Origin of the sequence: Oceanihabitans sp. 2_MG-2023 (assembly GCF_030547245.1) — a bacterium.
Lineage (GTDB): Bacteria > Bacteroidota > Bacteroidia > Flavobacteriales > Flavobacteriaceae > Oceanihabitans.
Genome location: NZ_JAUOQT010000001.1, coordinates 461,371 through 519,041 on the forward strand (window position 1 = coordinate 461,371; position 57,671 = coordinate 519,041).

48 protein-coding genes (2 of these 48 only partly in view) are annotated in these 57,671 nt (G+C 32.7%); 24 read left to right on the top strand and 24 right to left on the bottom strand.

Going from position 1 to position 57,671, the window contains the following annotated elements:
- The 3 genes from Q4512_RS01960 to panC all read right to left on the bottom strand — a co-directional run.
- A protein-coding gene (locus tag Q4512_RS01960) for an alpha/beta hydrolase (protein ID WP_303421060.1) crosses the window boundary here: on the bottom strand, positions 1-86 show its beginning. Its footprint begins 1,063 nt before the window's first position; 86 of the gene's 1,149 nt are visible here — the first part of the coding sequence; its start codon is at positions 84-86; the stop codon falls past the left edge of the window.
- A gap of 127 nt (positions 87-213) precedes the next feature.
- On the bottom strand, positions 214-564 hold the full coding sequence (gene panD / locus Q4512_RS01965) for an aspartate 1-decarboxylase (RefSeq protein WP_303421062.1): 351 nt from the start codon (positions 562-564) through the stop codon (positions 214-216).
- Between the two features lie 13 nt (positions 565-577).
- Complete coding sequence (gene panC / locus Q4512_RS01970; RefSeq protein WP_303421064.1) at positions 578-1,426, bottom strand: pantoate--beta-alanine ligase; 849 nt, start codon at positions 1,424-1,426, stop codon at positions 578-580.
- A gap of 194 nt (positions 1,427-1,620) precedes the next feature.
- Between panC and Q4512_RS01975 the strand changes: the two genes are divergently transcribed.
- From Q4512_RS01975 to Q4512_RS02005, 7 genes are all read left to right on the top strand, one after another.
- Positions 1,621-2,430 (top strand): glycogen/starch synthase, encoded by an 810-nt coding sequence (locus Q4512_RS01975; RefSeq protein WP_303421066.1) that lies wholly within the window; start codon positions 1,621-1,623, stop codon positions 2,428-2,430.
- A gap of 14 nt (positions 2,431-2,444) precedes the next feature.
- A complete protein-coding gene (locus Q4512_RS01980; RefSeq protein ID WP_303421068.1) occupies positions 2,445-4,070 on the top strand; it encodes a DUF4270 domain-containing protein in 1,626 nt (541 codons plus the stop codon).
- Positions 4,071-4,076: 6 nt separating this feature from the next.
- On the top strand, positions 4,077-5,924 hold the full coding sequence (gene glmS, locus Q4512_RS01985; protein WP_303421070.1) for a glutamine--fructose-6-phosphate transaminase (isomerizing): 1,848 nt from the start codon (positions 4,077-4,079) through the stop codon (positions 5,922-5,924).
- Between the two features lie 174 nt (positions 5,925-6,098).
- Entirely contained in the window at positions 6,099-8,831 is a 2,733-nt protein-coding gene (locus Q4512_RS01990; RefSeq protein ID WP_303421072.1) for a TonB-dependent receptor domain-containing protein, read from the top strand.
- Positions 8,832-8,842: 11 nt separating this feature from the next.
- Complete coding sequence (locus Q4512_RS01995; RefSeq protein WP_303421074.1) at positions 8,843-10,348, top strand: G-D-S-L family lipolytic protein; 1,506 nt, start codon at positions 8,843-8,845, stop codon at positions 10,346-10,348.
- 190 nt (positions 10,349-10,538) lie between these two features.
- Positions 10,539-12,047, top strand: coding sequence for a F0F1 ATP synthase subunit beta (gene atpD, locus Q4512_RS02000; protein ID WP_303421076.1), 1,509 nt, complete (start codon positions 10,539-10,541; stop codon positions 12,045-12,047).
- Between the two features lie 89 nt (positions 12,048-12,136).
- Positions 12,137-12,415, top strand: a complete 279-nt coding sequence (locus Q4512_RS02005; protein WP_303421078.1) for a F0F1 ATP synthase subunit epsilon — start codon at positions 12,137-12,139, stop codon at positions 12,413-12,415.
- Positions 12,416-12,470: 55 nt separating this feature from the next.
- Here the strand turns inward: Q4512_RS02005 and Q4512_RS02010 are convergent, their stop codons facing one another.
- From Q4512_RS02010 to Q4512_RS02035, 6 genes are all read right to left on the bottom strand, one after another.
- Entirely contained in the window at positions 12,471-14,630 is a 2,160-nt protein-coding gene (locus Q4512_RS02010; RefSeq protein ID WP_303421080.1) for a DUF5916 domain-containing protein, read from the bottom strand.
- Between the two features lies 1 nt (position 14,631).
- Complete coding sequence (locus tag Q4512_RS02015; RefSeq protein WP_303421082.1) at positions 14,632-15,174, bottom strand: hypothetical protein; 543 nt, start codon at positions 15,172-15,174, stop codon at positions 14,632-14,634.
- Between the two features lie 11 nt (positions 15,175-15,185).
- Positions 15,186-15,611 (bottom strand): nuclear transport factor 2 family protein, encoded by a 426-nt coding sequence (locus tag Q4512_RS02020; protein WP_303421084.1) that lies wholly within the window; start codon positions 15,609-15,611, stop codon positions 15,186-15,188.
- A 109-nt stretch (positions 15,612-15,720) separates the two neighbouring features.
- Positions 15,721-16,770 carry an AraC family transcriptional regulator gene (locus Q4512_RS02025; RefSeq protein WP_303421086.1) on the bottom strand — a complete coding sequence of 350 codons (1,050 nt, stop codon included), beginning with the start codon at positions 16,768-16,770 and terminating at the stop codon, positions 15,721-15,723.
- Between the two features lie 4 nt (positions 16,771-16,774).
- Positions 16,775-17,215: a LexA family transcriptional regulator gene (locus Q4512_RS02030; protein ID WP_303421088.1), complete on the bottom strand. Its 441-nt coding sequence runs from the start codon at positions 17,213-17,215 to the stop codon at positions 16,775-16,777.
- 64 nt (positions 17,216-17,279) lie between these two features.
- Entirely contained in the window at positions 17,280-18,539 is a 1,260-nt protein-coding gene (locus tag Q4512_RS02035; RefSeq protein WP_303421090.1) for a Y-family DNA polymerase, read from the bottom strand.
- A gap of 103 nt (positions 18,540-18,642) precedes the next feature.
- On the opposite strand from Q4512_RS02035, the gene Q4512_RS02040 reads away from it, so the two are divergent.
- The 3 genes from Q4512_RS02040 to Q4512_RS02050 all read left to right on the top strand — a co-directional run bounded on the left by Q4512_RS02040 (position 18,643) and on the right by Q4512_RS02050 (position 20,620).
- Positions 18,643-19,155, top strand: coding sequence for a hypothetical protein (locus tag Q4512_RS02040; RefSeq protein ID WP_303421092.1), 513 nt, complete (start codon positions 18,643-18,645; stop codon positions 19,153-19,155).
- A gap of 65 nt (positions 19,156-19,220) precedes the next feature.
- Positions 19,221-19,634, top strand: a complete 414-nt coding sequence (locus Q4512_RS02045) for a putative signal transducing protein (protein WP_303421094.1) — start codon at positions 19,221-19,223, stop codon at positions 19,632-19,634.
- Positions 19,635-19,654: 20 nt separating this feature from the next.
- Positions 19,655-20,620, top strand: a complete 966-nt coding sequence (locus Q4512_RS02050) for an alpha/beta fold hydrolase (RefSeq protein WP_303421096.1) — start codon at positions 19,655-19,657, stop codon at positions 20,618-20,620.
- Positions 20,621-20,626: 6 nt separating this feature from the next.
- Here Q4512_RS02050 and Q4512_RS02055 read toward each other — a convergent pair whose 3' ends face one another.
- Positions 20,627-22,120 carry a PLP-dependent aminotransferase family protein gene (locus tag Q4512_RS02055; protein ID WP_303421098.1) on the bottom strand — a complete coding sequence of 498 codons (1,494 nt, stop codon included), beginning with the start codon at positions 22,118-22,120 and terminating at the stop codon, positions 20,627-20,629.
- Between the two features lie 78 nt (positions 22,121-22,198).
- Here Q4512_RS02055 and Q4512_RS02060 point away from each other — a divergent pair, with 78 nt between their 5' ends.
- The 4 genes from Q4512_RS02060 (at position 22,199) to Q4512_RS02075 (ending at position 27,930) form a co-directional block, all read left to right on the top strand.
- Positions 22,199-24,019 (top strand): TonB-dependent receptor, encoded by a 1,821-nt coding sequence (locus tag Q4512_RS02060; RefSeq protein WP_303421100.1) that lies wholly within the window; start codon positions 22,199-22,201, stop codon positions 24,017-24,019.
- A 137-nt stretch (positions 24,020-24,156) separates the two neighbouring features.
- Entirely contained in the window at positions 24,157-25,020 is an 864-nt protein-coding gene (locus Q4512_RS02065) for a cupin-like domain-containing protein (RefSeq protein WP_303421102.1), read from the top strand.
- Positions 25,021-25,053: 33 nt separating this feature from the next.
- Complete coding sequence (locus tag Q4512_RS02070) at positions 25,054-25,548, top strand: DUF6646 family protein (protein WP_303421104.1); 495 nt, start codon at positions 25,054-25,056, stop codon at positions 25,546-25,548.
- Between the two features lie 198 nt (positions 25,549-25,746).
- Positions 25,747-27,930: a T9SS type A sorting domain-containing protein gene (locus tag Q4512_RS02075; protein WP_303421105.1), complete on the top strand. Its 2,184-nt coding sequence runs from the start codon at positions 25,747-25,749 to the stop codon at positions 27,928-27,930.
- A gap of 51 nt (positions 27,931-27,981) precedes the next feature.
- On the opposite strand, the gene Q4512_RS02080 is transcribed toward Q4512_RS02075, so the two are convergent.
- Positions 27,982-28,455 (bottom strand): regulatory protein RecX, encoded by a 474-nt coding sequence (locus tag Q4512_RS02080; RefSeq protein ID WP_303421107.1) that lies wholly within the window; start codon positions 28,453-28,455, stop codon positions 27,982-27,984.
- 133 nt (positions 28,456-28,588) lie between these two features.
- On the opposite strand from Q4512_RS02080, the gene Q4512_RS02085 reads away from it, so the two are divergent.
- The gene (locus tag Q4512_RS02085) at positions 28,589-34,672 is read left to right on the top strand and encodes a T9SS type A sorting domain-containing protein (protein ID WP_303421109.1); all 6,084 of its coding nucleotides are present in this window, start codon (positions 28,589-28,591) and stop codon (positions 34,670-34,672) included.
- Between the two features lie 246 nt (positions 34,673-34,918).
- On the opposite strand, the gene Q4512_RS02090 is transcribed toward Q4512_RS02085, so the two are convergent.
- From Q4512_RS02090 to gdhA, 4 genes are all read right to left on the bottom strand, one after another.
- Positions 34,919-37,321, bottom strand: a complete 2,403-nt coding sequence (locus Q4512_RS02090) for a TonB-dependent receptor (protein ID WP_303421111.1) — start codon at positions 37,319-37,321, stop codon at positions 34,919-34,921.
- Position 37,322: 1 nt separating this feature from the next.
- Positions 37,323-38,045, bottom strand: a complete 723-nt coding sequence (gene recO / locus Q4512_RS02095; protein WP_303421113.1) for a DNA repair protein RecO — start codon at positions 38,043-38,045, stop codon at positions 37,323-37,325.
- The gene (locus Q4512_RS02100) at positions 38,045-40,393 is read right to left on the bottom strand and encodes an ABC transporter substrate-binding protein (RefSeq protein ID WP_303421115.1); all 2,349 of its coding nucleotides are present in this window, start codon (positions 40,391-40,393) and stop codon (positions 38,045-38,047) included. The genes recO and Q4512_RS02100 overlap by 1 nt, the downstream gene beginning before the upstream one ends.
- Before the next feature lie 117 nt (positions 40,394-40,510).
- Entirely contained in the window at positions 40,511-41,854 is a 1,344-nt protein-coding gene (gene gdhA, locus Q4512_RS02105; protein ID WP_303421117.1) for an NADP-specific glutamate dehydrogenase, read from the bottom strand.
- A gap of 240 nt (positions 41,855-42,094) precedes the next feature.
- Between gdhA and Q4512_RS02110 the strand changes: the two genes are divergently transcribed.
- Entirely contained in the window at positions 42,095-42,892 is a 798-nt protein-coding gene (locus Q4512_RS02110) for a THC0290_0291 family protein (protein ID WP_303421120.1), read from the top strand.
- A gap of 81 nt (positions 42,893-42,973) precedes the next feature.
- Here Q4512_RS02110 and Q4512_RS02115 read toward each other — a convergent pair whose 3' ends face one another.
- Entirely contained in the window at positions 42,974-44,113 is a 1,140-nt protein-coding gene (locus Q4512_RS02115; protein WP_303421122.1) for a cystathionine gamma-synthase, read from the bottom strand.
- A 97-nt stretch (positions 44,114-44,210) separates the two neighbouring features.
- Between Q4512_RS02115 and Q4512_RS02120 the strand changes: the two genes are divergently transcribed.
- Entirely contained in the window at positions 44,211-44,936 is a 726-nt protein-coding gene (locus Q4512_RS02120) for a PdaC/SigV domain-containing protein (RefSeq protein ID WP_303421124.1), read from the top strand.
- On the opposite strand, the gene Q4512_RS02125 is transcribed toward Q4512_RS02120, so the two are convergent.
- Complete coding sequence (locus Q4512_RS02125; RefSeq protein ID WP_303421126.1) at positions 44,937-45,392, bottom strand: DinB family protein; 456 nt, start codon at positions 45,390-45,392, stop codon at positions 44,937-44,939.
- 114 nt (positions 45,393-45,506) lie between these two features.
- Here Q4512_RS02125 and Q4512_RS02130 point away from each other — a divergent pair, with 114 nt between their 5' ends.
- Positions 45,507-45,860, top strand: a complete 354-nt coding sequence (locus Q4512_RS02130; protein WP_303421127.1) for an arsenate reductase family protein — start codon at positions 45,507-45,509, stop codon at positions 45,858-45,860.
- Complete coding sequence (locus tag Q4512_RS02135) at positions 45,853-46,746, top strand: DMT family transporter (protein ID WP_303421128.1); 894 nt, start codon at positions 45,853-45,855, stop codon at positions 46,744-46,746. The genes Q4512_RS02130 and Q4512_RS02135 overlap by 8 nt, the downstream gene beginning before the upstream one ends.
- A gap of 3 nt (positions 46,747-46,749) precedes the next feature.
- Here Q4512_RS02135 and Q4512_RS02140 read toward each other — a convergent pair whose 3' ends face one another.
- Positions 46,750-47,229, bottom strand: a complete 480-nt coding sequence (locus tag Q4512_RS02140; RefSeq protein ID WP_303421129.1) for a thioesterase family protein — start codon at positions 47,227-47,229, stop codon at positions 46,750-46,752.
- Positions 47,230-47,469: 240 nt separating this feature from the next.
- On the opposite strand from Q4512_RS02140, the gene Q4512_RS02145 reads away from it, so the two are divergent.
- From Q4512_RS02145 to Q4512_RS02160, 4 genes are all read left to right on the top strand, one after another.
- Positions 47,470-48,327, top strand: coding sequence for a YicC/YloC family endoribonuclease (locus Q4512_RS02145; RefSeq protein ID WP_303421131.1), 858 nt, complete (start codon positions 47,470-47,472; stop codon positions 48,325-48,327).
- Between the two features lie 59 nt (positions 48,328-48,386).
- Entirely contained in the window at positions 48,387-48,989 is a 603-nt protein-coding gene (gene gmk / locus Q4512_RS02150) for a guanylate kinase (protein WP_303421133.1), read from the top strand.
- Position 48,990: 1 nt separating this feature from the next.
- Positions 48,991-49,569 (top strand): nicotinate (nicotinamide) nucleotide adenylyltransferase, encoded by a 579-nt coding sequence (gene nadD, locus Q4512_RS02155; RefSeq protein ID WP_303421135.1) that lies wholly within the window; start codon positions 48,991-48,993, stop codon positions 49,567-49,569.
- 66 nt (positions 49,570-49,635) lie between these two features.
- On the top strand, positions 49,636-51,513 hold the full coding sequence (locus Q4512_RS02160; protein WP_303421138.1) for a tetratricopeptide repeat protein: 1,878 nt from the start codon (positions 49,636-49,638) through the stop codon (positions 51,511-51,513).
- A 49-nt stretch (positions 51,514-51,562) separates the two neighbouring features.
- Here the strand turns inward: Q4512_RS02160 and lysM are convergent, their stop codons facing one another.
- Together lysM and Q4512_RS02170 are read right to left on the bottom strand one after the other, a co-directional pair.
- Positions 51,563-52,060, bottom strand: coding sequence for a peptidoglycan-binding protein LysM (gene lysM, locus Q4512_RS02165; protein WP_303421140.1), 498 nt, complete (start codon positions 52,058-52,060; stop codon positions 51,563-51,565).
- 164 nt (positions 52,061-52,224) lie between these two features.
- Complete coding sequence (locus Q4512_RS02170; RefSeq protein WP_303421142.1) at positions 52,225-53,178, bottom strand: nicotinic acid mononucleotide adenyltransferase; 954 nt, start codon at positions 53,176-53,178, stop codon at positions 52,225-52,227.
- A 163-nt stretch (positions 53,179-53,341) separates the two neighbouring features.
- On the opposite strand from Q4512_RS02170, the gene Q4512_RS02175 reads away from it, so the two are divergent.
- Entirely contained in the window at positions 53,342-54,343 is a 1,002-nt protein-coding gene (locus Q4512_RS02175) for an NAD(P)H-dependent glycerol-3-phosphate dehydrogenase (RefSeq protein ID WP_303421145.1), read from the top strand.
- A 135-nt stretch (positions 54,344-54,478) separates the two neighbouring features.
- On the opposite strand, the gene Q4512_RS02180 is transcribed toward Q4512_RS02175, so the two are convergent.
- The 4 genes in view from Q4512_RS02180 to Q4512_RS02195 are tightly spaced (at most 29 nt apart) and all read right to left on the bottom strand, a layout consistent with a single transcriptional unit that may run on beyond the window.
- Positions 54,479-54,874: a hypothetical protein gene (locus Q4512_RS02180; protein WP_303421147.1), complete on the bottom strand. Its 396-nt coding sequence runs from the start codon at positions 54,872-54,874 to the stop codon at positions 54,479-54,481.
- Positions 54,875-54,891: 17 nt separating this feature from the next.
- The gene (locus Q4512_RS02185; protein WP_303421149.1) at positions 54,892-55,467 is read right to left on the bottom strand and encodes a TetR/AcrR family transcriptional regulator; all 576 of its coding nucleotides are present in this window, start codon (positions 55,465-55,467) and stop codon (positions 54,892-54,894) included.
- Positions 55,468-55,496: 29 nt separating this feature from the next.
- Positions 55,497-56,915 (bottom strand): efflux transporter outer membrane subunit, encoded by a 1,419-nt coding sequence (locus Q4512_RS02190; protein WP_303421151.1) that lies wholly within the window; start codon positions 56,913-56,915, stop codon positions 55,497-55,499.
- 4 nt (positions 56,916-56,919) lie between these two features.
- Positions 56,920-57,671: the 3' end of an efflux RND transporter permease subunit gene (locus Q4512_RS02195; RefSeq protein WP_303421152.1), read on the bottom strand. It continues 2,386 nt past the right edge of the window; 752 of the gene's 3,138 nt are visible here — the last part of the coding sequence; its start codon lies beyond the right edge, outside the window — the gene reads right to left on this strand; it ends in the stop codon at positions 56,920-56,922.

Here is a 57,671-nt window from a genome sequence, read left to right on the forward strand (position 1 = left end):
TGCGAATCGAAAGTTTCATATTGCACTTGAGCGCTAGCAAATTGAAATGTAAAAAAGAAAACTATGACGTAGGTTAATACCTTCATTTTTTTATGTGTTTGAGAATTGAAAATGCAAGTTACAAATTATTTTCTTCAGTTTAATAGATCGAAAAACAATAAAAAAGCCCCCTATATATAGAGAGCTTACTTTTAATATTATGGTTAGTTTCCTTTATTTTAAAAGGTTCGTTGCTTCATCTGGAAATACTAAGGACGGTTTAAATGTTTTTGCTTTTTTTAACTTCATAAAAGCATAAGTAATTAGTATGAGTACATCTCCAGGAGACACTAATCTAGCGGCAGCACCATTTAATGTGATTTCGCCAGAATTTCTTGGTCCAGGAATAGCATAAGTTTCTAAACGAGCTCCATTATTATTATTTACAATTTGAACTTTTTCGCCTTGAACAATGTTTGCTGCATCCATTAAATCTTCATCAATAGTAATACTACCAATATAATTTAGGTCTGCTCCTGTAACTTTTACTCTGTGAATTTTAGATTTTACTACTTGTATTTGCATGTGGCAAAGATAATTAATTTAGTGCGATATTGTCTATTAATCTTATATCGTCTGCATAGACTGCAATAAACGCTCTATAGTTTTTTTTGTTTGATTTTCTTTTTACTGTTTTCAGGGTTTTCACATCTGCTATTATAAAATACTCTAACTCTAATAACTGCTGTTTAGCAAACTCTTTAGAAACCCATTCTGTAACTTTATTAGCACTTTTTGTGCCAAACTTTATTTTGGCAGATTGTAATGTTTTATAAATAAAAGGTGCCACTTTTTTATATTCTGGCTTTAGTCTTGTGTTTCTAGAACTCATGGCTAAACCACTTGCTTCTCGATGTATCTTACATCCCGTAATTTTAACAGGAATAGAATACTTTTCTACAAGCTTTTTTATAATTGCTAGTTGCTGAAAATCTTTTTCACCAAAATAAGCATTATTTGGAGTTACTATTTCAAAAAATCGCTTTACAATGGTACCAACACCATCGAAATGCCCATCTCTAAACTTACCTTCCATTTCGTGCTCTAAACCATCAAAACTAAAATGTTGTGCTACCACTTTATTTTGATAAATAGCATCTACAGAAGGTGCATAAACGATAATATCTTTAGACAAGGTTTGTAATAATTCTGCATCTGCCTCTAAAGTTCTTGGGTATTTTTTTAAATCTTCTGCATTATCAAACTGCGTAGGATTAACAAAAATACTAACTACCGCTACATTATTTTCACTTAATGCTTGAGCCACTAAAGATAAATGTCCTTGGTGTAATGCTCCCATAGTTGGCACAAAACCAATAGTTTGATTTTTAAGCTTTATTTGGGTAATAAAATTTTGAATTTGTTTTATTTCTGAAAAAATCTTCACTTTTAATAAAAAATTAACGTGTGCAAACTTAATATTTTTACTGGCAAAGTGCATAAAATTTTGTACTTTTGCGTGTTTTTTATTTTGAAATTTTTCAAAAAAACAAGTATATATTACAGCATAAGACTATTTATATAACTATAAAAAGTCTGTTACTAATCACATATTATACAAAAAACATTAAAAATAGCTATATGAAAGATAAGAGGATATTGTATGTATCATCTGAGGTAGTACCTTATTTACCAGAAACCGAAATTTCTTCAATGTCGTTTGAAACACCTCGAATGGTAAACCAACAAGGTGGTCAGATTAGAATATTCATGCCCAGATATGGAAACATTAATGAAAGAAGACATCAGTTACACGAAGTAATTAGACTTTCGGGAATCAACTTAGTTATTAATGATTTAGATATGCCACTAATTATTAAAGTTGCCTCTATACCTAAAGAGCGTATTCAGGTTTACTTTATAGATAATGACGAATATTTTAAACGTAAAGCGACATTAACAGACGAAGATGGAAAATTGTTTCCAGACAATGATGAACGAGCAATTTTCTTTGCAAAAGGGGTAATAGAAACAGTAAAAAAATTAAACTGGTCGCCAGACATTATTCATGTACATGGTTGGCTAGCCTCTTTACTGCCTTTGTATCTTAAAGAATACTATAAAGACGAACCTTTATTTAACGAAAGTAAAATAGTTACATCGATATACAATCAAAGCTTTGAAGGAACGTTAAACAAAGACATGTCTAACAAAGTGAAATTTGATAACGTAGAAGGTAATGCAATTGAAACACTTAAAAAACCAAGTTTTGTAAACTTAATGAAAGTAGCTATTGATTATTCGGATGCATTAATCGTTGGATCTGAAGAACTACCTAAAGATATTGAAACCCATTTAGAAGCATCTAAAAAACCAGTATTAGCATATAAAAACAAAGATGAGTTTAGCGAAGCTTACACCAATTTTTACAACACAGAAGTTTTAAGCTAACAGCATCCATTACTATGAAAAATAAAATTAAAGCCCTTAAATTAATAGGTCTATTCGCACTAATCGCATTGGCTTTTGTAGCTTGTGATAAAGATTTTACATCCTTAGAAAGTGATATTGAAGGATCCCAAAACTTTAATACGGACTCCGCTTATCAATTTGTTCTAACCTATAATAAAAAGATAAACCCTGTACAAACTAACGGTTTATCCGCTAATTTACTAGGTGTTTATAAAGATGACATATATGGTAAAACAACAGCAAGTGTGGTCTCTCAAGTTACATTAAATTCGTATGACCCAGATTTTGGAACCTCACCAGAACTTGTTTCTGTTATTTTATCCATACCTTATTTTTCTACCCTAGAAGAAACCGTTGATGGTGTTTCTACGTATTCTATGACTGAAAAAGATTCTTTATACGGCAGTGAAGATGCTCCAATAAAACTTACAATTAATAGAAACGGATATTTTTTAAGGGATTTTGACCCAGATAATATAGAGGAGTTTCAAAAATATTATTCTAATGCGAATAGTACTATAAACTTTGACAATTATATTGTAGAAACTTTGTATGAAACAGACGGGTCGTTAGAAAAACCTCACTTCTATCCAAGTATCGAAGAAATAATAATAAATGAAGACACAGATGATGAAGAAACATTAACTCCTAGATTTAGACAAGAGCTAGACATGCCAGAAGGTTATTGGGAAAACTTGTTTTTCGAAAAACAAGACATGGCTGAGTTAAGTAATGAAAACAACTTCCAAAACTATTTTAGAGGACTATACATTAAAGCAGAAGCTGTTAATGATAAAGGTAGCTTACTATTACTTGATTTTAGTAACGCGATGATAGAACTTAATTATACAAAACACCAAGTAGTAAATAGTGTCGTTGTTACAGACGATGATGGTAACATTGTTAAAGAAGAGGAAACACTTCAAATAAACTTATCAGGAAATATATTGAATATTTTAGAAAGTGATGATCCAGATAACACAATTACTACAGCTGCCGAAGGAGCAAATCTAGTAGATGGTGACGAGAGTTTATATCTAAAAGGAGGAGAAGGAGCAATGGCTGTTATCGACTTGTTTGGCGGACCAGACTCTGACAATGATGGTTTTTCAGATGCATATGATGATTTTATAGATACCTATAAAGACCAAAGACTTATTAATGAAGCTAATTTAGTATTTTACGTAGACGAAACTGCTACAGCTAGCCTAAGTGACATGCAAAAACCTAGTAGAGTTATTATATACGACTTAAAAAATAATGTTCCTATTGTGGATTATTTTTTAGACATTACAAATACAACTACCCCTGAAGAATCTAAAACATTCCATTCTACTCCTTTAGATAAAGAAAGTGAAGATAATGGAAAATATAAGATCCGTTTAACAGAACACTTAAATAATATCCTTTTAAGAGACTCCACGAATCTACAATTAGGATTAATGGTAACTACAAATATAAATGAGGTTTTTCAATTCACTACTTCCGATAGTGAAGACATTATAACATCTGGAACAGTAATGTCTCCAAAAGGAACAGTTTTACATGGTGGTAATGAAAATGTACCATTAGAAAAAAGAGTACAATTAGAAATATTTTATACAGAACCAAAAAACTAAATATTTATGTGTGGTATCGTAGGTTACATAGGTCATAGAGAAGCATATCCAATCATATTAGAAGGGCTTAAGCGTCTAGAGTATAGAGGATATGATAGTGCTGGAATAGCACTTTTTGATGGCGAAAATCTTAAATCATCTAAAACGAAAGGCAAAGTAGCCGATTTACAAAAAAGGTTAGAAAAAGAAATTTCTACTAATGGTAAAGTAGGTATTGGCCACACTCGTTGGGCTACTCATGGAGTGCCAAACGATGTTAACTCTCACCCGCACTACTCCAACTCTGGAGACTTAGTAATTATACATAATGGTATTATTGAAAACTATGCTGCCCTTAAAACAGAACTTACTAAAAGAGGCTATACCTTCAAATCAGATACAGATACAGAAGTTTTAATAAATCTAATAGAAGACGTAAAACTAAAACAAAAAGTAAAACTAGGTAAAGCAGTACAAATAGCATTAAACCAAGTAGTAGGAGCTTATGCAATTGCTGTTTTTGATAGAAATAAACCCGATGAAATAGTTATAGCTCGTTTAGGAAGTCCCTTAGCTATTGGAGTTGGTGAAGGTGAATTTTTTATAGCTAGTGATGCATCTCCTTTTTTAGAATACACTAAAAATGCCATTTATTTAGAAGATGAAGAAATGGCTATTATTAGAATAAAAAAAGATGTTAAAATTAGAAAAATTAAAGACGATTCTATAGTAGCACCTTACGTTCAAGAGCTTCAAATGAATTTAGAACAAATTGAAAAAGGAGGCTATGAACACTTTATGCTTAAAGAAATTCATGAACAACCAGATGCGATAAGAGATACATACAGAGGTCGTCTTCTAGCTAATGAAGGCATAATCAAAATGGCTGGTATTGATGACAATATTGAAAAATTTATTAATGCCGATAAAATAACTATTGTAGCTTGTGGTACCTCTTGGCATGCAGGATTAGTAGCAGAATACATTTTTGAAGACCTAGCTAGAATTCCAGTAGAAGTAGAATATGCTTCCGAATTTAGATATAGAAATCCTGTAATTACAGACAAAGATATAGTGATTGCTATTTCTCAATCTGGAGAAACAGCAGATACTTTAGCTGCAATTAAACTTGCAAAACAAAACGGGGCTTTTGTTTTTGGTGTTTGTAATGTTGTTGGATCTTCTATAGCTAGAGAAACACATGCAGGAGCTTACACACACGCAGGACCAGAAATAGGTGTAGCATCTACAAAAGCTTTTACTACTCAAATTACAGTATTAACTTTAATCGCTTTAAAATTAGCTAAAGCGAAAGGAAAAATATCTAACTCGAATTACCATTATCATTTACAAGAATTAGAGCTTATTCCAGAAAAAGTTGCTAAAGCCTTAGAATCAGACTTACATATTCAAACAGTAGCAAACACATATAAAGACGCAAAAAACTGTTTATATTTAGGAAGAGGATATAACTTTCCAGTAGCACTTGAAGGCGCCTTAAAATTAAAAGAAATTTCTTACATACATGCCGAAGGATATCCTGCAGCAGAAATGAAACATGGCCCAATTGCACTAATTGATGAACAAATGCCTGTTTTTGTTATAGCAACAAAAAAAGGACATTATGAAAAAGTGGTAAGTAACATTGAAGAAATTAAATCTAGAGCAGGAAAAATAATAGGTATAGTAACTGAAGGAGATACCAATGTAAAAAACATAGCAGATCATATTATTGAAGTGCCTGAAACTTTAGAGTCATTAACTCCTTTGCTTACAACTATTCCACTTCAATTACTTTCTTATCATATTGCTGTAATGTTAGATAAAAACGTAGATCAACCAAGAAATCTAGCCAAATCTGTTACTGTAGAATAACCAACACACATTTTACACATACCATATTTTGACCCCTTATTTTTGTGAATTTATTAAAATTTAGTCACAAGAATTGAGAAAATAATATTATGCGCGCATAATTTTCAAAAAACTTCTTAAAGTTTTCATAATATTTAATTATATTGGCTCAAATAATTTAACTAAAACTAAAAAATGAGAACAATTCTTTCAACTTTATTGTTGTTTTTTTGTGCATCAACATTTGCACAAACAACAATAACAGGTACAGTAGTTGATGACAATAACCTACCTGTCCCAAGTGCAAACATTATTGTTGTAGGTGCCTCTGTTGGTACTGTTACCGATTTTGATGGTAATTTCACATTAACAGTAAATCAAAACCCTCCTTTTACACTACAAGCTAGTAGTATTGGTTTTGAGCCTCAATCGCAAGAAGTAACTGCAAACAACCAAACACTTAATTTTATTTTAGCTGAAGGTACTTCCTTAGACGAAGTAGTAATCTCAGCTTCTAGAACTCCAGAACGTATTTTCGAGTCTCCTGTAACAGTAGAACGTTTCGGTTTAAAAGAAATTAAAAATACAGCTTCGGCAGATTTTTATGGTGGTCTAGAAAACTTAAAAGGTGTCGATGTGAATACTAACAGTTTAACATTTAAATCAGTAAACACAAGAGGGTTTGCCACATTTGCTAACACAAGATTTATGCAATTGGTAGATGGAATGGATAATTCTACTCCTGCGTTAAACTTCCCTATTGGTAACCTTGTAGGTATGATTGAAACAGATGTTCAAAGTGTAGAATTGCTACCAGGAGCTTCTTCTGCTTTATATGGTGCAAATGCATTTAATGGTATTCTTTTTATGCGTAGTAAAAGCCCTTTTGACCACCAAGGTATTAGTGCTTTTGTTAAACAAGGTATCACTTCTCAAGAAGCTTCAGGAGACAACCCTTACACAGATTTAGGTGTTAGAATGGCTTATAAATTCAGTGATAAATTTGCTGCAAAAGTAAACTTTGGTTACCTACATGGTACAGACTGGGCTGCTACTAGTGAAGTAGATAGTGATGTATTTGGTGGGACTAGAACAACCAACAAAAACTATAATGGTATTAATGTTTATGGAGATGAAGTATCTGCAAACATTAATGACTTATCGGGAGGTACAGGTCTGGTGCCAGATGTATTTGTAAGTAGAACTGGATATAATGAGCGTGATTTAACAGAACATAAAGCAGAAAGTATTAAAGCAGATTGGGGTTTATATTATAGACCTATTACAGATAGTAATTTCGAAGTATCTTATGTAGGTAAAGTTGGTACTGGAACTACAATCTATCAAGGTACAAACAGATACAACATCGATAACTTTTTCCAACAACAACATAAATTAGAATTAAAAAACGATAATTACTTTGTAAGAGGTTATGTCGTTGCTGATAAAGCTGGTGATTCTTATGATATGGTGTTTACAGGAATTAACATTAACAGAGCTTGGAAAAGTGATGCTGAGTGGTTTGGTGACTACATCAACACCTATGTAGCTGCAACACTAGGTTCTGGTGCTGATGACGAAACTGCGCATGCTGCCGCAAGAGCTGCTGCTGAAAACGGTAGATACGAACCAGGTTCTACAGAATTTAAAAATGCTTTTAATAGAGTTATAAATGATCCTGATTTAGCTTCTGGATCTAAATTTCAAGATGCATCTAAATATTATCATGCAGATGGTAACTATAACTTTAGCCACTTAATAGATTTCGCAGATATACAAGTTGGTGGTTCTTTTAGACAATATGCCTTAAACTCTTTTGGCTCTATCTATACCGATTATGATGGACAAATAGATTACAGCGAATTTGGTGTTTATACACAAATTCAAAAAGATGTAGAATTAAATGAGGATATGGAATTGAAAATAACTGCATCTGCTCGTTATGATAAATCTGAATTTTTTGACGGGTTTATTTCTCCTAGATTATCTTTAGGTTTAACCTTAAACCAAAATCATAATATTAGAGGTTCTATTCAAACTGGTTTTAGAAACCCTACAACACAAGATTTATTTATTGGTTTAGATGCAGGTCGTGCTATTTTAGTTGGTTCTGCTCCAGACAATTTAGAAAGATACTCAAGAGATTTTACAGCAAGTGACGGAACAGTATATACACAAACCGGAGCTGCTGCTTATAACAATTCTTACTCTTCTTCTTCTGTTACTGCATTTGCTGCAACTGGAGATCCTACAGCTTTAAGAACTGCTAACCCTAACCTTGTAAAACCAGAAAAAGTAACTTCTGCTGAAATAGGATATAGAGGTAAATTCAATAAACTTATTGTAGATTTTAGTACGTATTATAACAGATACAAAGATTTTATTTCTCAAGAAGTTGTTATCGCTCCATATTATGGCTCTGTTGCTGATGGTTCTGCAGCTGCTGCAATTGCTAATAGTGATTTTCAAGCCTATAGCGCATATACAAACTCGGATGTAGATGTAAACTCTTATGGTGCATCTATTGGACTTTCAACTAAAGTATTTGGAAATTATGATTTAAGCGGAAGTTATACCTTTACAAAACAAGACTTTGATAGAGATGCAAACCCAGATTTCGAAACAAATTTCAATACGCCAGAACATAAATTCAAAGCCGCTTTTGGAAACACCGAGTTATTTAAAAACTTTGGATTCAATATAGCATATAGATTTAGTGATGATTATTTTTGGGAAGCAACTTTTGGAGATGGTGTAGTACCTGAATTTCATACTGTCGATGCGCAAATAAACTATAAAATTCCTTACTTAAAATCTTTAATTAAACTTGGAGGAACAAACATTGGTGGTAACGAATACTTTACAGCCTTTGGATCTGGATTTATTGGTTCTATGTACTATGTTTCATGGACTATTAATAACTTATAAAAATTAGCAAAATGAAAAATATAAAATATATACTACTATCTGCTGTCCTTATTGGATTCACAGCATGTAATGATGAAGAAGATTTCGAAGAATTCTTAGACAATCCTACAGAAGAAGTAGTACTTCCAACCTTAACCGCTGGATCTGCAAACTTTTCTAATTATGTGTCTATAGGTAATTCATTAACTGCTGGTTATACAGACAACGCTTTATTTATAGCAGGACAACAAAACTCTATGCCTAATATGTTATCGCAAAAATTTGCGTTAGTTGGTGGTGGTGCTTTTACACAACCATTAATGGAGGATAATATTGGTGGTTTATTATTTGGAGGAATGCAAAATGTAGACGGAAGCTTTGGGCCTAGATTATATTTTAATGGTGCAGGACCTGCTGTTTTACCAGCAACTTCAACTACCGAAGCATTTGCACCTACATTAGGAAGCCATAATAATATGGGAGTTCCTGGCGCTGCAAGTTTTCATTTATTATATGATGGTTATGGAAACCCTGGAAACCTTTTAACTACTCCAGCAACAGCAAACCCTTACTATGTAAGAATAGCATCTGCTCCAAATGCAACAGTACTAGGAGATGCTTTAGCACAACAACCTACATTTGTTTCCTTATGGATTGGTAATAACGATGTATTAGGATATGCTACTTCTGGTGGCGATACTACTTTAGGAGCTATTACACCACAAGCAACTTTTGATGCTTCTATTGGCGCTATAGTTGGTGCTTTACAAACTTCTGGTGCACAAGGTGTAATGGCTAACATTCCATATGTAACAACAATACCACATTTTACAACGGTGCCTCATAATCCAGTTCCTCTAGATGCTGCTACAGCTGGAGCTGTAAATAATGCTTATGCTGCGTATAATGCAGGATTACAAGGTTTAGTAGGTATTCCTCCTGTAATGTTAACTCAAGAAGAAGCAGATAGGAGAATGATTAATTTTGTTGCAGGACAAAACGCTGTAGTAATTATGGATGAAAGCTTGTCTGACATGACTATATATAGTGCTGCATTAGTAAACATGCGTCAGGCTACTGCTGATGATTTATTAGTATTACCGAGTTCTAATTTTATTGGAACTGAAGCAGTACCAGGTAACCCACTTACAGTAAATGGTGTTGCAGTTCCTTTAGCAGACAAATGGGTTTTAACACCTGAAGAACAAGATGAAATTAAAATTGCTACAGATGCATTTAATGCAACTTTACAATCTGCTGCATCTTCTGCAGGATTTGCTTTTGTTGATGCAAATGCTTTAATGCAACAATTAGATAATGGTGGTTATCCTGAAGGTGGTTTTAATTTAACATCAAGCCTAGTTACAGGTGGTGCTTTCTCTTTAGATGGTGTACACCCAACTGCAAGAGGTTATGCTTTATTAGCTAATCAATTCATGAAAGCAATAGATACAACTTATGGTTCTAACTTTGAAGCTTCAGGTAATTTATTAGATATAGGAGAGTACCCAACAAACTATCCTACTACACTTCAATAATTTATCTTAAATTTATATAAAAAACACCTTCAAATTGAAGGTGTTTTTTTATGCTTAAAAATCTACAAATTTTGATATATTTTTTAAATTAAAACCACTATATTTGCAGCGCGAAAAACCTTATACGCATTAAAATTGCGTAAACCGTTTTTCGTATTAATAATATACCAAAACATTAAATATAAAAGTAATGTCAAAAGTTACAGGTAAAGTTGCACAAATAGTAGGTCCAGTTATCGATGTAGAATTCGCTGCTGGTGCCGAACTTCCAAAGATTTATGATTCATTAGAAATCAAAAAAGCAGATGGTTCGCTTTTAGTATTAGAAGTACAATCTCACATTGGTGAAGATACGGTACGTACTATTGCAATGGACTCATCCGATGGTTTAAGTAGAGGAACAGAAGTTAACGCTACTGGTGCTCCTATACAAATGCCTGTTGGAGATGACGTTTATGGTCGTTTATTTAATGTAATTGGAGATGCTATTGACGGTCTTGGAGATTTACCTAAAGCTGGTGAAGCTGGGTTACCAATACACAGACAAGCACCTAAATTTGAAGATTTATCAACTTCTACTGAAGTTTTATTTACAGGTATTAAAGTAATCGATTTAATTGAGCCTTATGCAAAAGGTGGTAAAATTGGTTTATTTGGTGGTGCTGGAGTAGGTAAAACAGTATTAATTCAAGAGTTGATTAACAATATTGCAAAAGGACACGGTGGACTTTCTGTATTCGCAGGAGTAGGTGAAAGAACACGTGAAGGAAACGATTTACTTCGTGAAATGTTAGAGTCTGGAATTATCAAGTATGGTGACGACTTTATGCATTCTATGGAAGAAGGTGGTTGGGATCTTCAAAAAGTGGACAAAAATATAATGAAAGAGTCTAAGGCTACTTTCGTATTCGGACAAATGAACGAACCACCTGGAGCACGTGCACGTGTTGCATTATCTGGTTTAACAATTGCTGAATATTTCCGTGATGGAGCAGGTGAAGGACAAGGGAAAGATGTACTTTTCTTCGTAGATAACATCTTCCGTTTTACACAAGCTGGTTCAGAGGTATCTGCATTATTAGGTCGTATGCCTTCTGCGGTAGGTTACCAACCAACATTAGCAACAGAAATGGGAGCAATGCAAGAACGTATTACTTCAACAAAAAGAGGATCTATTACATCGGTACAAGCGGTTTATGTACCTGCAGATGATTTAACAGATCCAGCACCAGCAACAACTTTTGCGCACTTAGATGCAACAACCGTATTATCTCGTAAAATTGCTGAGTTAGGTATTTATCCTGCTGTAGATCCTTTAGATTCTACTTCAAGAATTCTTACTGCTGATATTTTAGGAGACGAACACTATAACTGTGCACAACGTGTAAAAGAGTTATTACAACGTTATAAAGAATTACAAGATATTATTGCTATTCTTGGTATGGAAGAATTATCGGAAGAAGATAAAATGGCTGTAGGTAGAGCTAGACGTGTACAACGTTTCTTATCGCAACCTTTCCACGTAGCGGAGCAATTTACAGGTCTTAAAGGTGTTTTAGTAGATATTAAAGAAACTATTAAAGGATTCAACATGATTATGGATGGGGAGTTAGATCACTTACCAGAAGCTGCTTTTAACCTTAAAGGTACTATTGAAGAAGCTATCGAATCTGGAGAAAAAATGCTTGCAGAGGCATAAGCCGAAGCAAGTGCTGAATTTATTTCAGCATCTATTTAATATAAATTAGACTTCCGTTTTCACGGAAGCTTTTAAATAAAATTTAAAAGATGTATTTAGAAATTGTATCACCAGAAGCAACGTTATTTAAAGGAGATGTAACTAGTATTACTGTTCCTGGATTAAATGGAGAGTTTGAACTACTAAAAGATCACGCACCTATCGTTTCTCTTTTAAAAGAAGGAAATGTTAAGATTTATGGCGATATTTCTTTAGAAGAGGAAGTTCAAGATAAATTTACTAAAGGTAGTGATAAAGGAACTTGGCTAGCGATTAACTCTGGTACTTTAGAAATCAATAACAATAAAGTGATTGTGTTAGCAGACTAATATCACAAACAATGTATATAAAAAACGCTTCAGATAATCTGAAGCGTTTTTTTGTTTAAAACTCAAATCTATAATTCATCTTAAAGGCAACTCCCCAATTTTGTCGCGATATTTCTTCATTATAATTATCAGAAACTACTAAATACACATACGATAACGGTTTGTACTCCCATTGTAACCTACTATTAATATTAAAGTTATCCCTTTGCGTATTATGCTGCACATAGGTAGTCCAATTTAATCTATTGTTAAAGAAAACTTCTCCTGTAAAACGGGTTAGATGAAAAGTTTCTTTGCCTAATTGGTTTAAATCAATTGTATTCACATCATAAGACAATTCAAAATTTGCAAAAGGAAGCATCTGATAATTTAAAAATACACCTCCCGAAGTTCTTTTACCACTATAGTAATTACCTTTTTGAACATGTACACTATATCTAAGTTTTTGATTATTTGCTGAGTTATAACCTACTTTTACTAATCCAAAATTATAGGTGTCTGGTTGAAGCGCGTTTCCGTTATTTAAAGGATCAAACCCATAAGCAAGATCTATAAAATCATAATAAACATTTGCATAAATAGCAGACAGATCTTTAAAAAACAATGCTGTATTAAAGTAATGTGAAGATTGTGACAGATTTCCTTTTTCATTAAAATAACTATTGTTACTATAATTTAGAATTCTATACGAATTCAGGTTTTTAGAATTTTCATAAAATTTCTCATACTCTACTCCTACTGTACTTTGCGTATACCCTTCTCTTACAACAACATCATTAATAGCATCATAATTAGATAGCCTTGGTGTAAAACCAACATCTGTGATATAATTTTTGCCAATATTTTTTATTGCTGCATTCCAGGCTAACCCTCTTTTATTATACCAAATTCCAGCATGGTAAAAACTATTATTTTTGGAAACCTCATCATTAAAACTCTTTCCAAAATTGGCTAAACCTATCCATTTATTGTTATTCGATTTATAATTAAGGTTTAACCCTGTAACACGATTATAATCGTTTACTAACATAAAACCATCCGTTTCTTGTCTATTTACTATATATCCTGTAGTGGTAAAGTTATTGGTTAATTGTTGCTGAACAACCAATACTCCAAAGTTTTGAGAAGCAATATCATTTTCCTTATCTGTTTGCACATTTAAAACACCTAGCCTTATTTTAGGAGCTATGTTACCAGATAGTTTCAGTCCAAATTGTATATCACTATTGGCACCTATTTTTCTAGAATAAAATGGATTTACACTCTCTACTCCTAGATTAGAAAACAAATCGGAATTTTCTAAAAAGAAATTTCTTTGTTCCGGGAAATTTACTGCAAATCGGGTTAGGTTGGTTACTTGTTGATCTACATCTATTTGAGAAAAATCTGGATGTATTGTAGCATCTAGTTTTAAAGAAGAGGTTACATTGTATTGCGCATCTAAACTTGGCTTAAAGGTTGTTTCATCTTCTTTTGCAATCACATCATTTTGATAATTTGCAGTGATAGATGGTGTAACTGTAAAACGAGATGCGGCCTTATTTGGAAGGTTTTCAACCATAAATTTTTCGGTGAATCGTAAATCTAAATTCGCGAAGTTGCGTTTCACATTCTTAAAAATAGTCCAAGAATTATTTTTTATATCTCTTACATAAAACTGAATACCAAAAGTTGCATTGTCTTTATTAAAATTTAAGGATTTTAACGGAATAGCAATTTCATACTGCTTGTTACTGCCTACTAATTTTACTTTTGCTTGCCAAACGGTATTCCAGCTAAAACTTAAATTATAACCGCTATTACTTCTACCAACTAAACCATCTGTTTGGTTGCCTAAAGCATTCACTGCAAAAAAGTAACCGTTTTGCTCTTGGTTTTGTGTATCTAAAACCATAACAAAAGCATCACTATAAGCTATAGACACGTCCCGCTTTAAAGTGCTTACTTGACTTCTATAAGTACTATCCTTGTAAATAGCACGCACAAATAAATGCTCTCCATTATGAAATAGTTTTACAGAGGTTTGGTTTTCTGCTAAACCAATATCAGTAGGTAAATAGTTATAAAAACCGGTATGTTCTGGTAATTCTTGCCAAACAGATTCATAAAATGTACCATCTATATCTATTTTAGCGTCTTTGTATTGTATCGTAAATTCTTGAGCAGAAACACGAAACCCAACGGTTAGGAATAGTAAAATGAAAATATGTTTCATATTAATCCTTCTTTGAACTATAAAATCGTTCTAAAATTTTTGATTCATAATTCCCATGATTATCCCCTCTTTCCATTGTTCCATATCGTATTGCATTAGGAAACATAAAAACATCATTTATAAAATCAGATATATGAGAAAAGCTAATTCGTTTAACAGCTTCATTAATATCTAACCATAAAACTTCTTCTATAATTTCTGGTAATAATACATCTATAGCATCTGTTTTCATTACAAAAATATTTCTTGTGGAATAATGGTTTTTAGATCGTGTTTTAAGTCCATACATTCCTCGTAACTTAATATCAAACACTTTAATACCATAAGTAGATGCAATACTATCTATGCCTTGATTTATCGTTTGTTTACTATTTTGATAGAGCCCTGGTGTTACCCAAATATCTTTGTTTTTAATTTTTACAACCAACAACTTATTCTCTTTATTAAGAATAAGCATTCTATGAAAAGTGGTTACTTTACTTTCTTGCGCCTTTACAGTTATACATATAAAGGCAAGGGATAAGACTAATAGTGCTTTTTTCATTATCCTGATTTTTAATTACTGTCTACTCTAGTTGCAGTTTTACTTATAATCTTCCATTCCTCATCAAATTTCTTAAGCAAGAATAAATCGATATAAACCCATTTTCTTTCTGGGCCTGCAATTTCAACCTTAGCGGTTGCTATATCTTTTACTACTTCTATTGCCAAAACTTTTGCATCGCGTCCATTAAAAGTGCCATTTTCAGCATCCTTAAAAAAAGCGGCATATTCTTTAGGTGTATACAATTTAAAACCATCTTTTCCAGTTAAATACAAAGTAGCATTTTCTGTAAACGCATCTTCTAATAGTTCTGGCTTGTTATACGAACTGCCTTCCATATAGTTTTGAAGTGTTTTTTCTACATTAGCACATGCCGATTGTGCTATAGCATATTGAAATGTGAATACTGCAGTAAATAATAAAATGTAATTTTTCATGATGAATTTTTTTATGTGTTTGATTGAAATACAAACATCAGAAAACGATTCAAAAATGTCGTGTTAGGTTATAATGGAATTGTCCAGAATTATAAATTTGGATAAAATACTACGAAAATTGTTTTTTAAATTCGGCTGGAGTTTGCCCAATAATTTTCTTGAAAGTAGCGTAAAATGTAGATTTCGAAGAGAATCCAGCTTCAAAGCCAATAGCCTCTAAAGTGAATTGGTTATTTTCTAATAATAAACGTTTTGCTTCTTCTGTTCTAAACGTATTAATATATTGTGCGAAGGATTTACCAAGGTTATCATTTAATAATTGAGATAAATAGTGCTTAGAAATGTTTAATTCGTCGGCTAAATCCTTCAGTTTTACATCTGGATTTTTAAACAATTCTTTCCTTTGCATTAATGAAGTTAATTGCTGAGTTAATTTTTCTGCTTCCGTTTTATCTATCTTTTTTGCAGCATACTTTTCCGGAATATCTTGAAACACACTTTCTCTATTCTTTTTGAATAATAATAAAATTAACAATACATAAAACACTACCGAAAAAGTAATGGTTCCTATTAAATAGAGATAGAAATAACCAATTATATATGCAGCATAAATTAATATGTTTCCTATAAAAACAGCAACTAACCAGATTTCGGATGTGGTGCATTTTGTGTTTTTACTAATAATTTTCTTAAAAATATCTTTTAAAAGGAATGCTGAAAGCAACAAGTATATTCCCCAAACTGCATAAATAAAATGAATAAAATAATGATTCCAAAAATCTACATAAAGTTTATATGGCTTTATAATTCCTACTAACAAAACAATGAAAACGAGAATACTATAGTGTATTTTCCAGGACTTCGGAATTGTTTTTCTATTATCGACTGAAGATTTTAAATAATAAAACAAAGAAATTCCTATTAAAAAACAAGCTGATAAACCAATTTGAGAGAGTAACAAATCACGATGTTCTCTTGCTGTAAATAATATATATACAGACTTACCAATTCTAAGACTAAGCATCAAAAGTAATAGTCCAAAGAATCGATTTTGAACACGTTTTTGTTTGCTAAAAAAAAGAAAATAAGAGCTGGCAATAAAACCATTGAAAACACCTATAGAGCATATAAAAAACAGTAAAGGATTATCAAAAGACATAATTCTACACCTTTTTAATCACATTGGTAACGATTCCCCAAATAACAAAATCGTTCTCATCTGTAATTCTAATCATAGGGTAATTGGGGTTTTCTGGTTGCAACCAAAGCCCTTCTGTATCTACTTTTAAGCGTTTTACGGTAAACTCACCATCTAAAAAACATACTGCAATTTTATTGTGTGCAGGTTCTATACTTCTATCTATTACTAATAAATCTTTATCGTCTAATCCTGCTCCAATCATAGATTGCCCACTTACTTTTGCAAAAAAAGTAGCTTCTTTATTTTTTATAAGCTCACGATCTAAACTTATTCTTTGCTCTTTAAAATCTTCGGCTGGAGAAGGAAATCCTGCAGATATTCCTGTATCAAAAAATCTAGCGCCAGAATTTTCTAAAAGTTCTGGTGTAAAAAACGTGAGGGCTTCCGATTTATGTAGTAGCATTGGATTTTTATTTTATTTCTTAAATATACACATTAAAAAGATTTTTTGTCTTTACAAGAATACATTATTTCACTTTTATAATATCATTAATGTTCGTAGTATATTTTGGGGTTAATCGTTCTTGGCGCATTTTCCAAGTACGTTTTAAATCTTGATTGCCCAATTTTATCTTATAACTACCATATTTACTATTGACACCATCTATAGCTCGCATTAAATATTTATGCTTTGGATTTTCGTGTTCAAATAAATGTAATTGGTAATTATCTATTGGTACTAATCCTGAAACAATAACGCCTGCCCTTTTGTATTTAATGCCTTTTTTAAAAATAGAGGTTACCGCAATTACCGCTTGGGTACTAATAATTAAAGAGGAATTTGTTGGGTAAGGAAGACTTACCATACGACTTACTCGATGTTGTTCTGCATCTTTTTTATGTCTATCACTACTTAATTGTACAATAATAACATGACAGCTAGAACCTTGTTTTCGTAGTTTTTCGGCACAACTGGTTGCAAAAGTAGAAATGCGTTCTTTAATATTATCTAAATCCGAATATGTATATTCAAAACTACGTGTAGTAGCTATCATTTTCTTAGTGGTACTATTTTCTTCTAATTGCAGTGTTGGCATTCCTTCTAAATCGCGTTTTAAACGAGACTCAATTACAGAAAAATTACGTTTCACCCAAGCATCTGGTAGTTGTGTAAAATCGTAAGCAGTATTACATCCTTTGTCTTTTAAACGTTTGCTTAATTTTCTGCCAATGCCCCAAACATCCTTTATTTTAGTCCATTTTAATGCTTTTATTCGTTTTTCTTCGGTATCTATAACATAAGTACCTTTGGTTTCTTTTGGATATTTTCTAGCAATCTTATTCGCAACCTTACTTAAAGCTTTAGTTGGTGCAATACCAACTGAAGTTGGTATACCTGTCCATTTTAAAATGCGTTTTCGTATTTGTAATCCATAACTATGAAAATCATAATTTTCAAAACCTTTAAATTCTAAAAAGGATTCGTCAATACTATACACCTCAACATCTGGAGTAAACTGTTTTAGTATTTCCATAACGCGCGAACTCATATCGCCATACAAAGAATAGTTAGAAGAAAGCACGTGAATATGGTTGGCCTTACAGAAAGCTTCCCATTTAAAAATAGGCGCTCCCATTGGTAAGTCCAACGCTTTAGCTTCGTCACTTCGTGAGATAACACAACCATCGTTATTACTTAGAATAGCGACTGGTTTTCCTTGTAAATTAGGGTTAAAAACACGTTCGCAAGAAGCATAGAAATTATTACAATCTACTAGTGCAAACATAGTTTACAAAGATAGAGGAAAAGGGCTTTTCTTTTATCTGAAGAAAAAAATCTTATTAACTAAAATTAAAAAAACCACTCTTTAAATAATTATATTTGAAACAATGAAAGAAAATATTCTTTGCGTCTCAGAATCTCCTAAACCTTTATGGGAAACCATTATTGCTGCATTCGCTTTTACAGCTGCTTTTGGTATTATTGTAGCCTCTTTATTATATAAGTTTTTCAACTTAAGCAATTTTAAAGCGGTTGGCGCCATGACAGAAGGTGTTATTTATTTAGTAGGAATTGGCGTAGGATTTAGTAGATACAAAAAAATATATGTAGATTTAAAAAACTCTAAGTTTAGAGCAACTACAGAAGTTGGCCCCATTAAAAATTACGAATACGTTTCCATTTTCCTGCAATTATTAGCAGATGGAAGCTATATTTTTGAAGTAAATTTATGGTATAATAAAAACAAACATTTTAAACTCTACGAAAAAAACAACTTCGAAGATGCACTTGCAGTTGCTTATGATTTATCGGAAGAATTAAACATCGATTTACTAGACGCTACTATTGCAAACGATTATAAATGGATTGATAAAGAAGCTTTAAAACAAAAGGCTGTATAAATAGAAAAACGTAACTTTAATAACACATTTACTAACTAAAAAATTCCCAATTTAGTGGGGAAATTATGAGCGACACCTTTAAAACTATAGCAAAGTTTCAATATTCTACCGAAGCGCAAATAATAAAAGGGCGTTTAGAGTCGGAAGGTATTCCTGTGTTTTTAAGTGATAATTTTACCATAGACACAGATCCTTTGGTTAGCAACGCAATTGGAGGAGTAAAATTAAAAGTATATGTCGAAGATGCGCTTAAAGCACAACATATTCTAGACACTATAGAAAAATATTCGGTAGACGATGAAGGCAATGCCATTACATGCGCAAACTGTAATAGCAAACATGTAGCTATGTTTTCTACTATTACCGATTTTAAATCTTTTTTTTCATTTGTAGTAGGTTTTATTTCTGGTACACTTCCGTTTTACGCAAAAGAAAAATACCGATGCGAAACCTGCCATACAGAATTTGATATTAAATAATAAACGAAACATACCTTATTATGCATTACATTATTAAAGTCTTTACCTTATTGATATTATCGAGTAGTTTTTCTGCTACCGCACAACAAGACCCTGAGATTTTCGAAAAATTTACATCTAAATTCTACACCATTGATGGGTATAAAATTAATGTGGAAGTTTTAGGTTCTGGAGATCCTATTTTCTTTCTTCCAGGAGGTCCTGGGAATTCTCATGATTATATGCAAGGTAATTTTGGGCACTATTACAAAACCAATACAGTGGTGTTTTTCGACTGGCTAGGTCGCGGTAAAAGTGATGATGCAAAAAATACTTCCGAATATTCGGTAGAAGCAGATGTAGCACTAATAGAAAAGCTTCGTAAACTATTAAATTTCGATAAAATCTCCCTTGTTGGACATTCTTATGGAACCGTTCCTGCGCAAGCATACGCTATAAAATACAAAGACCATGTAGACAAAATGGTATTGATAAACGGTTTTCATTCTGGCGCCATGTGGCAAGCAAATTGTGATAGCTACAACCATTATGCAAAAACACATTTTCCTGAAAAATGGAAACAAGTAGACTCCCTTCGTGCTTTAGGATATATCTCTAGTCAAGAACCTTTAAAAACGGTGTATGGCAACTTTCCTACCAAATACATTTATTATCACAATACTAGCTTGAAACAAAATGCACCAAAAGAAAAGTATAGAGGCTGGGCAAATGCCGTGTATACCACAATTATTGGTAGAGATGGCGATTTTGATGTTTCGGGTAGCATGATTAATCAAGATTACAGACAACAATTAAAAGATGTAAAAGCAAAAACGCTAATTGTTGCTGGACGTTATGATGGAGTTTCTACACCAGAATTTGCTGTACAATACAAAACTTTTATGCCACAAGCACAATTTGAAATGTTTGAACAAAGTGGTCATAATCCGTATTTAGAAGAACCTGAAAAATTCTATTCTATATTAGATACCTTTTTAAAAGAATAAAGTTATTTACTGTAATACTTCTTCAAAAGATTGTTTTAATAAAGTAACAACATCTTCTATTTCTGTTTCGTTTAAATGCCCAAAACCAAAACGAATTGCACAAGTGTTTTTATCTTGAAACAATATAGTTTTTGGTAAAAATAGATTGTTATTTTTTGCTTTTTCGGCAAGTTGTATAAGAGATATACTAGGCACAAAACACAACCAAACCGCTAATCCACCTGCAGGAACTTGCCAAGTTGCATATGCTTTAAAGTGCTTGTGTAAACAAGCGCATAAATAATCCCGTCTTTGCTTATATACGGTAATATTCTTTTTTATTAGTCGATGTATTTCACCTTCCTCAATAAGCTCAGTGAGTATTTGTTTCTGAATTAAATCTCCTTGCTTATCTAATATTTGCAAATAGTTTTTGGCTTCGTTAATAATATTTTCTGGAGCAACTACAAATCCTATTTGAAAACTAGGAAAAAAAGACTGCCCTAACCTACCTAAGTAAATAACAACACCTTGACCATCTGCACTTGCCATAGGCACCATTGCAGAACCATCCAATTGAAAATCGTAATCAAAATCGTCTTCTATTATCGCAAATTGATATGCTTTTGCTAATTGTAATAATTGCAATCGCCTTTCGGCAGTAAGGGTTACTGCAGTTGGATATTGTCTATGTGCACAAACATACACGCAACGAATACTCTTTTTGGTAAAATTCTTTTCAATAAAATCGACATCTATACCATAAGCATCTACAGGAATGGTTTTCAAATTTGCTCCTGCTTGCTGAAAAATCATATTCGATTTATAATGGCTTAATTCGCCAACTAGAACCACATCATTTTTTTGAATTAAAAGCTGCGATACAATATATAAACTCATTTCGGTACTTCGTGTGCTTACAATATTATTTGGTTTTATATGAAACCCACGTGTGGCATTTAAATAATTACATAATTGTTTACTAAAAGTAGTATCCGATTGGTCTTGAGTTTGATTCCATTTTGAAATTAAAGAAGCTCGTTTCATCGAGGCACTATACCATCGTGAAAATTGATGTATAGGATGTAATCTTAAATCGGGTTTCCCATCATTTATCACATACTTCTGTATAGAAAATTCTTCAGTAGATGCTAAATGAAAAGAGGATTGAAACGGAAATCCTGCAGTTTTGGGGTATGCATTTAAATTTTCTAAACTTTGTAATGTGCCTTTAATTGCTACTGTTTTCTTTTCTGGCATTAACACAAACGTTCCTTTATTTGCTAGAATTGCAACCCAACCTTGCGATGCTAACTCTTCATATACTGCAACAGCTGTATTTCTGTTTATAGAAAATAATGCACTAAATTTCCTAGTTCCTGGTAATACAGTGCCTTCTGGCAAATAGCCACGTTGTATCGCATTAATCATTTGTTGTGCAATTTGAATATATATAGAAGTACTTAGCGACTTATCTATAGATATTAACGATTTTAACATGGCATGAACCGGACTACTCATATTTTTAAAACTGGACTAGTTTAATGATCCGGAAAGTTACTAATTTTGCAGCGTTAAAAATCACGAATATTTTTTATTATGAAATTATACCATATACTGGTTTTACTTGTTCTTTTTTCTACAACATCTCAAGCACAAAATTTAGAAAACGAACAGCAATTAGATTCTGTAATTATTACTTCTACACGAATTGATTTACCTTTTAAAGAAAATTCTAGAACGATAACCGTAATCTCCCAAGAAGACATTAAAAAAAGTGCAACTACTAATGTTGCCGATTTATTACAACAAGTCGCTGGAGTAGATATTAGACGTCGTGGAACAGCTGGTATGCAAGCCGATTTATATATTCGTGGTGGTGGTTTCGATCAAACTTTATTACTTATTGATGGCATAAAAATGGACGATGCACAAACGGGACATCACACCATGAACATGGCTTTACCTATGGAAGTTATAGAGCGTATCGAAATTATTAAAGGTCCTGCCGCCAGAATTTTTGGGCAAAATGCATTTACAGGAGCTATAAATATAGTAACTAAAAAAAATACCGAAAATAGCGTTTCTTTAAATGCACAAGCAGGTTCTTTTGGGCAACTTAATGGTTCGGTGATGGTTGGAAGTACCCTTAAAAATTCTTCCCATATTATTCAGGTTTCCCGAATTACTTCCGATGGTTATAGATATAATACCGATTATGATAATCAGAATTATTTCATTAAAAGTAGCTTCAACACCAGCAAAACACCAATAGACTTGATAGCTTCTTTTCAAGAAAGAAAATTTGGTGCAAATGGTTTTTATGCTAGCCCATCAGCCATTAATCAATACGAAGAAACTCAGGCAAGTTTAATTGGTATTTCTTCCGAAATCAAAAAAGAAAAACTAACACTTAAACCAAAATTATACTGGAAACGAAACCAAGATATGTATGTTTTTGTAAGACAAGACCCTTCCATTTACAGAAATTTACACCAAACCAATAAAATTGGAGCTGCAATAGATGCTTCGTATACATCTAAAATTGGAGTCACTGGTTTTGGGGTAGATGTAGCAAAAGTGTATTTATCTAGTAATAATTTAGGCGCTAGAAATCGTTTTATGACTACTATGTTTTTAGAACATCGTTTTTTATTAGCTAATAATAAATTAGATATTACGCCTGGAGTTGCTATAAATTATTTTTCCGATTTTAAATTCCACGCCTTTCCTGGTTTAGATATTGGATACAAGATTAATAATGATTTAAAAATCTATGGAAACATTGGTTACACTTACAGAATACCAACATATACCGATTTATTTTATAGCGATCCTACCACTTTAGGAAACGAAGATTTAGATCCTGAAGAAGCAATAGCAGAAGAAATAGGAATAAAATACCGCAACGGAAACTTTAATATTTCTTTTGCTGCCTTTAATAGAGATTCTAAAAAACTAATAGACTTTGTAAAAGAAAATGAGAGCGATTTATGGCAAGCAACAAACATTAGAGATTTAAACACTCAAGGTATAGAGCTTAACGCTTCCTATGGTTTCAAGCTTGGAGATTTTAAACAAGCAATCACAACAGGGTATACCTTTTTAGAAGACGATTTAAAAGCTGTGTCCAGTAATTTTTCTAGATACTCCATTAACTCGTTAAAACATCATGCAACTGCAAGTTTACAAACACAATTTATAAAAAATCTATCGCAAAGCATTATTTATAAATACGCCGAAAGAACTTCTGGTGCAAGTTATGCGGTTATCGATGCAAGTGTACAATACACAATAAAAAATGCTTTTGAAATTTCTATACTAGCAAATAATATTTTCAATACCGAATACACGGAAACGAACTTAGTGCCAATGCCAAAAGGAAATGTACTATTTGGTATAAAATATCATTTTAAATAAAAATCTCACGAAATACTAAAAACGGCATCTAGAATAAGAGGATTCTAGATGCCGTTTTTTTATTAGCACAACCAATATTGGTTTAACGCTTTTGTTTGCTTAGGTTTTAGTAACTTTGGGCTTTTAAATCTTTTGTATTGAAACTCCATCTTCAAGATATTCCTAGAGTAAAAAACATTACGAAAAAGGAATTTTTAACCAACTACTACAAACCACAAAAACCTGTGGTAATAGAGCGTTGTATAGAAGATTGGCCTGCATTTAACAAATGGAATTTAGACTACATGAAACAGGTTGCTGGCGACAAAATAGTACCGCTTTACGATGACAGACCTGTGCATTATAAAGACGGTTTTAATCAAGCACATGCCACTATGAAAATGCAGGATTATGTCGATTTACTAAAAAGCGAACCAACAAAATACAGGATTTTTCTTTGGAATATTTTAAAAGAAGTACCACAGCTTCAAAAAGATTTTCGCTTTCCCGATCTAGGTTTAAAATTCATGAAAGGATTACCAATGCTTTTTTTTGGCGGAAAAGATTCGCATACATTTATGCATTACGATATCGATTTGGCTAATATTTTTCACTTTCATTTTGAAGGGACAAAACAAATTATTTTGTTTGACCAAAAACAGAGTAAATATTTATATAAAATTCCGCATTCTTTAATCGTAAGAGAAGATATCGATTTTTCTAATCCAGACTTTAAAAAATGGCCCGCTTTACAACATGCCAAAGGCCATAGTACCAATTTAAAACATGGTGAAGTTTTATATATGCCAGAAGGCTATTGGCATTACATGAAATATAAAACACCAGGTTTTTCCATGAGTTTACGATCTATTTCTAAAAACCCTAGAAACGTAGCAAAAGCAATATATAACATTATAATTATGCGTCATTTTGATAATATGATGCGAAAAATAAAAGGGCAAAACTGGATAGATTACAAAAACAAACAAGCAATACTTAGAACTAATCAAAAAAATAGCTAATTTTGCATTCTTTTTTAATTTAAATTTTTACAAATGAAAAATATAATATTATTTATAACACTACTAAGTGTTAGCTTTTTACAAGCACAATCCTTTTCGGGAAGTGGAGATAAAAAAATACAAGTTGGTGCTAATTTTCAAGACAATGCTACTGGTATTTTTGCTAGTTTCGATTATGGTTTAGGTGAAAATATTTCGGTAGGAATATCTTCTAGCTACGCACTAGGAATTAATACAGATAATGTAGGTAAAGCATTTGCAAAAAGATTTGATATTAAAGCAAGAGTGAACGCTAATATTGGAAACGTTATTAACATAGACGATGCCTTCGACCTATATCCTGGTTTACACCTTGGGTTAAAAAACTTTGGTACACATTTAGGAGCGCGTTATTTCTTTACTGATGGTTTAGGGGTTTTTGCGGAACTTAATGTGCCACTAGCAAAATATGACACAGGAAAATTAGACGCTTCCGAAAAACTACACAATCAATTTACAGTAAATGCCGGAGTAGTTTTTAATATGTAAAAAACATTTTTAGAAAAAAAGAGCATATATGTATATGCTCTTTTTTTTGTCTTATTTTAAAAAAAGGGATAAAAAAAGTGTCCATTTTAAAGAATACCAAAAAAACGAATGCATTTAAACAAAAAAATCGAGCACTTTATAGATTATTTGAAAATTTTTTAGAAATTAGCGTAATATTTAATCCCAAAACGCTATTACATGAAAACAAACCTACTTTGTTTTTTTGTTGCTACTTTATTTTCTTTGTCATCCTATGCAAAGCACAATAAATCGAGTAACAATTTAACTAAAAAAAACGCACTGCTCTATGCAGACCTACCAAACTTTTCTTATGAATTAAACAACGGTCCATCAGACAATGAAAGTTTCACAATTAATGATGGTCTCTTTCTAACAAGACCCTACACAGTTACTGCTCCTGCTGGATATGAAGTTTATGTAACAGGATCTCCTGGATTTGCAGATCAAATTGTAATTTCTGGAGCCTTTATATCTTTAGGCCCTGTTCCTGTTTACGTTCGCTTAAAAGCAGGACTTGACACTGGTACTTATAATGGAAACGTAAGTATTACCGCTCCTGCTAAAACCATATTAAGCGTTACACATCCTGCCATAAGCTACACCATATCGGTTACAGGAGCTGTAACCCGAAAAGAAACCATTTGGAATAGTGGCTCTTGGAGTAATGGCCTACCAGAAACGGAAACCATAGCAATAATTAATGACGATTACACCACGGAAACCAACGGAAATCTTATTTCATATAACATAGAAATTGCATCCGGAAAAACGGTTATCGTATCCAACAACAGTTATATTCAAGTAAAAAATGATGCAACTATTGATGGAACACTAATCGTAGAATCTACTGGATCTTTTGTACAAGTTAACAACCTTGGAACGTTTACAGTAAATCCAGGAGGAATATCTAAAGTAAATAAACTTACTACCAATTTAAACCATTGGTACGACTACACCTATTGGAGCTCACCAGTAAGCAATACCACTGTAAATAGCGCCTTTGCTTCGTCGAACACAAATATGCGCTTTTGGTTTAATGCTGCAAACTTTCTAGATGTACTTGCCGAAGTTGGAAACACTGGAACCTATATCGCTGGACATGATGATATTGACGACAACGGAAACGACTGGGCGCTATTAAATGGAAACACCATACTACAACCAGGTGTTGGCTATGCTGCAACACATTCGGGATCTGGATTTACCGTAGGAAACAAATATCCGTATATTTTTACAGGAACTTTTAACACTGGAACCATCACTACTCCTATTTTTTATAATGGCGATAATGGTGATTTAGATTGGAATTTTATTGGAAATCCATATCCTTCTGCTATCAATGTAGATAGTTTTTTTGCTGCAAACACAGGCGTTATTGCTAGCGCGATTTATTTATGGTCGCATGCTACACCTCCTAGTTCTGGAAGTAGCGGAAATCAAGTCTATAATTTTAATACCAACGACTATGCTATTATAAATGGTGCCGGAGAAGTTGCTGGTGGTTCTGGGTTAATTCCTAGTAGAAATATACCTTCCGGACAAGGGTTCTTTATTCAAGGTTTAACCAATGGTAATGCTACTTTTACAAATGCAATGCGAGTAGCAGAAAACGATGCAAATGCACAATTTTTCAAAAATGTAACAACTACAGATGCTAATAAAATTTGGTTAAACTTGAGCTCTAACAATGGCGTATTTAATCAAGCTTTAATTGCATATATGGATGGTGCTACTAATGGAGACGACGGAAGTTATTACGACGCACTAAGAAACATGTCTGGAGAATGCGCCTCTATGCTATACACTACCATTGCTGGTGTTCCTAATAAAAAATATGCCATTCAAGCAAAAAACGCAACAGCACTAAACAGTAACGAAATAATTCCTTTAGAGTTTTACAATAGTGATGCTTTAACCTCGCAATTCACCATTGCATTAGATAAAGAAGAAGGAGACTTTTTAGAAAACAATCCAATATACTTAAAAGATAACCACCTAAACATGCTTCACGACTTGCGTATTTCTAGTTACAACTTTACTGCATCTACGGGTGAATTTAGCGATCGTTTTGAAGTTGTTTTTACCGACGAAACACTTGCTATAAACACAAACGATTTAGCAAATCAACTTTCTATTATCGAGCTAAATCCTAGCGAAATACAGTTTAAAACAAACCTTGAAAACCCAATAGAATCAATACATCTTTACAATACTGCAGGACAGTTAGTACAACAAGTAAAGGCCAACAAAGCAAGTGCTTTAAAAATAAATAGTAGCACCATTGCTACAGGAACTTACATAGCAAAAGTGTATTTAGAAAACGATATTTTACTTACCAAAAAACTAGTAAAACAACTTTAGTAGATTTTTTTTTAAATAAGCCTTAAAGCACTATCGTTTTAAGGCTTATTTTTATTGTATTAAAGCATTTACTTTATCGTACACTAACGCACTTTCCCAACCGCGATACAGCAGGTAATCTGCCAGCTTCTTTTTTTTCTTATAACTATTGCTTTCTCTAATAGTTTCTAATTTTTTTTCGGCTAAAGCATGAAAAGTTTCTAAATAATCGGCTTCTTCAATTTCTTGAAGCGCAATACCTATAATAGTCTTGCTAATATCTTTTCTTTTTAGCTCTAATTGCAGTCTATTTTTTCCCCATTTTTTAATTCTAAACTTACCAAGAACAAAAGCTTTTGCAAAACGTTCCTCGTTTAAAAAGTTATTTTGAATTAAATGCACCACAATTACATCTATTGCATCGGGAATCATGCGCATCGTTGTTAATTTATTAACAACTTCTTTATGACACCTTTCTTGGTATGCACAGTAAAACTCTAACTTTTTTTGCGCTTCGTCGAGAGAATATGTCTTTTGTGGATTCATGGTTTTTTTTTAACATTTCATCTGGCATATTATTAACACACACATAACTTTAAGTACTTGAAATTTAAGTTCTTTAACGTATATTTACGTGCTTGTTTTTTTAGCAGAAAAACAAAAATAAAATATTATCCCTATGAAAAAGAATTACGCACTAATATTAATTGCATGTTTATACGCTTTTGTGTCTGGTTTTGCGCAGGTAACTATTGGAATACAAGATTTTGAAACTTCTCCTGCAACACCAACAATGACATATACTGGGGGTTCAATTGCTACAGGAACTGGCCCTTTCCCTGCTGGAGATAATAATTTTGTAAGTGGTACACGCGCAATTGAAGAAAGTAATGGTACTTCGACCGTTATTTTTGCAAATGTAGATGCTTCGGCCTATACAAATATTTATTTCACATGTAGATTAGCTTCTTTTTCTGGAAGTTCGGGTAATGGTGCTGATGGTGCCGATGACGTTTTCGTGGATATTAGTAACGATGGAGGAACCACTTGGCTACGCCAATTACAAGTTCGAGGTTATAGTAATGCTAGATGGTCGTTTGACAGTGGAACAGGAACAGCATCTACAACTTACGACAATAATAATACCCCTACTATTTTTGCTCCTACTGCTGGAGGTAATAGAACTACTGATGGTTATAGTACAATTATTGTTGATGGTTTACCAAGTGTAAATAATCTAAAAGTAAGGCTAGTAATGGACAACAATAGTAGTAATGAATATTGGATTGTAGATGACGCCGAAATAATTGGTACCAATTCTACCCCAACAACAAACATCACCGCAACACCAACCACAATTCCAGATTTAGATTACGTTTTTGGTACAGGACCATCTGCTCCACAAAGCTTTGATGTTACTGGAACTTTATTAACAGATCCTTCTGGAACAACAATTACATCAACTTCAACAGATTTTGAAGTTTCTTTAACAGCTGTTGGCGGTTATGGTGCTTCTGTGAATATACCTTTAATTGATGCCAATAGTACAATACCTATATACACCCGTTTAGTAGCTGGTTTAGCGGTTAATACCTATAGCAATACGATTACCATTGCGAATGCCACATCTGGCCTAGGCACTACACCAACCATTAATGTAAGTGGAGAAGTAACACCTGCACCACCTACAAATGATGATTGTTTAAACGCTACAATACTACCTGTTGCTACAGGTACTTCTTGTACTCCTACAACTTATACTACTGTAAATGCTACAAATAGTGGTGCAACTACAACCTGTAATGGATATAGTACTTCCGCTGATATATGGTTTGAAATCACTGTACCTGCTTCAGGGGAATTAAACATAGAAACTACAGCAGGAGTTTTAACCGATGGTGTAATGGCTCTTTATAGTGGAACATGTGGATCTCTAACGCAAATAGATTGTGATGACGATACAAATGGGACAATGCCAGAATTAAATGTAACTGGATTAACACCAGGAGATACGCTGTATCTACTTTTTTGGGAATATGGAGGTAATAATGATGGTGATTTTGGAATTTGCGCTTGGTCACCAGCTCCATTAGCTCCATGTGCTGCTCCATCAACACAACCAACCAGTTTAAGTTTAAGTAATATAACTGGATCTTCCATAGATGGTTCTTTTACAGCAACTACTGCAGACGATTATCTTGTGGTTGTAAGTACTTCTGCTACATTAGGTGCAAACCCTGTAGATAACACAAGCTATACCACTGGAGATACTATTGGTAGTGGTACTGTAGTACAAAGCAGTAACGCAACGACATTTACAGCAACTGGTTTATCGCAAACAACCCAATATTACTTTTTTGTTTTTGCATTAAACGATTCGAGTTGTACTGGTGGACCAATCTACAATACAACAGCACCATTAACCAATGATGCAACTACTATTAGTGGACCATGTATTGGTTTAGACGACTTTGACGCTTCTTTACCTTCTGGATATACTTTAGATGGAACATATAGAAATACCGGAAGTGCTTATTCTGGAACATATAAAATAGGTTTTAACGATCCAGGTGATGATTTAGAATTACCAACTACAAGCAACCCTGCATCTCTTTCTTTCTGGGCTAGACTATCTAGTGGTTCAGGAAGTCAAATAAAAGTACAATATGACAATGGAGGTACTTGGACGGATATTGGAACTACTCAAACAGTTACTGGAACTACTTATACGCAATACACTTTTGATTTATCTTTAATTACAGCTTTAAGTAATGTGGATATACGTATCAATATGGTCACAGAAAATAATTCGGTGTATCTGGATGATTTAGAAGTTTACTGTGGTACTCCATGTACACCACCATCCGATCCAACAGGAGTAATTTCTAGTATAGATGCTCCAGATTTTTGTGAAACTGCAGAATTGGATTTTTCAGGTACTGCGCCTACAGATATTATTTACTACTGGCAAACGGATGCCGCTGGTGTAGATACCACAAATAATACCACTAGCGCTTTAAACGTTACAACAGATGGTGATTATTATGTAAGAGCATTTAATACAACTACTTCATGTTGGTCCTCTGGAGTCGTTGGTCCATATACAGTTACCATAAGTAACCTTCCTGTAATTACAGACCAACCAGATAATATTAATGTAACTAATGGCAGCAATGCTACTTTTACAGCAACTGCTACAGGAGCTACTAGCTACCAATGGGAAGTAAGTACCGATGGAGGTACTAGCTGGACAAATACGGGTACAAACGCGAATACACTTACCGTATTAAGCGCTAGTATTAGTATGCATGGATATGTTTATAGAATAACTGCAACAAATTCTTGTGGAGATTCCTTATCCGACGAGGCTGTTTTATTTGTACATAGTGGTTCGCCTTGTATTGATGAAGACTTTGTTGGTTTTCCAAATACAGGATGGACCAATAGTGGAACAATAAACGAAACTTCTGGTGCACATGCTGGGGTTGCACAACCTTGTAGAGTATTTGGTACAAACGATGCTATTATTACCGAAGCTACTGATTACCCTACCATATTAGAGTTTTATCAAGATTCCTCTGTTACTGCACACGGAAGTATTGCTACAGTAGATTATCGTATTGGTGCTGGAGCTTGGACTATTTTGCATACGTTTAGTGTTACAGAAGATGGTAAAACGGAATTAGTAGACTTAACCGATGTTTCGGGAATAAACTTAGCTTCTAATGCGGATGTAAGTTTTAGATTTAACTCCACTTTTAACACTTGGTATCTGGATGATGTAAAGGTATATTGTACTCCTTGTACACCGCCAACTACAACAACAACCATCAATTTATCTTCTGGGCCTATTGGTGCTTATGTAACTATTTCTGGTAGTCAATTAGGTTCGGCTACCATAAGTTTTAATGGAACAACACTTACTCCAGTTTCTCAAGACAGTAATGAAGTCGTGATACAAATTCCAGCGAATGCTGTAGACGGTAGTATTATTATTGAAACGAATTCTATTATTTGTGATTCTGCTTTCCCTTTTAATGTAATAAATGAAGAGTTTAATTGTGAGACTAATATAGTACCTGCTGCTACCGATTTATTTATTTATGAATTGTTTGATGAAGATCAAGATATAGATGGCTCTGGTGGTGCTTGGGGTAATGGTGGTATGATTACTGTTTATAACGCTACTTTAGAAACGAAAGACTTAAGCGAATACAGACTGTATAGAACAACAGATCACACAGACACTGTTGGAAGCCCGTATGCTGTATGGCATTCTCTTACAGGAACATTAGCACCTGGAGAAATATACCGTATTAGGATAGATGGAAGTAATTGTACTGATTATCCAACTCCTTATGAAACCGCTTTTATTGGTTTTAATGCAAATGATGGTGTAGAACTAAGAAAAAATAACGGCTCAGGTAGTTATACTACTATTGACCAATTACATACTGGAAACCTTTTAGGATATCGTTACCTAAGAGACTTAACTGTTGCAAAACCTGTAGCAACTTATAATGCTGCCGATTGGGCTTTTACAGATGTTTACCCTTCCTCTCCTTATTGTGTTGGCGCAGGACAAGCTCCAGATTTTGAAGGAGGTACTCCAACAATATCTTTAGACACTCCAATTACTTCATGTACTACTTTTGAAATTACAGCAAATGCGACAGAAGGATATACTGGTATTTATGCTGCAGATTCTTATGATTTAACTTTTCAATGGTATTATTACGATGGTGTAAACGACCTATGGAATCCTATAAGTACAGGAGGAGACTATACGATAACAAACACTGCTACTCAAAGCACCCTAATTGTAGATAATATCATTTCTAAAACAGATTATCAATTCTATTGCGAAGTATCTGAAGGTGCTGGCTGTTACACTACTAGCGAAGCAATAAAACCAGAATTAAATACTTTAACCTGGGATGGTACCAGCTGGACAGGTATTTTGCCTCCAAATAATACTCCAGATAGTGATAAACTAATTATAATTGATGGAGATTATAATACAACAACTAATGGTAGCTTTAGTGCTTGTCAATTAGTGGTAAATGCAGGAAACAAATTAATAATTACCAGCGGCCATTATGTAGAAGTTATTACAAATGTAGATATATATGGTAACGGTCTTGGTTTAGACGGTGTTCTTATAGAAGACAAAGGAAGTTTTGTACAACATGGTGATGGCATAAATGCAGGAACTTACACTTTACACCCAGATGCACTAACACAAGTAAATAAACGCACTGCGCCTTTAAATAATTATTATGAATACACCTATTGGAGTTCTCCTGTTGTAGGTGAAACTATTGGAAACGGATTACAAGAAGCACATAATTCTAGACGTTTTTGGTATGATGCTACTAATTATTTGGATGCAACCGCAGAAACGAATAATAATAACGGAACTGTAAATGGCCAAGATGATATAGATGATAACGGAGACGACTGGCAGTTCACTTCGAATAGCGATATCATGCAACCAGGAGTTGGTTATGCAGCAATGCACAATCAAATAGGATTTGGTATACCAGGAGCAAACTACGAATACACGTTTGAAGGAGCACTAAATACTGGGGATTATACGGTACCGCTTTATAGAAATGATTCGGAAACGAATGATAATAACTGGAACTTTATTGGTAATCCGTATGCCTCTGCTATCGATGCCGATATTTTTCTTACTGCAAATACAGCAATAGACACTAATGTATCGGAAACGACAACAGGTGTTACAGATGGTGCTATCTTTTTATGGTCTCAAGATTCGCCGTATTCGGATACCAATAATGGAAATCAAGTTTTAAACTTTGCACAAAGTGATTATGCCGTTATTAATGGAACTGGACAAACTGCTGGTGGTGATGGTATTGAACCAGATCGATTTATTCCATCTGGACAAGGATTTTTTATATCTATGTCTGATGCTGTTAGTACAACAACAGTTTCTGCAGATATAGAAACTGCCGATGTTCTTTTTAACAATACGATGCGTGTAACCGGAAATAACAGTCAGTTTTTTAGAAGTTCTAGTAGCGATCAAGCAAATAAGTTATGGTTGAATTTAACTACAGATAGTGGTGTATTTAACCAAATATTAATAGGTTATGTACCAGGTGCAACAAATGATTATGATGGTATGTATTATGATGCTCCTAAAAACTTAGCAACAGACGCATACGCTTCCTTATATTCTATAATTGAAGAGGTAAATGGTAAAGACAAACTAGCAATTCAAGGAAAATCTCCGGAAAGTTTACATGCGGAGGAAGTAATTCCTATTGGATTTAACACAAGCATAGAAGAAGCAACTATTTATACTTTTTCTATTCCGAAGTTGGAAGGTGAGTTTTTAACAAACAATAGCATTTATGTACATGATAAATTAATGCAAGTTTATCACGATTTAAAAGCTAGTGATTATAACTTTACTTCGGATTCTGGTTCATTTACGAATAGATTTGATATTGTATTTAACACGACTTCTTTATCTGTTAACGAAAATGAATATACCAATGCGCTTACCATAATAGAACAAGCAGATGGTAGTGTGCAATTTAATACATCGAATGCCTTAGAAATTAAAAACGTTAAGATTTACGATGTTTTAGGAAGATTGCTTTACAACTTAAATGGAAACAGTAGTACCGAAATATACCACTTAGATAATTTAAGCCAGGCGACTTATGTTGCTAAAGTGACTTTATCTAACGATGTGGTTATTACAAAAAAGGCTGTGAAGAGAAACTAATAGATTGTTTTTAGTAAAAACAAAAAGCCTGCTCTTTTGGAGCAGGCTTTTTGTTTGCGTTAAGGATAGAAATGGCATCCTTTTTATGTGACATAAGACCTTTGTTATAGCTAGCTTAAAAATTAGATTGCTCTTTATATACCATTAAAAGTAACCTACATAAAAAGATATAATGGATAGCCTGGTACTACGTAGCTTTTTTTTTGCGAAGTAGTAAACGCCCAAATTAAAACACTTACTAAAAAACTATAAACTATAACTTAATGCGATAATTAGATTTCTTCCAGGCGCAGCAATACCCGAAGAATAGGTTTTGTAACGTTGGTCTGTTATGTTTTCTAAACTTGCTGTTACTGTTGTATTTTTATACACTTCCATTTGCGCACTAAAGTTTAGCGTATACCAAGATGGAGCATACGGATTTCCGTCGCTATCTAAGGCGTAGATATAATCTTTCTCGATTTCGGAAGGTGCTATATCTAGAAAAGAAAGCTCGTTATTATATTCGGCAAAAGCATCGAATTTTAATTTTTCAGATTGCCAAGTAAGGTGTGTATTACCAAAGTTTGGTGCAATGTGTCTTACTGGAACTTCGATATCGTCGTCTTCTTCTGTACCACCAATTACATTGTATTGGGAGGTACATTGTAGTTTTTTAGACAGATTAATTTTCATACCAACCTCGAAACCATAGATCCAAGCTTTCGATGCGTTTTGCATGGCTTGTACTTGGCTTAACTCGCCATTATATAGAATTTCGCTTTCGCCATTTAAAGTGTAATCGCGTCGTACTAATGCATTATCTAAATACGTGTAGTAGGTTGCTAAATCTAAAACAAACACGTTATCGAAGTCTAATTTTAGGCCTAATTCTCCGCTATAAGCATATTCTGGTTTTAAATTTTCGTTGGGTACTACCACCGATCCTGGCTCACTATCGAACACTTTACCTACATCGTCAATATTTGGTGCTCTAAAAGCGGTAGATGCATTTAATTTCCATTGTATTGTTTTATTTGGTATCCAACTTATTCCAGCGGTTCCTGTTAATGCTCCAGCATCACTTTTTGTGGTATTAAATGGGAGATCTAAAAACACGTTGTTTTCGGTAAAATCTGCTTGGTATGCAACATGGTTGTAGCGTATACCAGACTGTAATACAAACCTAGTGTTTGGTTTGTATTTTAAACTGGCATATGCTGCTGCAGATTGCCAACTAGAATTATCTGGATATCGAGTTACAATAGCTGCTGTTTCGTTAGTGGTTATATCTCTAGCAAATGCTTTAGAATGCACTTTATTATACACATATTCTAGACCATAAAACAGTTCGGTTTTTGGACTAATTAATTTCTCGAAATCTAGGTTTGCAGAATATGCGTCTACACTTTCTTCGGTATTATCCTGGTTTGTAGATTGATAATCTCTATCGATTCTACTTTCTTGAAAGTTTTGGTAAGCGGTTATAAATTTAATTTTATCGTAAAGGTTAGAACCACTACTTAGCTTTGTTAACCCAAAGTTTGACATAAACCATTTTTGAGGTCCATAATCCCATTGTGCAGAACGTAAATCGCCGTCTCTATAGCGAATTAAACGATCGTATCTTGGATAATCGGAAGTTGCAGAATAGTATAAACCTAGATCGAAACTTAAATTATCTTGTGGTTCGAACCGTACTTTTTGAATTAGGTTTATTTGATCGTAGCCTGTAAATTTTTGGATTTTCGGATTGCTGTTTTGTACAATTACATCTTCGCCATCTATAGTTTCTATGTATTCTGGTCTTAAGTAATCGTCTGGGCCGTGGGAACCCATTCTTAAATCGTCGAAATAGGTATAACTAGCATTGGTAAGAAAAGCCCATTTTTTAAGTCCGATATTAAAATCTAAATGTCCAGTCTTTTCATTTGTTGCAGTTGCATATCGAACTGCAGCATTAGCATTAAATTTAAGAGAATCTCTGTACGATAGTTTTGGGGTTTTAGTATAAAAACTCATCACACCACCAATGGCATCACTACCATAAATAATAGAACCAGCACCAAGAGTTACTTCGGTGTTTTGAATACTAAAAGGATCCACCGAGATTACATTTTGAAGGTTTCCTCCTCTAAAAATGGCATTATTCATTCGCACACCATCTACGGTTAGCAGTAATCTGTTAGTCGAGAAACCTCTAATCATTGGGCTACCTCCACCTAATTGGCTTTTTTGAATGTATACTTGTCCGGATTGCTCAAGTAAATCGGCACTTGTTTGAGGATTTGAAAACTGAATATCTTTAGCACTTATATTGGTTATTTTTTGCGGAATATCTCTTTTACTTTGTTTAAATTTTGAAGCAGAAATGACCACCTCATCTAAACCTTGTGCATTTGCTTCTAATGAAATTGTTGCGTCTTGAATTTTAGATTTTAGGATAGAAAATTCTTGGAAAGATAGATGCTGAAAATATAAACGTTCTGTATTATTAAAAGTGCTTAAATTAGCTTGACCATCAAAATTTGTGGTGGTACTTTTCGTCTTACTATGATTATATATAGCAACACTTGGTATGGTTTCTCCTGTAACTTTATTTAATACTGTAATTTGTTGTGCTTGTGTAAAAATGCTTATAAAAAGAAAAAGGATACTAATATACTTCATGTTAGGTATTAAAAACTTGATTAAATATTTCTAGCGAATTGGGTTTTTTAAAACTTCCCAAATGTAAATCAAAATACAGCAATAACATAGTTAAAAAAGACTGCCTTTGAATTGCATTAATTTTGATTTGAGATAAGTCATCAAAAATTGTGCCTAGTAGTGTTTTTAATAGTGTTAAATTTTCTCCTGAAACGCTATAAAAATCGGTTGGTTTTTCTTCAAATTTTCCATCTTTTAAATTAAAAAAGCTTGTGTTTTTAAGGTTTTTTTCGGGATAAAAACCAAGATGTTTCGTGAGTTTCAACAAGAATAACAAATGAAAGTTGGAACAGCGATCTTGCATATCTAGCCATTGCAAAGTTGCCTCCAAATACTGGTAAAGAGATTCATTTTTTTCTTCTTCTTGAAGGGAAGTCGATAATACTTCGGATAGAAACATAACAATAGTACTTTTTAAAATATCGTTATGTAATGTAGTATATATGTAATTTGGTTTAACTTCTTTTATATATTGAATAGACCGATTATCTTGAAAATTAATTTCTAATTGTAATTGTGATAACAATTGGAAATATGCCTTTTTTACTTTTCCTTTTTTAGATTTTAAGATGCCTTTTTGTAAAAAAGTTACAACACCAAATTGTTTGGTATAGCATTTAATAATTAAGTCATGTTCCCCATACTTTATTTTTGATAAAACAATAGCATTGGTTTTAGTGATCATTATCTCACAACCATTATTTTTAGTACTTTAGTATCAAAAGTATCTAAGTCTGAAAGCATAATTAAATAAACACCAGATGCTACGGTATTATTAGCAAGGTTTTTACCGTTCCAAAAAGCTGTTCCTCCATCAATTTCTAAATTATAGCCTTGATATCTTGCATTTGTACCCGATTCTGCTTCAGCCACAAGATTCCCTTCAATATCTGTAATTTTAATGTTTACATTATCTGGAATTTCTTTAATTTTCACTTTGTCTTGAGTGATATTAAATGTTGGTCTAACTGGGTTCGGATAGACATAAGCGTCTTCTAAGTTTTGAGATACAGAAGAACCACCTGCTTTAAAAGATACCAATCCATTTTCGGTAGCTATATAAACGGTTCCATTAGAAGAATCTATAGATAAATCTACAATATTATTTGTTGGTAAAGGTGAATTGTCTTTTGTAAAATGGTAAATGGTTTCTTGACCATCTGAAGAGAAATAAAACACTCCAGAAGACAGGGTTGCTATCCATTTATTATTAGATCCATCTACTTCAATATCGGTTATAAATTGCTGAAATAAGAGTTCTTGTGGAATACCATCCTCTAAAATAATAACCTCATCAATATCAGGACTTTCCTCAGTAAAAAAGGATGAAGAATTATATAAGACTCTTAATCCTTTGTCTGTACCAACCCAAATTTGATTTCTATCATCTGCTGCAAGAGCAGTAACTATTGTAGAAGGCATATTTTGTTCTTCAGAAAAAATAGCATTTAATTTAACACCACTGTTATTTTCATTATACCCCATAAGTCCGAAAATATAACCACCAAACCATTTGTTGCCATTACTATCTATCACTAAATCTCCATACCCCCATTCGTCGTTTAATCCATCTTGAATTAATGCTGAGAAATCATAACTTTGCCATTGGTCGGTAGATGGGTCATAGGATTTTAAAGGTCTTTCGGTTCTTGCCGTCATGGTCCATAAAATACCGTTACTATCAAAATCGGAAGCTCCCTGCCTTATACCAATTACACTTGGTGCTCCAGGAACGATTAAGGACTCTAAACCACTATTAGTTTGGTCATACAGGGTAGTTGGAACATCATTTTCGACTTCTAGTACTCCATCTTGAAAAGAACTAATAAACACATTATTTTCTACAAATGGGTTTATAGAAATGGTATTCAAATTTCTAGCGGTTAATACACTATCGAATGGGATATTTTTCCATTCCTCACCTTTAAGGTGGCTTATTCCGCTTTCTCTAAATGGTGTAGGAACATAATATATGGTGTAATCCCCAAAGGTTACCCAAAGGTTGTTAGCAGAGGCTTTTATAGAGAATGCATCATTAAAAAGTGGCCCATTTGGTACAATTGGTTCAAATTCTACAGGGTTTAAAAGTGGGGTTTTTATTAGACCATTTGCGGTTCCTATATAAATGTATTCGCCATCTATGGTTGCTGATGAAAATTGAGTATCTAATTCTTCGCTTACAGACACCTGTGTTACTAGTGTAAAATCTCCGTCGTAAATAAAAACATCATTTATTGTCGTTACAATTAAGTAATCGTTAATGCTTCTAACATCTAAGGGTAGATCATCATATCTAATTAATTGTGTTAATGTACTACCATCTAAATCATAAAAAGCTCTCCAAGTTCTACAAACATATAGATTATCGCTATTTGCTTCAATCACTACAAAATCTCCAGAAACGACACTTTGCCATTCTTCATAATCTATTAAACTAGTACTACTTAAAGGGGCTTTTCTTATTCCTCTTCCATTTTTACATGCTGCATAGATGAAGTCTTGGAAAACTACTGTTTGTTCAACAATAACTTGACCTCCTAAATCTCCAATATAATAAGTATCACCAAACTCTAAACGACTTAAATCGTATACAGAAATTCCATAATCTGTAGAAATATACACTAAGCCTTCGTGTTCATTAAAATGGTTTATACCTTTATCTGTAGGTGGTATCGTTGGTTTGTCAACAATATCTATAATGGTTAAAACATTTTCTTCGGGATCATCGAAAGCGATATCCATTAAACCATTATCGTAACCAATAACTAACAATTCATAAGCTTCACTATAATGAATAGCTGTAATTGTTTCGCCAGAAAGACCATTTATAGTTGTAATCGTTTGTATTTCTTTGGTTTCAATGTCATAACTAAATATCGCATTTTCGGCTGCAGCGTATATTTTATTATTCCCTTGCGATACATCTTTAATATTATAAAAAGAAAAATGCCCTTGCCATTGTGCAGAATAGTCTTGTGCAAATGAAACTATTGGTATTACAAAAATTAGAAATAGTGCAATTTTTTTAATCATAGCTAAAATCTTCAACTTCAAATATATTTATAACTAACGAGTTTTATGTTAAAATAATATATTAAAAACGAAAAAAGCTTCCTAAAGAGGAAGCTTTTTTTCGCTATGCATAAAATGTTAGACAACTCCTTGTGCTAACATAGCATCTGCAACTTTTACAAATCCCGCAATGTTTGCTCCTTTTACATAATCGACATACCCATCTTTTTGTGTACCATACGTAACACAAGACTCGTGAATATCGTTCATAATTTGCTTTAATTTTGCATCTACTTCTTCTCTTGTCCAGTTAAAACGTAAAGAGTTTTGGCTCATTTCTAAACCAGAAGTTGCAACACCTCCAGCATTCGACGCTTTTCCAGGCGAGAATAATACTTTCGCTTTTTGTAAAGCTTCAATAGCTTCTGGTGTTGTTGGCATGTTTGCTCCTTCAGCAACAGCGATTACATTGTTATTAATTAATGCTTTTGCTTCCTCAAGATTTAATTCATTTTGTGTTGCACATGGTAATGCAATATCACAGTTTACACCCCAAGGTCTTTCTCCTTTATGAAAAGTTGCAGAAGTATATTTTTCTGTGTATTCGTTTATTCTTCCTCGTTTTACATTTTTAATTTCCATGATATATGCTAATTTTTCAGCATTAATACCATCTGCATCATGAATATAACCTGAAGAATCTGACATAGTAACCACTTTACCTCCAAATTCTGTTGCTTTTTCGCAAGCATATTGAGCAACATTACCAGAACCTGAAATTACTATTGTTTTACCATCTATAGAATCTCCTTTGGTAGCTAACATATTTTTTGCAAAATAAACGCAACCATAACCAGTAGCTTCTGGACGAATTAAAGAACCTCCATAAGAAATTCCTTTTCCAGTTAGCACACCAGTAAATTCGTTTCGCAATCTTTTGTATTGACCAAACATGTAACCAATTTCACGACCACCAACACCAATATCGCCTGCTGGTACATCTGTATTTGCTCCTATATGTCTAAACAATTCACTCATAAAAGATTGGCAAAAACGCATTACTTCGTTATCACTTTTACCTTTTGGGTTAAAATCACTCCCTCCTTTTCCTCCTCCCATTGGCAAGGTGGTTAATGAGTTTTTAAACACTTGTTCAAAACCTAAAAATTTTAAAATACTTAAGTTTACAGATGGGTGAAAACGCAGCCCTCCTTTATATGGTCCAATTGCAGAGTTAAATTCGACTCTAAAAGCTCTATTTACTTGTGTATTACCTTTATCGTCAATCCATGGTACTCTAAATATTATCGTACGTTCTGGTTCTACCATACGCTCTAATAACATTTTATTTTGATACTGAGGATTTTCCTCTATAAACGGAATCACGGTTTCCGCAACCTCATGAACAGCTTGCATGAACTCAGGCTCATGACTATTCTTTTCTTTCACTGTATTTAAAAAAGCTTCAATTTTATTTTCCATTTTATGAAATTTTGAGAAATAGTATATATCTAATTTTACGTATGCAAATATACATTATCTTTAAAAATTACATGCTTTTTTTTTCTTTTTAGCAATACCGGTTATATAATAATTTATTAGATTTGATTGCTATCTCTTTTACACTTACAATAAACCATCCTTTTATCTGTTATATTTGCAGGTTTGTTGGGAATTTATATATTTGTTATATGTATTTTGCTCTAATCTTGAAATCATACCATGTTTAATTTGAAACAATTAACCTTCATTTTGTTCTTTATTATAGGAACACACGCTGCAGTTTCTCAACTAGGATTTTCACATGAAATAGGTGTTATTGCTGGCCCTGTAGCTTTTCAGTCGGATTTTGGCGTTAGAAATAACTTTGAAACGGACGCAGGAAATACTGGAATTGGAATTGGAATTGTACACTATATAAACTTTTCTTATAGAGCAGATTGTAATTGTTATTCTACAGACACCTACTTTAATGATCATTTTAAATTAAGAAGTGAGCTTTCCTGGAATAAAACTAGATTAGATCATTTTGGAGAATGGGTAGATAACCCTAGTTCTAGCTATGATCAACTTAGAACACACCATGGAGAAGCCAATAATTTTGATATTGGTATGCAATTAGAATACTTTCCTTTAAGTATTCGATCTTTTCAAGGATTTGCTTATAGATTTGCACCTTTTATTAGTTTTGGTGTACATTATACATCTTATAACCCAAAAGTATATACCGATGAACCTGGTGGAAATATTCTGGATCCAAACAACTTTTTTGGTCCATGGGTAAATGGTCAATCTTCGGTTTCAAATGTCATTAGTGATGCTTCTGGAAGCACCTGGTCTACAGTAGCTAGTGTTGGTGTACGATACAAACTTAATGTGGTTTCCGATTTAATGCTGGATTTGAGATCGCAATATTTTTATAGTAATTGGGTAGATGGTTTAAATCATACATTAGAGTCTAATAAAGCGAATGATTGGTTATTATGGCTAAACTTTGGTTACATTTACTATTTAGACTAAAATTAAAAACATAAAACAAAAAACGCAAGCTTAGGCTTGCGTTTTTTGTTTACAATATTATAGAATTATTATACCTTATATCTATCCTAAAGCCTGTTGTAAATCGGCAATTAAATCAGTTTCATCCTCAATACCAACACTTAAACGAATAAGCGAATCGACAACGCCTGTTTTCTCTCGGTCCTCTTTTGGAATACTTGCGTGTGTCATACTTGCAGGATGACCAGCAAGAGATTCAACGCCACCAAGGGATTCTGCTAAAGTAAATACCTTTAATTTTTCTACTAATTGAATCGCTTCCGCATAATTATTCCCTTTTGTAGTAAAGGAAACCATACCTCCAAAATCACGCATTTGTGCTTTTGCTATTGCATGATTTGGATGCTCCTTAAATCCTGGCCAATACACCTTTTCCACTTTTGGGTGCGTAGCTAAATATGTTGCTATAGCTTTGCCATTTTCGCAATGACGTTGCATTCTTACATGTAAGGTTTTTATTCCTCTTAAAACTAAAAAGCTGTCTTGAGGACCACAGATTGCCCCACTAGCATTTTGTATAAAATATAATTTATTTGCTAAATCTTTATCTTTTACTACTAAGGCTCCCATAACCACATCACTATGTCCACCAAGGTATTTTGTTGCTGAGTGCATAATTATATCCGCTCCTAAATCTAATGGCTGTTGCAGGTAAGGGGTTGCAAATGTGTTATCTACAGCTAATAAAACACCATGCTTTTTTGCGATATTGGCAGCAGCTTTAATATCTATAATATTTAACATAGGGTTTGTTGGTGTTTCCACCCAAATAAGTTTTGTATTTGCATTTACATAATTTTCAATATTGCTAGCGTTTTTCATACCAACAAAATGAAAGGTAATACCAAAATCTTCAAAAATCTGGGTAAACAATCTATAAGTACCACCATACAAATCGTTAGTAGAAATCACCTCATCACCAGGTTTTAAAAGTTTTAGAATAGCATCTATTGCTGCAAGACCAGAACCAAAAGCGAAACCAAAATTCCCGTTTTCTATACTCGCCAAAGCATTTTCTAAAGCATTTCTTGTTGGGTTATGTGACCTGGAATACGCATAACCTTTATGTCCTCCAGGAGTGCTTTGCGCATAGGTTGTTGTTTGGTATATTGGTGGCATTACAGCTCCATAAGCAGGATCTGGTTTTTGTCCCCCATGAATAGTCTTCGTATTAAACTTCATTTGTATATGTATTTATAACAAAAATACTTTTTAACTCGTTCTATTCAAATCTATACTATATCTTTAATCTATCTTTAACTTTTAATACACATATACATTGAAATTTGTTCCTCTATTTTTTTTTATCCTTCTTTTTTCTTCATGTAAAAAAGAGAGCGCAACACTTCCTTTTGCTGAAATCAATATTTTAAAAGAAACCACAACTACTATTGAAATTAACATGCCTAAAGCAGTAGGGGAAAGTCTGGCTGCAGAAAAAATAAATACAACTCTCAACCAATTTACATGTCAAGCTTTACATATAGATGCTGCAGCAGAAAAAAAAGAAAATCTTGAAGAAAGCATGCAAGATTTCAATAATGCATATGCTAATTTTAATACTTTAATTTCTTCAGAATTAAAAGAAGAACTACCCAAATGGGAAGCTTTAATTGATGGTGAAGTTATTTTTAAAAAAACCAATTTTGCTTGTATAGTAATGAATTCTAGTATAAATACTGGAGCGGCAAACAGTAATTTAGTATTACGCTTTTTTAATTTTGATACGAGTACAGGAGACCTTTTAACCACAAATGATTTAATCAATAATGTAGAAGAGTTTACCACATTAATCGAAAAATATTACAACAAAGAGGTAAATTCTACCTTTACAGATGCAGATAACCTATTAAACAATAACCAATTTAAATTACCAGAAACCTTAGGATTTAGTGATGAAGGTGTAATTATTTTATACGACAATTTTAGTGTTGGTGCTTTTGAAAAAGAGATTGTAGAATTTACAATTCCTTACCAAGTAGCAAATACGTATTTAAAAATATAACTATATAGATTTTTTAAGAGCTAGTATATAACCTAGATGAATACCTTCATGAAAATTATTAAAACCAATAGCTTCTTCTACATTGGTTAATGTGCTTTTGGTAGAAACCGTATATGCATTATAATTTTTAAATAGTTTATTGTTATAATCTTCTTTTGTTTTTTCAATAGTAGAAAACAACAATCCCTTAATTTCATCTACTTCAGCTTGCGTTACATCGCGCTCTGTTTTTGTACCTTTTCTATATGTTTCTATCATTTCATCCGATAAAACAGAAGGCAAACCAGATAATTTATAGACTAATAGCTGTTGGGTTACAATAGTATGCGCAATATTCCATATCATGTTGTTATTAAAACCTTCCGGAACTTTATTAAGCGCTTCAAGGCTATAACTCTCTATAAAAGATTCTAATAATTTTCTGTTTTTTAAAGTAATCTCAAAAGCCCAATTCATGTTTCAAATTTTTGTTTAAAAGTAATTATTTTTTTAGTTAAAATGAACGTTCTTTGTAGTAATAAAATTTAATTGTTTTAAACAAAAATATTTCCGTTTTCACGGAAAATAAATATGAAAAAAGTATACTATCTAAAAACCTGTAGTACTTGTATTAGAATTTTAAAAGAATTAAATCTTTCTTCAGAATTCATACTACAAGACATTAAAAAAGAAGAAATCACTACTAAGCAATTAGAACAGATGAAAGATTTAGCTGGTAGTTATGAAGCGCTTTTTAGTAAGCGATCTAAGCTTTACAAAGAAATGGATTTAAAAAACCAGAACTTAACCGAAAAAGATTACAAACACTATATTTTAGATCATTACACTTTTTTAAGTCGTCCAGTTTTTATTATTGAAGATGCCATTTTTATAGGAAACTCTAAAACAAATGTTGCAGCTGTAAAACAAGTTATAAATGAATAAAAGAACCTTTGCATTGATTGCTGTTTTTTTAGTACAACTACTTTATGGTTTAAACTTTACTTTTGCAAAACTTGTAATGAATGAAGGGTACATAAAGCCTTTTGGTTTTGTATTGTTGCGAGTAATTGGAGCTGCAATCTTATTCTGGATTTTAGATTGTTTTATGCCAAAAGAAAAGATTGATAGAAAAGATTTTAAAACCTTTTTTTTAGCTGCTGTTTTTGGTGTTGCTACAAACATGTTGCTTTTTTTAGGAGGTCTAGAACTTACTACTCCAATTCATGCTTCTGTAATAATGATTACTACACCAATAATAATACTCGTGTTTTCTGCCTTGTTTTTAAAAGAACGAATTACAGGCTTAAAAATAATAGGGATATTATTAGGTTTTGCTGGAGCAATAGTACTTTCGGTATACGGGAAATCTACACGTACTGGAGACCATATTCTTTTAGGAAACTTGATGGTTTTTGCAAACGCTATTTCTTATAGTATATATATAATAATAATAAAAAAATTAACTCAAAAATACCATCCTTTTACTTTTATTAAATGGTTGTTTTTATTCGGTATTTTTATGGTGCTTCCTTTTGGATATCAGGATGTATTAGAAATTAAACTAGAAACTTTTACTCCTTACGTTTATTTCTCCATAGGTTTTGTCATTATTGGCGCAACCTTTTTTACATACACACTAAATCCTTTGGCTTTAAGAAACTTAAAAGCATCTACTGTTGGTACTTTTATTTATTTACAACCTGTAATAGCAGGAACCTTTGCGATAGCAATGGGAGTAGACACAATAAACATAGTAAAAGTAGTAGCTATGCTTCTAATTTTTTCTGGCGTATATCTTGTAAGTAAAACACCTAAATTAAAAGGCTAAAAATTACAGTACGATGTTTTTTGGAGCTCTTCCATTTGCTCTAGTATCTTCTTTTGTAAGGACTTTGTAATCTTCCGATTTTGGGAAAGCATTAGCTAAATCTAATAATACTTGAGGTAAATCTGTCATTTTTCTTGCTTTTAAATCAATCCAAGCTCCCATCATTTCGCAAAACGCAATATTTTCACCTTTATGGTTATAAAAATTATGATCGAATTTAAAAAACTTACCATCTTCACTTAATCCAGAAACTTCTAAGCTAACAGTAATAGGTTGCCCCATAAATGCTTCTTTAAAATAATGCATGTGTTCATAAAAAACCACTGGACCAATATTGTGTATTGCTAGCTCCTTCATAGTAAAGCCATGCTCCATCAAAAAAGCCATTCTTGTATGACTCATAAAATTAGTATATGCAGAATTTGCTAAATGCCTATTGGCATCTACATCACTCCAACGTATTTCAAATTGTTTTGTGTACATCGTTTAAATTTTGAATAAACAAATCTACACAAATATAGTATGCGTGCATAGTTTAAATGGTGTTTTCTCATAACATTTATTATTTAAAATGAATCCTAAAAAATAAAGGATAGTAATTAGTTAGGGTTCTTTTTTTATGAAGAAGAAAGAAAATAAAGGAGCTGTATTACAGTAATTTCAAATGGTAAATGGTATAAACCTATACTTTTCGTTACCTTTGTAAAACTTAAATAAAATCTTATGATTCATTCCATGACAGGTTACGGTAAATCTGTTTTACAATTACCAACAAAAAAAATTACTTTAGAAATTAAATCTCTTAATAGTAAAAACCTGGATTTAAATGCTAGAATGCCTTCTATTTACAGAGAAAAAGAGTTAAGCTTAAGAAAATTAATAGGTAAGCAACTAGAACGCGGTAAAATAGACTTTTCTATTTATGTTGAAATGACAGGTGAAGAAACCACTACACAACTAAATAAGCCTGTTGTAAAACAATATATAAATCAGCTAAGAGAAATGGTGAATGGGGATGAAACCGAATTATTAAAAATGGCTGTTCGTTTTCCAGACGCTCTTAATACCGAAAAAGCCGAAATAGATGAAAACGAATGGAATACTATTTTAGCCGAAATAAAAGTAGCTTTAAGCAGAATTGAAACGTATCGATTAGATGAAGGAAAAGTACTGGAGGCTGATTTTAACAATAGAATAACAACTATTTCAGATCTATTAGAACAGGTAATAAAAATGGATCCAGATCGTATAGAAGGAGTTCGAGAACGCTTACGTAAAGGTGTAGATGAATTAAAAGAAAAAGTAGATGAAAACCGCTTTGAACAAGAACTTGTTTATTACATTGAAAAATTTGATATTACCGAAGAAAAAGTGCGTTTAAAAAACCACTTAGAATATTTTCTTTCTGCTTTAAATTCTGAAGACTCTAACGGTAAAAAACTAGGATTTATTGGTCAAGAAATTGGAAGAGAAATAAACACAATTGGTTCTAAAAGTAATTACGCACCAATGCAAAAATTGGTAGTACAGATGAAAGACGAACTAGAAAAAATAAAGGAACAGCTATTAAACGTTCTTTAAAAATTAGAAACTAAATGTCACTGAGCTAGTCGAAGTGTCTACATATTAAAAAATATTTTGTGACTAAAAAGAACAACACACAACAAGGCAAATTAATTGTATTTTCTGCTCCTTCTGGTTCTGGTAAAACAACCATTGTTAGACACTTATTAAAACAGGAAAAACTTAATCTAGCATTTTCTATTTCGGCAACTTCGCGAGAAAAAAGAGGAATAGAAAAACATGCAGAAGACTACTATTTTTTATCTGCAAGTCAATTTAAACAACATATAAAAAACGACGATTTTTTAGAGTGGGAAGAAGTATATAGAGATAATTTTTATGGCACTTTAAAAACCGAAGTAGAACGCCTTTGGGCCTTGGGCAAAAATGTGATTTTTGATATTGATGTTTCTGGAGGTTTACGGATTAAGCGAAAATTCCCCAAAGAAACACTAGCCATTTTTGTAAAACCACCTAGTATTGACGAATTAAAAATTAGATTAAAAAAACGCAAAACCGAAAGTGACGATAAAATTAATATGCGCGTAGCGAAAGCAAGTGCAGAATTAGCGACAGCACCTTTATTTGATGTTATTATTGAAAATGATAATCTAGAAAAAGCATTGCTAGAAGCAGAAACCTTAGTTGCTACTTTTTTAAACCCTAAAAAAAAGGCATAAAATGAAAGTAGGCTTATACTTTGGTTCTTTTAACCCTATTCATATTGGTCATCTAATTATTGCAAATCACCTTGCAGAACATAGTGATTTAGACCAAATATGGTTTGTAGTAACACCACACAATCCATTTAAAAAGAAAAGTACTTTGCTCGATAATCACCAACGTTTAGAAATGGTATATCAAGCAACAAAAGACTACATAAAACTAAAGCCTTGCGATATTGAGTTTGGCCTACCACAACCAAATTACACCATAAACACATTAACACATCTTCAAGAAAAACATCCAGATTACGACTTTAGTTTAATTATGGGTGAAGACAATTTGAAAAGCTTTCATAAGTGGAAAAACTACGAAATTATTTTAGAAAATCATGACATCTATGTATATCCAAGAATTTCAGAAGGAAAAGTAGAAACACAATTTGATAATCACAAACGTATTCATACTGTAGATGCACCAATAATACAGCTTTCTTCAACTTTTATACGCAAATCTATTCAAGCAGGAAAAAACATTAAACCAATGCTACCGCAACATGTTTGGGAGTATTTGGATGAAATGAATTTTTATAAATAAGGAATTCATTTTATTTCCGAAAAATTCTTAGTAAATTTAAATACCTGATTTTAAGTTTATTACAGAATGAATAAAATATCCACACACAATTTTAAACATACACTTAAAGATATTCATAAAAATACAGAATCCCGAAAATTCTGTTTTATTATAGGTGCTGGAGCAAGTAGTAAAAGTGGCATTCCCACTGGATCAGAACTAGCAAAAAAATGGTTTCATGAAATTAAAGAAAGAATTGGGGAAGAAGAGCTAAAAGCATGGGTTTCTGAAAATAAAATAAATGAAGAGGAGCTTAGTTCCTCTTATGGTATTATATACAGAAAACGGTTTCACGCAGATAAAACTTCGGGATACGAATTTTTAGTACAAGCGATGAAAATGGCTAAACCTAGTTTTGGACACATTGTATTAAGTCAAATATTAAGCAGAACAAAAGGACATTGTGTACTTACAACAAATTTTGATAGTTTGATTGAATCTTCAGTATATCAATTTACGAATAAAACCCCTTTAGTTTGCGGACATGAATCTTTAAGTGGTTATGCAAGACCTTCACAGATACATCCACTAATAATTAAAATCCATAGAGATTTATTATTAGATCCAAAAAGTGATCCAAACGAAATAGATTGTCTAGATCCAAAATGGAAAGAACCATTAGATAACATCTTTAGTTCTCATATACCAATAATTATTGGTTATGGCGGAAATGATGGAAGCTTAATGACTTATTTTGAAACCATGAATCGCCCAAGTAACTTTTTTTGGTGTACTACAAATCCAGATAATCGTTCTGAGAGAGTAAAAAAATTAATAAAAAAACACGAAGGGAATTTTGTACAAATTGATGGTTTCGACGAACTAATGCACGAACTTCTTTGGGTCTTTGATGAGATAAAACCCATAAAAGAAGTATTAAAAGATATTACCGAAAATCGAACAAAAACGGCAACCAAACAACAAGAAGAAATTATTGATAAATCTAACGCTAAAACTGTTAACATAGAATTATCAGCTCTGGAATATTCTAACCTTGCAGACAAAGAATCTAATCTTGAAAAACGTAAAAAAATATATGAAGAAGCTATTAAAAAGTACCCAACTACCGGTTGGCTATGGTGGCACTACACCTACTTTTTACACTTTATAAAAAAGGACTTTGAAAACTTAGAAAGCAATTATATAGAAGCATTAAAATACAATGAAAATGAAGCCGGTTTAATTGGAAACTATGCCATCTACTTAGATCGCATAAAAAATGATTACCCTAAAGCTGATGCATATTTTTTAAAATCCCTTGCTTTAGAACCAGAAAATGCAGCTATTAATGTGGAATATGCAGACTTCGTTAAGTTTATAATGAACGATTTAGAAAGAGCAAAAGTATTTTACTTAAAAGCATTAGCCATTGATCCCGAAAACGCATTAGCTTTAGGAGGATATGCTCAGTATTTATATCATAAAAAAGAATATGAAAAAGCAGAAGAATATTATATAGAAGCATTAAAAATTGAAGAAGACAATAGCGTTAACAATGCGAACTATGCAAATTATTTAAAAAATATAACCAAAGAATATGAAAAAGCTGAAAAGCATTATTTAAAAGCAATAAGCCTCAATTCTAAAGACGATGCTATAAGTGCCAACTATGCACAATTATTATTGTTAACCAATAGAAAAAAGGAAGCTGAAATTTTTATAGACAAAGCATTTAAATTAGCTAATGGAAAAGTATATGATGCTACAATTGAATTATGGTTTTATCGCTTTGCACACTTCCCAAAATATTATGATGAAGCAGAAAAGAAAATCGAAGATTTACTTGCTAAAGGAATAAGAAGTCTAGGTTGGGACCTTAGCGAAAACATAAAAATTGCAGAAAAAGAAAACCATCCAAACACAGAAAAACTAAAAGAGTTTGCAACTAGAATTAGTACAAAATAAAAAAAGCCAACGCAGTGCGTTGGCTTTTTAATATAATAGTATTTAAAACTTAATCTAAAGCAGGAATACGTAAAACTTGACCTACATAAATTTTATCAGGGTGCTCTAACATTGGTTTGTTAGCTTCAAAAATTACAGGGTATTTCATTGCATTACCATAATAAGTTTTAGCAATTTTACCTAAAGTATCTCCACTTACAACTGCGTGAAATTGCGCTTCTGGTTCTACATTCTCTACAGTCATTTGATCATCTACTGTTGCAATACCAGCGCTGTTACCAACTACTAATATTACTTTTTCTCTAGTTGCTTGATCATAAGCCATACCAGAAATAGTCGCTGCATCGTCGTCGATAAATACCGATAAATCTTCTACTTGAAGGTCTAAATCTCTAACTGTTCCTTCTAATCTTCTAGCTACTAATGCTTCTTCTTTTAATTCTTCGGCATTTGCTGCTGCTAATTTTTCAGCAGCCTCTTCTTCCGTAGTTTTTCCAATTCCGAAAACTTTTGCTCCTGCATTTTTAATAAATGAAAATAATCCCATAATGTGTTTTGTGTTTAATTTTTTGTTAATAATTGTAAAGTTAAAAAAATAGTTCCTAACTACTATTAATGTTTACAACTAATGTGCCAAATTCTTATAAAAAGTGAAACCGCTTAAAGATTTCTCTTTAAACGGTTTCTTAATTAACTAACCAACCAAAATTTTTATTTCGTTCGTGTATTTACACGTATATTTTCTTTTTTATCAGCACGTTGTACACGTTTCTTTTCTGTACTAGATTTTGTTTTATCTGTTGTTGTTCCAGTTTTTAAATACTGTATATAACCGCTACCTTTAAACTCATACAAAGTACCAGATGCATTATGAAACAGTTCTATAGTACGATCATTAATAACGCTTAATTCAAAAAATTCATTGTCAAAATAATCATAATCTAATGTTAATGTTTTTTGGTATATGTTTCCGCTAACATCTCCAATTCCATAAATTCCAGAATAATCCCAATATAAATTGTTTGGGTTGGTGCCTGTAGCATCTTGTGAGCTTCTAAAAGTTGCACCATTTCCTCCTGCTAAAAACTGCATAAAGTTTTCATTATCAAACTCATTTAAAGCTCCATAATTACTTGTATACGTTTTTTCCCAAGCTTCATATTCTTGCATGAAATAATGTATGTTATCGTAAAAAACAAAGTCATAATCAAAATTAGATCGTTGGTAACCATGTAAAAAATACGACGTATCTTTATAAGGATTATATAATTCTATAGTGTTATAATCTATTTGAAAAACATCAAAAGTTTCATAACCATCTACATCATGATCTACATCTAAAATCATATCATAAGCATCATAATAACCTACAGTAATACCAAACCCGTTACCTTGACTTCCAATTCCTACTAGGTTATTGTTCGCGTACATCAATCCATTTCTAAAAGATACTGTAAATGCAGTTTGTAAAAAACGTGTTTCGCCATATCCTAAAGTTTGATTAATATCTACGTACCACAACTCATAAGAACCTAATAATTGGTTTAATGAAATTGTTGGAGTTGGGTTATTATTGTAATCGTCTACATAAACATCTTCATGATAACATGAGGTGAATACTAATGCTATTATAGCAAATACTGAAAGTAATTTTGTCGTCTTCATAATCTAGCGTTTTAAAGTTAATACTTTTAGGTATTCAAAACGTATGCCAAAAAACACAAACACCTAATTAACAGCGCGTTACAATGAGTAATATTTTGCTTATTTTTGAAATTCTAATAATTACGTTTTCCGTAGTCACGGAAATTAAAAAGAAATATTTTTAATGAGTACACCTTTAAAATATGCTGTTTTTGGTAGCGGAAGTTGGGCAACTGCAATTGTAAAAATGCTATGTGAAAACCAACAAGAAGTTGGCTGGTACATGCGAAGCGTTTATATAAAAGAACACCTATTAAAAGAAAAACATAACCCAAGCTATTTAAGCTCTGTGGAGTTTCATTTAGAGCAGTTAAAACTTAGTAATGATATAAATGAAATGGCTGCTTATGCAGATGTTCTTATTTTTGTAATTCCTTCTGCTTTTATGCATTCGGAATTAGAAAAACTAACCCATACTATTAAAGATAAAATAATAGTATCTGCTGTTAAAGGTATTATACCAGAAACCGGAAAACTAGTTGGCGAGCATTTTCATGACGTATATAAAGTACCTTTTGAAAACATAGGGGTTATTGCAGGACCGTGTCATGCCGAAGAGGTTGCGCTAGAGCGTTTGTCTTACTTAACCATTTCTTGTGCAGACCAAGAAAAAGCACAAAACATAGCAAATGCGCTGTCTAGCGATTATATTAAAACCAAAATTAGCGATGATGTAATTGGTATAGAGTATGCTGTAATGCTTAAAAATATTTACGCTATTGCAGCAGGAATTGCTCATGGATTAGGTTATGGTGATAATTTTCAGAGTGTACTTATGAGTAATGCTATTCGTGAAATGAAACGTTTTATGAAAAAAATGCACAAAATGAAACGTAACATTAACAACTCTGCATATTTAGGCGATTTATTAGTAACTGGCTACTCTGTTTTTTCAAGAAATCGCATGTTTGGAAATATGATAGGTAAAGGGTACACTGTAAAATCTGCACAAATGGAAATGAATATGATTGCCGAAGGTTATTATGCTACGAAATCTGCTCATTTACTAAATCAAAAAAATAAAAAGAAAACGCAACTACCAATAATAAATGCAGTTTATGAAATTTTATATGAAGGTAAAGACGCTAAAAAAGTGTTTAAAAAACTAACAGATAAGTTAAACTAAGTCTTAATAAAAAACGTTTACTTTTTAAAATTTATTACTATTTGGGCGTTACCTAAAGGTCGCGCTTTTCGTTATATCTTTTGCCAAAAGCAAAAGGATGCCACTACAATCGCTAACGCACTTAACGTAGCACCTTTATTTTACTAAAATCCCTTTTACCTGCATTAATGGTATCGCTTGTAAAGCCTTTAAGTTAATGGTGTTTTTTCTAAACGTGTAGATTTTATCAAACATGGTATTACCTTCAAAAAAAGACACTTTAAACTGGTTGTTTATAGCAAATAATTCTTCTTGCATTAACTCTATTTTTGCATAACTTTTTCGAGGGAGCTTGTCAAGTTTTTTTCTAAAAATGGAGGTCATTTTATCTTCCGAATACCCACTAGTAACAATAAGTATCATTTCTAGATCGACATCTTTATCATTAATAATGTATGCGTTCCAATCTTGGGTTTTATATACATCATTGTATTCATTTACAACGGCAAGGTAAACACCTTCTACTTTTGGAATATCAATATCTTTTTTCATAGTACAAAAATAGGAAACTATACCAAATAAGAATTAGAATAAGTACTCGTAATTATTCCTTTTAAATTATAAATTACTAAATGCTTAAAAAGGGCTTCCTTAGTGTATAATTCAAATAAATTATTGTTTTTAAAAAGAAGTGTATCCAATCTAAAAAAGTAAGCCTTTATCATTAATTCTAGATTTACCTCCTGTTTTATAGCTCCAGCTCTTTGTGCTTTCTGGAGTAGATTAAATACGAGGATAGTAGATACTTCTTCTGTAAAATCATCAAAAACCTTACCTGCTTTCGGATAATATTTTTGTAAATCAAAAAGAAAAGAGGGTGTAAAGTATTTTAAATACGTAAACCCTCTTTTATAAATTAACACTACACACAAAATAGGATCGTTGGTATTGCTACTAATAATCCTATTTATATCTTCTTTATACGTATTTAATAAACGCTCTAAACTAGAAGTTACTAGCGCTTCTTTAGTCTCAAAAAACGTATAAATTGTTTTTTTAGATATACCAAGCGCATTTGCTATTTCGTCTAAAGTTACATGCTTGCTACCTAGTTGTGTAAACTTTGCAATCGAGCATTCTAACAATTATGCTTTAGTAATCATTTTAATTTATTTTATCTCCATCCACCACCAAGTGCTTCATACAAATCTACAATAGACACTAATTGCTGTAATTGACTATCTATAATATTAAGTTCTGCACTTAAAGCGCTTTGTCTTGCTGTTAATAAATCTAAATAGTTAGCATATCCATTTTTAAGTAGTTCTTCCGAGTTTGCTTCGGCAGTACGCAAAGCTTCCACTTCATTTTTTCGAAATACAAACTTTTTAGTTTCGGCTTCATAAGAAAATAATGCATTAGACACTTCGTTTCCTGCAACTAATAATGTCTTTTTAAACTGAAGCAAAGCTTGTTCCTGTTGTGCAATTGCAACTTCTTTTTGTGTTTTAAGTGCTCTTTGATTTAGAATGGGTTGTGTTAATCCTCCTACAACCGTTGCAAATAAAGAGTTAACATTAAGTAACTTATCCAACTCTAGGCTTTGTAATCCACCAGAAGCTGTTAATGTTAACGAAGGATATAAGTTACTATTTGCTACATTAGTTAACTCAAAAGATTGTATTAAACCATATTCGGCAGCCATTACATCTGGTCTATTACTAAGTAATACTGCTGGCAAACCAAGTGTAATATCTTGATCTATTTTTTGAATATCTAAACGGCTTCTTTCATAATTTTGTGGCCCTTTACCTAGTAGAATACTTAAAGTGTTTTCTGTTGTAAAAATAGCAGTTTCAATATCCACTTGTAATGCTCTAGCACTATTATATTGCGCTATGTTTTGATCTACAGCAACTTGCGTTACTTGACCTGCTTCTTTTAATGCTTTAATAGTGGCTACACCGCTTTCTCTTGTTGCAATGGTTTGCTTTGTTATTTCTAACTGTGCATCTAATGCTAATAAACTATAATAGGTATTAGCAATACTTGAAATTAATTGTGTTTTTACTAATTGATGTCCTGCTACACTTTGTAAGTAAGCCGCTTGTGTTGCTCTTTTATTACTACGTACTTTCCCCCAAAGATCTGCTTCCCAAGATAGGTTTGCTGTAATATCGTAGGTATCTGTTCCTCCACTAAATAAAGATCCAAATTGACTATTTTCTGAAAACTCTTGACGTGTATAGTTTGGCCCAGCACTTAAAGTTGGTAAATAACCTGCTTTCCCTTGTTTTGCATATGCTTCAGCAGCTATTATTTGCTGAAGTGCAATTCGAACATCCATATTATTCTGTAAACCTTCTTCAATATACTGTTGAAGGTATTGGTCTGTAAACAAGTTTCTCCAGGACACATCTGCAATAGAAATACTGTCTGTTGGTAAATTATCGGTTCTATAAAGCGCTTCCGTTTCGGTATTCAATTCTGGTCTCACGTAATCTTGAGCTACAAAACAGCTTTGAAGTGTTAACACAACAACTAATAATAAAGCACCTGTACTAAAATTTTTATGGTTTATAATGGTTTTCATCGTTTTATTCTTCAATAGTTTGTACTGCTGGTTTACTAGAAATTTTTTCTTGTAACCACTGAAATAGTATAAATAAAATAGGAATTACAAAAACTCCTAAAAGTGTTCCAATTAACATGCCTCCTGCTGCTCCTGTACCAATGGAGTTGTTTCCTTCAGAACCAACACCTTTTGCTAATACTAATGGCATTAAACCTAGAATAAAGGCAAACGATGTCATTAAAATTGGACGTAAACGGGATTTTGCTCCATGGATTGCAGCATCTACAATGCTCTCCCCATTTTTTCTTCGCTGCAAAGCAAACTCAACAATAAGTATGGCATTTTTAGCTAACAGACCAATAAGCATGATTAAAGCAATTTGGAAATAAATGTTGTTTTCTAACCCGAAAAACTTTGTACTTATATAGGCTCCAAATACACCAAATGGCAAGGATAAAACCACTGCAAATGGGAGTAAGTAACTTTCGTATTGTGCACTTAATAAGAAATACACAAATAGAATACTTAAAATAAAGATAAAGGTCGTTTGGCTTCCTGCATTTACCTCTTCACGTGTTAAACCAGAATAAGCAACGGTATAATTACTTGGTAGTTTTGCTACTTCTTCTTCAATAACTCGAATCGCATCCCCTGTACTGTAACCATCATTTGTTGCTCCTGTTATGCTTGTTGAATTAAATAAGTTAAAACGCGTTACCGATTGCGGACCATACACACGTTTTAAAGTTACAAACTGTGTAATCGGTGTCATTT

Excerpts from the sequence above, each read along its gene's own strand:
- Q4512_RS02145 (WP_303421131.1), top strand. The coding sequence starts at position 47,470 with ATGATTCATTCCATGACAGGTTACGGTAAATCTGTTTTACAATTACCA.
- Q4512_RS02100 (WP_303421115.1), bottom strand. The coding sequence starts at position 40,393 with ATGATTAAAAAAATTGCACTATTTCTAATTTTTGTAATACCAATAGTT.
- Q4512_RS02140 (WP_303421129.1), bottom strand. The coding sequence starts at position 47,229 with ATGTACACAAAACAATTTGAAATACGTTGGAGTGATGTAGATGCCAAT.
- Q4512_RS02125 (WP_303421126.1), bottom strand. The coding sequence starts at position 45,392 with ATGAATTGGGCTTTTGAGATTACTTTAAAAAACAGAAAATTATTAGAA.
- Q4512_RS02020 (WP_303421084.1), bottom strand. The coding sequence starts at position 15,611 with ATGAAAAATTACATTTTATTATTTACTGCAGTATTCACATTTCAATAT.
- Q4512_RS02030 (WP_303421088.1), bottom strand. The coding sequence starts at position 17,215 with ATGCTACTACATAAATCGGAAGCCCTCACGTTTTTTACACCAGAACTT.
- Q4512_RS02010 (WP_303421080.1), bottom strand. The coding sequence starts at position 14,630 with ATGAAACATATTTTCATTTTACTATTCCTAACCGTTGGGTTTCGTGTT.
- Q4512_RS02080 (WP_303421107.1), bottom strand. The coding sequence starts at position 28,455 with ATGAATCCACAAAAGACATATTCTCTCGACGAAGCGCAAAAAAAGTTA.
- Q4512_RS02025 (WP_303421086.1), bottom strand. The coding sequence starts at position 16,770 with ATGTCTTTTGATAATCCTTTACTGTTTTTTATATGCTCTATAGGTGTT.
- Q4512_RS02055 (WP_303421098.1), bottom strand. The coding sequence starts at position 22,120 with ATGAGTAGTCCGGTTCATGCCATGTTAAAATCGTTAATATCTATAGAT.
- Q4512_RS02085 (WP_303421109.1), top strand. The coding sequence starts at position 28,589 with ATGAAAAAGAATTACGCACTAATATTAATTGCATGTTTATACGCTTTT.
- nadD (WP_303421135.1), top strand. The coding sequence starts at position 48,991 with ATGAAAGTAGGCTTATACTTTGGTTCTTTTAACCCTATTCATATTGGT.
- Q4512_RS01980 (WP_303421068.1), top strand. The coding sequence starts at position 2,445 with ATGAAAAATAAAATTAAAGCCCTTAAATTAATAGGTCTATTCGCACTA.
- Q4512_RS02035 (WP_303421090.1), bottom strand. The coding sequence starts at position 18,539 with ATGTTTGCACTAGTAGATTGTAATAATTTCTATGCTTCTTGCGAACGT.
- Q4512_RS02090 (WP_303421111.1), bottom strand. The coding sequence starts at position 37,321 with ATGAAGTATATTAGTATCCTTTTTCTTTTTATAAGCATTTTTACACAA.
- Q4512_RS01995 (WP_303421074.1), top strand. The coding sequence starts at position 8,843 with ATGAAAAATATAAAATATATACTACTATCTGCTGTCCTTATTGGATTC.
- recO (WP_303421113.1), bottom strand. The coding sequence starts at position 38,045 with ATGATCACTAAAACCAATGCTATTGTTTTATCAAAAATAAAGTATGGG.
- panD (WP_303421062.1), bottom strand. The coding sequence starts at position 564 with ATGCAAATACAAGTAGTAAAATCTAAAATTCACAGAGTAAAAGTTACA.
- Q4512_RS02040 (WP_303421092.1), top strand. The coding sequence starts at position 18,643 with ATGAAAGAAAATATTCTTTGCGTCTCAGAATCTCCTAAACCTTTATGG.
- glmS (WP_303421070.1), top strand. The coding sequence starts at position 4,077 with ATGTGTGGTATCGTAGGTTACATAGGTCATAGAGAAGCATATCCAATC.
- Q4512_RS02060 (WP_303421100.1), top strand. The coding sequence starts at position 22,199 with ATGAAATTATACCATATACTGGTTTTACTTGTTCTTTTTTCTACAACA.
- Q4512_RS02135 (WP_303421128.1), top strand. The coding sequence starts at position 45,853 with ATGAATAAAAGAACCTTTGCATTGATTGCTGTTTTTTTAGTACAACTA.
- lysM (WP_303421140.1), bottom strand. The coding sequence starts at position 52,060 with ATGGGATTATTTTCATTTATTAAAAATGCAGGAGCAAAAGTTTTCGGA.
- Q4512_RS02190 (WP_303421151.1), bottom strand. The coding sequence starts at position 56,915 with ATGAAAACCATTATAAACCATAAAAATTTTAGTACAGGTGCTTTATTA.
- Q4512_RS02130 (WP_303421127.1), top strand. The coding sequence starts at position 45,507 with ATGAAAAAAGTATACTATCTAAAAACCTGTAGTACTTGTATTAGAATT.
- Q4512_RS02070 (WP_303421104.1), top strand. The coding sequence starts at position 25,054 with ATGAAAAATATAATATTATTTATAACACTACTAAGTGTTAGCTTTTTA.
- Q4512_RS02170 (WP_303421142.1), bottom strand. The coding sequence starts at position 53,178 with ATGAAGACGACAAAATTACTTTCAGTATTTGCTATAATAGCATTAGTA.
- Q4512_RS02005 (WP_303421078.1), top strand. The coding sequence starts at position 12,137 with ATGTATTTAGAAATTGTATCACCAGAAGCAACGTTATTTAAAGGAGAT.
- Q4512_RS02175 (WP_303421145.1), top strand. The coding sequence starts at position 53,342 with ATGAGTACACCTTTAAAATATGCTGTTTTTGGTAGCGGAAGTTGGGCA.
- gdhA (WP_303421117.1), bottom strand. The coding sequence starts at position 41,854 with ATGGAAAATAAAATTGAAGCTTTTTTAAATACAGTGAAAGAAAAGAAT.
- Q4512_RS02160 (WP_303421138.1), top strand. The coding sequence starts at position 49,636 with ATGAATAAAATATCCACACACAATTTTAAACATACACTTAAAGATATT.
- Q4512_RS02045 (WP_303421094.1), top strand. The coding sequence starts at position 19,221 with ATGAGCGACACCTTTAAAACTATAGCAAAGTTTCAATATTCTACCGAA.
- atpD (WP_303421076.1), top strand. The coding sequence starts at position 10,539 with ATGTCAAAAGTTACAGGTAAAGTTGCACAAATAGTAGGTCCAGTTATC.
- Q4512_RS01990 (WP_303421072.1), top strand. The coding sequence starts at position 6,099 with ATGAGAACAATTCTTTCAACTTTATTGTTGTTTTTTTGTGCATCAACA.
- Q4512_RS02115 (WP_303421122.1), bottom strand. The coding sequence starts at position 44,113 with ATGAAGTTTAATACGAAGACTATTCATGGGGGACAAAAACCAGATCCT.
- Q4512_RS02075 (WP_303421105.1), top strand. The coding sequence starts at position 25,747 with ATGAAAACAAACCTACTTTGTTTTTTTGTTGCTACTTTATTTTCTTTG.
- Q4512_RS02180 (WP_303421147.1), bottom strand. The coding sequence starts at position 54,874 with ATGAAAAAAGATATTGATATTCCAAAAGTAGAAGGTGTTTACCTTGCC.
- Q4512_RS02110 (WP_303421120.1), top strand. The coding sequence starts at position 42,095 with ATGTTTAATTTGAAACAATTAACCTTCATTTTGTTCTTTATTATAGGA.
- Q4512_RS02015 (WP_303421082.1), bottom strand. The coding sequence starts at position 15,174 with ATGAAAAAAGCACTATTAGTCTTATCCCTTGCCTTTATATGTATAACT.
- Q4512_RS01975 (WP_303421066.1), top strand. The coding sequence starts at position 1,621 with ATGAAAGATAAGAGGATATTGTATGTATCATCTGAGGTAGTACCTTAT.
- Q4512_RS02050 (WP_303421096.1), top strand. The coding sequence starts at position 19,655 with ATGCATTACATTATTAAAGTCTTTACCTTATTGATATTATCGAGTAGT.